The organism is Streptomyces sp. NPDC058880 (assembly GCF_042742535.1).
Lineage (GTDB): Bacteria > Actinomycetota > Actinomycetes > Streptomycetales > Streptomycetaceae > Streptomyces.
In genome coordinates this window covers 1-57,671 of the sequence record NZ_JBHYMC010000022.1, presented here as the reverse complement: position 1 = coordinate 57,671, position 57,671 = coordinate 1, and the positions used below count along the sequence as shown (strand labels likewise).

Annotated in this window: 46 protein-coding genes, 2 tRNA genes and 1 pseudogene (1 of these 49 running past the window's edge); 7 read left to right on the top strand and 42 right to left on the bottom strand. The window is 71.7% G+C overall.

Annotated features, from left to right (window positions below; translation table 11 throughout):
- On the bottom strand, nt 1-202 hold the start of the coding sequence (lepA, locus tag ACFW2G_RS15625) for a translation elongation factor 4 (protein WP_037923804.1). It extends 1,664 nt beyond the left edge of the window; the window shows 202 of its 1,866 coding nt (coding positions 1-202); it begins with the start codon at nt 200-202; its stop codon lies beyond the left edge, outside the window.
- Between the two features lie 280 nt (nt 203-482).
- Between lepA and rpsT the strand changes: the two genes are divergently transcribed.
- Nucleotides 483-743, top strand: a complete 261-nt coding sequence (rpsT, locus tag ACFW2G_RS15620) for a 30S ribosomal protein S20 (protein ID WP_030030523.1) — start codon at nt 483-485, stop codon at nt 741-743.
- A gap of 215 nt (nt 744-958) precedes the next feature.
- Here rpsT and holA read toward each other — a convergent pair whose 3' ends face one another.
- Entirely contained in the window at nt 959-1,951 is a 993-nt protein-coding gene (gene holA, locus ACFW2G_RS15615; protein ID WP_384451044.1) for a DNA polymerase III subunit delta, read from the bottom strand.
- A gap of 76 nt (nt 1,952-2,027) precedes the next feature.
- Between holA and ACFW2G_RS15610 the strand changes: the two genes are divergently transcribed.
- Nucleotides 2,028-2,270 (top strand): hypothetical protein, encoded by a 243-nt coding sequence (locus ACFW2G_RS15610; RefSeq protein WP_037924385.1) that lies wholly within the window; start codon nt 2,028-2,030, stop codon nt 2,268-2,270.
- A gap of 25 nt (nt 2,271-2,295) precedes the next feature.
- On the opposite strand, the gene ACFW2G_RS15605 is transcribed toward ACFW2G_RS15610, so the two are convergent.
- The 14 genes and pseudogenes from ACFW2G_RS15605 to ACFW2G_RS15540 all read right to left on the bottom strand — a co-directional run bounded on the left by ACFW2G_RS15605 (nt 2,296) and on the right by ACFW2G_RS15540 (nt 16,444).
- Nucleotides 2,296-3,177 (bottom strand): YceI family protein, encoded by an 882-nt coding sequence (locus ACFW2G_RS15605; RefSeq protein WP_201773412.1) that lies wholly within the window; start codon nt 3,175-3,177, stop codon nt 2,296-2,298.
- 136 nt (nt 3,178-3,313) lie between these two features.
- Nucleotides 3,314-5,683 (bottom strand): annotated as a pseudogene (locus tag ACFW2G_RS15600) (ComEC/Rec2 family competence protein); the annotation flags it as partial.
- The gene (locus tag ACFW2G_RS15595) at nt 5,680-6,687 is read right to left on the bottom strand and encodes a helix-hairpin-helix domain-containing protein (RefSeq protein WP_384584013.1); all 1,008 of its coding nucleotides are present in this window, start codon (nt 6,685-6,687) and stop codon (nt 5,680-5,682) included. The gene ACFW2G_RS15595 and the pseudogene ACFW2G_RS15600, both read right to left, overlap by 4 nt.
- Nucleotides 6,688-6,785: 98 nt before the next feature.
- Nucleotides 6,786-7,631: a DegV family protein gene (locus ACFW2G_RS15590; protein WP_384451037.1), complete on the bottom strand. Its 846-nt coding sequence runs from the start codon at nt 7,629-7,631 to the stop codon at nt 6,786-6,788.
- A gap of 326 nt (nt 7,632-7,957) precedes the next feature.
- Nucleotides 7,958-8,683: a hypothetical protein gene (locus ACFW2G_RS15585; RefSeq protein WP_037923794.1), complete on the bottom strand. Its 726-nt coding sequence runs from the start codon at nt 8,681-8,683 to the stop codon at nt 7,958-7,960.
- A gap of 121 nt (nt 8,684-8,804) precedes the next feature.
- Entirely contained in the window at nt 8,805-11,669 is a 2,865-nt protein-coding gene (leuS, locus tag ACFW2G_RS15580; protein ID WP_037923791.1) for a leucine--tRNA ligase, read from the bottom strand.
- 255 nt (nt 11,670-11,924) lie between these two features.
- A tRNA-Ala gene (locus ACFW2G_RS15575) sits at nt 11,925-11,997 on the bottom strand.
- Nucleotides 11,998-12,128: 131 nt separating this feature from the next.
- The gene (locus tag ACFW2G_RS15570) at nt 12,129-12,362 is read right to left on the bottom strand and encodes a hypothetical protein (RefSeq protein WP_008738908.1); all 234 of its coding nucleotides are present in this window, start codon (nt 12,360-12,362) and stop codon (nt 12,129-12,131) included.
- 143 nt (nt 12,363-12,505) lie between these two features.
- Nucleotides 12,506-12,578 (bottom strand) — tRNA-Ala (locus ACFW2G_RS15565).
- A 124-nt stretch (nt 12,579-12,702) separates the two neighbouring features.
- On the bottom strand, nt 12,703-13,359 hold the full coding sequence (locus ACFW2G_RS15560; RefSeq protein WP_037923789.1) for a histidine phosphatase family protein: 657 nt from the start codon (nt 13,357-13,359) through the stop codon (nt 12,703-12,705).
- Nucleotides 13,356-13,802: a ribosome silencing factor gene (gene rsfS, locus ACFW2G_RS15555; protein ID WP_037923787.1), complete on the bottom strand. Its 447-nt coding sequence runs from the start codon at nt 13,800-13,802 to the stop codon at nt 13,356-13,358. Before rsfS ends, ACFW2G_RS15560 begins: the two co-directional genes overlap by 4 nt.
- Before the next feature lie 120 nt (nt 13,803-13,922).
- On the bottom strand, nt 13,923-15,599 hold the full coding sequence (locus tag ACFW2G_RS15550; protein ID WP_384584010.1) for an LCP family protein: 1,677 nt from the start codon (nt 15,597-15,599) through the stop codon (nt 13,923-13,925).
- A 23-nt stretch (nt 15,600-15,622) separates the two neighbouring features.
- Nucleotides 15,623-16,240, bottom strand: a complete 618-nt coding sequence (nadD, locus tag ACFW2G_RS15545; protein ID WP_030760999.1) for a nicotinate-nucleotide adenylyltransferase — start codon at nt 16,238-16,240, stop codon at nt 15,623-15,625.
- A 36-nt stretch (nt 16,241-16,276) separates the two neighbouring features.
- Nucleotides 16,277-16,444 (bottom strand): hypothetical protein, encoded by a 168-nt coding sequence (locus ACFW2G_RS15540; RefSeq protein WP_037631388.1) that lies wholly within the window; start codon nt 16,442-16,444, stop codon nt 16,277-16,279.
- Between the two features lie 138 nt (nt 16,445-16,582).
- Between ACFW2G_RS15540 and ACFW2G_RS15535 the strand changes: the two genes are divergently transcribed.
- Nucleotides 16,583-17,671 (top strand): M48 family metallopeptidase, encoded by a 1,089-nt coding sequence (locus ACFW2G_RS15535; protein WP_384451027.1) that lies wholly within the window; start codon nt 16,583-16,585, stop codon nt 17,669-17,671.
- On the opposite strand, the gene ACFW2G_RS15530 is transcribed toward ACFW2G_RS15535, so the two are convergent.
- The 7 genes from ACFW2G_RS15530 to ACFW2G_RS15500 all read right to left on the bottom strand — a co-directional run bounded on the left by ACFW2G_RS15530 (nt 17,655) and on the right by ACFW2G_RS15500 (nt 24,060).
- Nucleotides 17,655-18,788, bottom strand: coding sequence for a hypothetical protein (locus ACFW2G_RS15530; RefSeq protein ID WP_384451024.1), 1,134 nt, complete (start codon nt 18,786-18,788; stop codon nt 17,655-17,657). The two genes, ACFW2G_RS15535 and ACFW2G_RS15530, sit on opposite strands and share 17 nt — an antisense overlap.
- 68 nt (nt 18,789-18,856) lie before the next feature.
- Nucleotides 18,857-19,423: a hypothetical protein gene (locus tag ACFW2G_RS15525; protein ID WP_037923777.1), complete on the bottom strand. Its 567-nt coding sequence runs from the start codon at nt 19,421-19,423 to the stop codon at nt 18,857-18,859.
- Between the two features lie 77 nt (nt 19,424-19,500).
- The gene (locus ACFW2G_RS15520) at nt 19,501-20,784 is read right to left on the bottom strand and encodes a glutamate-5-semialdehyde dehydrogenase (protein WP_384451017.1); all 1,284 of its coding nucleotides are present in this window, start codon (nt 20,782-20,784) and stop codon (nt 19,501-19,503) included.
- Between the two features lie 140 nt (nt 20,785-20,924).
- Entirely contained in the window at nt 20,925-21,320 is a 396-nt protein-coding gene (locus tag ACFW2G_RS15515; RefSeq protein ID WP_236647721.1) for a hypothetical protein, read from the bottom strand.
- 105 nt (nt 21,321-21,425) lie between these two features.
- Nucleotides 21,426-22,553 carry a glutamate 5-kinase gene (gene proB / locus ACFW2G_RS15510; RefSeq protein WP_037923773.1) on the bottom strand — a complete coding sequence of 376 codons (1,128 nt, stop codon included), beginning with the start codon at nt 22,551-22,553 and terminating at the stop codon, nt 21,426-21,428.
- Between the two features lie 77 nt (nt 22,554-22,630).
- Nucleotides 22,631-23,071, bottom strand: coding sequence for a GtrA family protein (locus tag ACFW2G_RS15505; RefSeq protein ID WP_037923771.1), 441 nt, complete (start codon nt 23,069-23,071; stop codon nt 22,631-22,633).
- A complete protein-coding gene (locus tag ACFW2G_RS15500) occupies nt 23,068-24,060 on the bottom strand; it encodes a glycosyltransferase family 2 protein (RefSeq protein ID WP_384584006.1) in 993 nt (330 codons plus the stop codon). Before ACFW2G_RS15500 ends, ACFW2G_RS15505 begins: the two co-directional genes overlap by 4 nt.
- 176 nt (nt 24,061-24,236) lie before the next feature.
- Between ACFW2G_RS15500 and ACFW2G_RS15495 the strand changes: the two genes are divergently transcribed.
- Both ACFW2G_RS15495 and ACFW2G_RS15490 read left to right on the top strand, forming a co-directional pair.
- Nucleotides 24,237-27,116 carry a CDP-glycerol glycerophosphotransferase family protein gene (locus ACFW2G_RS15495; RefSeq protein ID WP_384584003.1) on the top strand — a complete coding sequence of 960 codons (2,880 nt, stop codon included), beginning with the start codon at nt 24,237-24,239 and terminating at the stop codon, nt 27,114-27,116.
- Nucleotides 27,113-28,261 carry a glycosyltransferase gene (locus tag ACFW2G_RS15490; protein WP_037923763.1) on the top strand — a complete coding sequence of 383 codons (1,149 nt, stop codon included), beginning with the start codon at nt 27,113-27,115 and terminating at the stop codon, nt 28,259-28,261. Before ACFW2G_RS15495 ends, ACFW2G_RS15490 begins: the two co-directional genes overlap by 4 nt.
- Nucleotides 28,262-28,387: 126 nt before the next feature.
- On the opposite strand, the gene galE is transcribed toward ACFW2G_RS15490, so the two are convergent.
- The 17 genes from galE to ACFW2G_RS15405 form a co-directional block, all read right to left on the bottom strand.
- The gene (gene galE / locus ACFW2G_RS15485; RefSeq protein ID WP_037923760.1) at nt 28,388-29,401 is read right to left on the bottom strand and encodes a UDP-glucose 4-epimerase GalE; all 1,014 of its coding nucleotides are present in this window, start codon (nt 29,399-29,401) and stop codon (nt 28,388-28,390) included.
- 59 nt (nt 29,402-29,460) lie between these two features.
- Nucleotides 29,461-31,077 (bottom strand): glycosyltransferase family 2 protein, encoded by a 1,617-nt coding sequence (locus ACFW2G_RS15480; protein WP_384585091.1) that lies wholly within the window; start codon nt 31,075-31,077, stop codon nt 29,461-29,463.
- Between the two features lie 70 nt (nt 31,078-31,147).
- Nucleotides 31,148-32,593, bottom strand: coding sequence for a GTPase ObgE (gene obgE, locus ACFW2G_RS15475; protein ID WP_037923754.1), 1,446 nt, complete (start codon nt 32,591-32,593; stop codon nt 31,148-31,150).
- A 176-nt stretch (nt 32,594-32,769) separates the two neighbouring features.
- Nucleotides 32,770-33,024, bottom strand: a complete 255-nt coding sequence (gene rpmA, locus ACFW2G_RS15470) for a 50S ribosomal protein L27 (RefSeq protein WP_030027134.1) — start codon at nt 33,022-33,024, stop codon at nt 32,770-32,772.
- Between the two features lie 13 nt (nt 33,025-33,037).
- Entirely contained in the window at nt 33,038-33,358 is a 321-nt protein-coding gene (gene rplU, locus ACFW2G_RS15465; RefSeq protein WP_015033583.1) for a 50S ribosomal protein L21, read from the bottom strand.
- A 261-nt stretch (nt 33,359-33,619) separates the two neighbouring features.
- Nucleotides 33,620-37,396: a ribonuclease E/G gene (locus ACFW2G_RS15460; RefSeq protein WP_384585094.1), complete on the bottom strand. Its 3,777-nt coding sequence runs from the start codon at nt 37,394-37,396 to the stop codon at nt 33,620-33,622.
- 234 nt (nt 37,397-37,630) lie between these two features.
- Entirely contained in the window at nt 37,631-38,410 is a 780-nt protein-coding gene (locus ACFW2G_RS15455; protein WP_037924370.1) for a TIGR03936 family radical SAM-associated protein, read from the bottom strand.
- 421 nt (nt 38,411-38,831) lie between these two features.
- On the bottom strand, nt 38,832-40,757 hold the full coding sequence (locus tag ACFW2G_RS15450) for a TIGR03960 family B12-binding radical SAM protein (protein WP_172671350.1): 1,926 nt from the start codon (nt 40,755-40,757) through the stop codon (nt 38,832-38,834).
- A gap of 76 nt (nt 40,758-40,833) precedes the next feature.
- The gene (locus tag ACFW2G_RS15445) at nt 40,834-42,351 is read right to left on the bottom strand and encodes a CHAD domain-containing protein (protein WP_384585097.1); all 1,518 of its coding nucleotides are present in this window, start codon (nt 42,349-42,351) and stop codon (nt 40,834-40,836) included.
- Nucleotides 42,352-42,400: 49 nt separating this feature from the next.
- The gene (gene rodA, locus ACFW2G_RS15440) at nt 42,401-43,600 is read right to left on the bottom strand and encodes a rod shape-determining protein RodA (protein WP_037923744.1); all 1,200 of its coding nucleotides are present in this window, start codon (nt 43,598-43,600) and stop codon (nt 42,401-42,403) included.
- 15 nt (nt 43,601-43,615) lie between these two features.
- Nucleotides 43,616-45,787, bottom strand: a complete 2,172-nt coding sequence (mrdA, locus tag ACFW2G_RS15435) for a penicillin-binding protein 2 (protein WP_037923740.1) — start codon at nt 45,785-45,787, stop codon at nt 43,616-43,618.
- A gap of 13 nt (nt 45,788-45,800) precedes the next feature.
- The gene (gene mreD / locus ACFW2G_RS15430; protein WP_037923739.1) at nt 45,801-46,508 is read right to left on the bottom strand and encodes a rod shape-determining protein MreD; all 708 of its coding nucleotides are present in this window, start codon (nt 46,506-46,508) and stop codon (nt 45,801-45,803) included.
- Nucleotides 46,509-46,521: 13 nt separating this feature from the next.
- Complete coding sequence (mreC, locus tag ACFW2G_RS15425; RefSeq protein WP_037923737.1) at nt 46,522-47,469, bottom strand: rod shape-determining protein MreC; 948 nt, start codon at nt 47,467-47,469, stop codon at nt 46,522-46,524.
- 133 nt (nt 47,470-47,602) lie between these two features.
- Nucleotides 47,603-48,622, bottom strand: a complete 1,020-nt coding sequence (locus tag ACFW2G_RS15420) for a rod shape-determining protein (RefSeq protein WP_030008578.1) — start codon at nt 48,620-48,622, stop codon at nt 47,603-47,605.
- Between the two features lie 296 nt (nt 48,623-48,918).
- Complete coding sequence (gene ndk, locus ACFW2G_RS15415) at nt 48,919-49,329, bottom strand: nucleoside-diphosphate kinase (RefSeq protein ID WP_361596845.1); 411 nt, start codon at nt 49,327-49,329, stop codon at nt 48,919-48,921.
- A 90-nt stretch (nt 49,330-49,419) separates the two neighbouring features.
- Nucleotides 49,420-49,788 (bottom strand): DUF4233 domain-containing protein, encoded by a 369-nt coding sequence (locus ACFW2G_RS15410; protein WP_384455149.1) that lies wholly within the window; start codon nt 49,786-49,788, stop codon nt 49,420-49,422.
- 4 nt (nt 49,789-49,792) lie between these two features.
- Nucleotides 49,793-51,331: a folylpolyglutamate synthase/dihydrofolate synthase family protein gene (locus ACFW2G_RS15405; RefSeq protein ID WP_037923729.1), complete on the bottom strand. Its 1,539-nt coding sequence runs from the start codon at nt 51,329-51,331 to the stop codon at nt 49,793-49,795.
- A gap of 117 nt (nt 51,332-51,448) precedes the next feature.
- Here ACFW2G_RS15405 and ACFW2G_RS15400 point away from each other — a divergent pair, with 117 nt between their 5' ends.
- The gene (locus tag ACFW2G_RS15400; protein WP_384455153.1) at nt 51,449-52,492 is read left to right on the top strand and encodes a rod shape-determining protein; all 1,044 of its coding nucleotides are present in this window, start codon (nt 51,449-51,451) and stop codon (nt 52,490-52,492) included.
- 56 nt (nt 52,493-52,548) lie between these two features.
- Here the strand turns inward: ACFW2G_RS15400 and ACFW2G_RS15395 are convergent, their stop codons facing one another.
- Together ACFW2G_RS15395 and ACFW2G_RS15390 are read right to left on the bottom strand one after the other, a co-directional pair.
- On the bottom strand, nt 52,549-53,697 hold the full coding sequence (locus ACFW2G_RS15395; protein WP_037924365.1) for a sensor histidine kinase: 1,149 nt from the start codon (nt 53,695-53,697) through the stop codon (nt 52,549-52,551).
- Between the two features lie 251 nt (nt 53,698-53,948).
- Nucleotides 53,949-56,570, bottom strand: coding sequence for a valine--tRNA ligase (locus ACFW2G_RS15390; RefSeq protein ID WP_037923727.1), 2,622 nt, complete (start codon nt 56,568-56,570; stop codon nt 53,949-53,951).
- Nucleotides 56,571-56,697: 127 nt separating this feature from the next.
- Between ACFW2G_RS15390 and ACFW2G_RS15385 the strand changes: the two genes are divergently transcribed.
- The gene (locus tag ACFW2G_RS15385; RefSeq protein ID WP_384585100.1) at nt 56,698-57,627 is read left to right on the top strand and encodes a hypothetical protein; all 930 of its coding nucleotides are present in this window, start codon (nt 56,698-56,700) and stop codon (nt 57,625-57,627) included.
- The last annotated feature ends 44 nt before the right edge of the window (nt 57,628-57,671 follow it).

Below are 57,671 nucleotides of genomic sequence, written 5' to 3'. Positions count from 1 at the left end.
TGATGCCGCGCTCACGCTCGATGTCCATGCGGTCGAGGTACTGGGCGCGCATCTGCCGCTGATCGACGACACCGGTGAGCTGGAGCATCCGGTCGGCAAGGGTCGACTTGCCGTGGTCGATGTGCGCGATGATGCAGAAGTTGCGGATCAGCGCCGGGTCGGTACGGCTCGGCTCGGGCACGTGGCTGGGGATCGCGGGCACGCAGTGTCCTGATTCTCGGGTCGCAGTCGGAAGCGTCTTCGGAGCGTCGGTCGCAGCGGACGGTCCGGCTCCGGTCGCTCTCGGCGGCACGATGTCGGTCCATACGCAGGCTCCCATGGTCCCATGGACGGGGCAGTGCGCTCGGTTTGGGCCGCCGGGAGCGTGCCTGGTAGCCTGGGCAGCTGTGTCTCGCATGCCCTCTCACCAGGGGGACCCTGGACGAAGTCCGGGGGAGGGACACCATCCGAAGATCAACCCCTGAACCTGAAAAGGCTCTTTCGTGGCGAACATCAAGTCCCAGATCAAGCGGAACAAGACCAACGAGAAGGCTCGCCTTCGCAACAAGTCGGTCAAGTCCGAGCTGCGCACCTTCATCCGCAAGGCCAACGAGGCCATCCTCGCCGGCGACGCGGAGAAGGCCACCGCTGCGGCCCGCCTGGCTTCCAAGAAGCTGGACAAGGCCGTCTCGAAGGGTGTCATCCACAAGAACGCCGCCGCCAACAAGAAGTCGGCGCTGGCCTCCAAGGTTGCCGCCATCTGAGTTCCGCACTCGATGTGATCGCCGGAAGGGACCCAGCGGGCCCTCTCTCCCGCTCCTGACCGGCAACCCGCTCCGCACACGAAGCGTTCGCCACGCGGGTGCGGAGCAACCGAGCAGTGACCGAAGGCCCCGGTCGTCCCCCTTCCCCAGGGTGACGACCGGGGCCTTCGCGCAGCCCGGGCAGGAAAGCGGGACGGGCGGGGCAGGGCCGGCGGTCAGCGGCGCTGGGGGCGGGCCGCGCGGGCCACCGCGACGACCGCCTTCTCCAGGGCGTACTCGGGATCGTCGCCCCCGCCCTTGACGCCCGCGTCCGCGGCGGCCACGGCGCGCAGGGCGTCCGCGACGCCGTCCGCCGACCAGCCCCGCATCTGCTGGCGGACCCGGTCGATCTTCCACGGTGGCATGCCGAGATCACGGGCCAGGTCCCCGGGGCGGGCCCCACGCGGTGCCGCGGCGAGCTTGCCGATGGCGCGGACCGCCTGGGCCAGCGCACTGGTGATCAGGACCGGCGCCACACCGGTGGCCAGGGACCAGCGCAGGGCCTCCAGGGCCTCGGCCGCGCGCCCCTCGACCGCACGGTCGGCGACCGTGAAGCTGGATGCCTCGGCGCGCCCGGTGTAGTAGCGGCCGACGACGGCCTCGTCGATGGTTCCCTCGACGTCCGCGCACAGCTGGGCCGCGGCGCTCGCCAGCTCCCGCAGGTCGCTGCCGATCGCGTCGACCAGCGTCTGACACGCCTCCGGGGTGGCCGACCGGCCCAGCGTGCGGAACTCGCCCCGCACGAAGGCGAGCCGGTCCGCCGCCTTCGTCATCTTCGGGCAGGCGATCTCCCGGGCGCCCGCCTTGCGGGCGGCGTCCAGCAGGCCCTTGCCCTTGACTCCGCCCGCGTGGAGGAGGACCAGCGTGATCTCCTCGTAGGGCGCGGCGAGGTAGGCCTTGACCTCCTTGACCGTGTCGGCGGAGAGGTCCTGCGCGTTGCGCACGACCAGCACCTTGCGCTCGGAGAAGAGCGAGGGGCTGGCCAGCTCGGCCAGGGTGCCGGGCTGGAGCTGGTCGGAGGTGAGGTCGCGGACGTCGGTGTCGGCGTCGGCGGCCCGGGCGGCCGCCACCACCTCCCGCACGGCGCGGTCGAGCAGCAGTTCCTCCTGCCCCACCGCGAGGGTGATCGGGGCGAGGGGATCGTCGGTGGAGTTCTTCCTGGTGGCCATCGCCTCCAGCATCCCACGCCTCGCTGACAGCCCCCCGCGCCCCGGCCCCCTCCACCGGGTGTTCGACAATGGCCCGGTGAACGTGCGACATGTACTCGTCCTGCCCGACCGCGACGCCGCCGAGGAGGTGGCCCAGGAGGCCGTCGACCGCTTCGGTCTCCCGGAGGAGCCGCAGTTGGTACGCGACGCGCTGGCCGGCGAGGACGACGCCGAGGACGCCCAATGGCTGGTCGTCGTCGAGGATCCGCGGGAACGGCTCGACGCCACTGCTCTGGACGGCCTCGCCGCCGAGTACGAAGGCTGGCTGGAGGCCCCCTGAGCCCCGACCGGGCCGGGGCCGGAGGTCAGGCCTTGTGCACGATCTGGACGTCCAGCGTGATGTCCACGCTGGACCCGATCGCCGCGATCCCGTGCGCCAGCATCGACTGCCAGTTGAGGGTGAAGTCCTCGCGGTGCAGCTCGGCGGTGGCCCGGCAGGCCGCCCGCACCTCACCCTCCATGCCCGTCCCGAGGCCCAGGTACTGGGTGTCCAGGGTCACGGACCGGCTCACTCCGTGCAGGGTCAGCGCACCGGCAACGGCCCAGCGGCTGCCGCTGCGGTGCATGAAGCGTTCGCTGTAGAACTCCACCGTGGGGTGGCGGGCCGCGTCCAGGAAGTCGCCCGACCGCAGGTGGTCGTCGCGCAGCCGCACCCCGGTGTCGATGCTCGCAGCATCGATGATCACGTGCATGGAGGAGTCCTCCATGCGGTCCGCTATCCGCACCGCCCCGGCGAACGTGTTGAAGCGCCCGTTGATGCGGGCCAGGCCGATGTGGCGGGCCGTGAAACCGATGGACGAGTGCGTCGGGTCGATCTCCCAGTGACCGGGCTGCGGCAGGACCGGGGGCTCCACCGCGTCGAGGACGATCTCCGCCGTACCGGGCTGCGCGGGGTCTCCCACGAGCGTGACCCCGTGGAACGGCGTGTACCCCTCTGCGGTGACGGAGAGCCGGTACTCCCCTTCCGGAACGGTGGCGGTGAAACCGCCGAACGGGTCGGTCTCGCCGCCGACGATCCGGCGGCCGATCGGATCCGTCACCTCGAACGCGGCCTGCCGGATGGGCCGGTGGACCGTGTCGAGGACTCGGCAGCTGAGCAGACGCGCCGTCGGCGGCAGCGTCAGTGTCGCGGATGTGTGCGGGCTGGAACTTCCGGCCGACTCCATCCCCCGTCGGCGACCGAACATGACGTGTGCACCCCCGTGCTGTATGGACTGGGACCGTTCTGGCGAAGACGCATTCGATCATGCTGTCGGGTTGTGGGCAAACAGAACACTCGCGCCCGGTATGGCCGCGTCGGTCACGCCGCCTCCTGGCCGGAAACGCACGCAGCCGAACGCCGGATCCACTGACGGCGATCGAGCCGTCGGTGTCGGTGCGCAGCACCGTCGCACCCACGGCCCGCAGGCGGGTGAGCGTACCCGGCGCGGGGTGCCCGTACCGGTTTTTTGTCCCGACGGGAACAATCGCGAGCCTGGGCCGGACCCGCTCGTACAGCCCGGGATCCTGGTGCGCGGAGCCGTGGTGGGCGACCTTGAGGACATCGACCGGCCCCAGCTGCGGATGCTCCCTCAGGAGGGCCTGCTGCGCGGCCGGTTCGAGGTCTCCGAGCAGGAGCAGGGTCAGCCCCGCGGCGCGCACCAGCAGGACGACGCTCGCGTCGTTGGGCCCCGGGAAGGGCGAGCCGCCCGGCGGGGGCCACAGCACCTGCCATTCCAGCGGCCCGGCTCGGCGCCGCTCCCCCTGCACGGCGCGTACCACCGGCACCCCGGCGGCCGCGGCGGTCCGGCGGACGAACGCGGCCTGCCCCGGCGGCTCCTCCAGCACAGTGGTCTGGACCACCCCCACGGAGCGGCCCCGCAGCACGCCCCGCAACCCTCCCACATGGTCGGCGTGGAAGTGCGTCAGCAGCAGCATCGGCACCCGGCGCACCCCCAGCCCGCGCAGGCACTCGTCCACCGGCCCGGGCTCCGCGCCGGCATCCACCACCAGCGCCTCCCCCGGGCCGACGGCCAGAACGCCGGCGTCCCCCTGCCCCACGGCGCACTGGACGTAACTCCAGTCGGGCGGAGGCCAGCCGGTGAGCGTGCGGGTGAGCTGCGGCGGCCGCAGTACCGCGAGGAGCAGCAGCACCGCCAGCGCGGAGCACAGCCACCGCCGCCGCCTCCACCGGGCACCGAGAACCACGGCCGTCAGGGTGGCGGCGGTCAGCAGCAGGCCGCCGGCGAGTCCGCCCGGCCAGGAGAGCTCGGCGCCGGGAAGCCCCGCCCCGGCCCGCGCGACGGCCGCGATCCACCCCGCGGGCACCCCGGCGCACCGGGCGAGCACCTCCGCGGCGGGCATCGAGAGCGGGGCCGCGGCCAGGGTGGCGAAGCCGAGGACGGTCGCCGGACCGGCGGCCAGCTCGGCCAGCAGGTTGCACGGCACCGCCACCAGGCTGACCCGGGCCGCGAGCACGGCGACGACGGGCGCGCACACCGCCTGGGCGGCGGCGGCAGCCCCCAGCGCCTCGGCGAGCCGGGGTCCCGCCCCGCGCCGCCGCAGGGCCCCGCTCCACCGCGGAGCGAGGGTCAGCAGCGCCCCCGTGGCCAGGACCGAGAGCAGGAAGCCGGGACTGCGGGCCAGCCACGGGTCGTAAAGCACCAGCAGCAGCACGGCGGCGCCCAGCGCAGGAATCAGGGACCGGCGCCGGCCGGTGGCGATGGCCAGCAGGGTGACCGCCCCGCAGGCCGCCGCCCGCAGCACGCTCGGCTCCGGACGGCACACCACCACGAAGGCCAGCGTCAAGGCCGCCCCGCACACGGCGGTCGCCCGCAGCGAAAGCCCCAGCCGGGGCGCCAGCCCCCGCCGCTCGGCCTGCTGGGCGCGGCCCGGGGGCCCGATGAGCAGGAACAGCACCACGGTCAGGTTCGACCCGGAAACGGCCAGCAAATGGAGCAGATCGGTGGCCCGGAAGGCCTCGTGCAGGTCGGGCGGGACCCTGGACGTGTCCCCGACGACCAGTCCCGGCAGCAGGGCCCGAGCATCCGGTGCGAGCCCATCGGTAGCCCGGCGCAGCCCGGCCCGCAGCCGCCCCGCCAGCCGCTGAGCGGCATCCGGGCCACCGGTCACCCCCGGCGGCGTGTCGCCGGCCGGGCGGAGCAGCGCCACGGCCCGCTCCCCGTCCCGCGCCGGGGCCAGCCGGGCGGCCACCTCCACCCGGGTGGAGGGCAGGAGGCGGGCCCATCCCACGTGTCCGGCCAGCACCCGCACCGGCGTCGCGACCCGACTCCCCGCACCGTCGGGCCCGGTCACCCGGGTCACCACCGCGTCCAGCACCACCACCGGCGGCCCGCTCCCGCTCCGCGCGGTCCTGGGGTCGGATGCGACGGTGAGCTCCGCGAGGACCCGGGCGTGCTCCCGCGCCAGCCCGGCGACCGGCCCGGCCCGCGCCTCGGCCGACTGGAGCCCCGCGACACAGGCTCCGGCGGCCGCGGCCAGCAGGGCCGCCGCCACGGCCGGACCGACCCCCCACCGGGCCCCCTGACGCCCTCCTCGGACCAGCAGCAGCCCCGCGGCGGCCACCGCCAGCCCCGCACCGAGGGCGGTCGCCCCCACAGGTGAGTCGAGGGCGAGGGCGGCCGCCGCCCAGGCGGCCACCGCCGGCACCGCGAGCCGCAGATCCGCAGGCCCCGCCCCCTCCCCGCGGTTCACGGCCGCACCAGCGTGCGCAGGTCGGCGAAGCGCCGCTCGCCGATGCCGTTGACCTGGCGGAGCTCCTCCACGGACCGGAATCCGCCGCGGGCGGTGCGGAAGTCGACGATGTGCTGGGCCAGGACCGGCCCCACCCCGGGGAGGGCGTCCAACTGCTCGACGGTGGCGGAGCCCAGACTGAGCGGCCCGGCGGCCGGACCGCCCGCGGCCGTTCCCGGCGGCGCCGTCGCGCCCACCAGCACCTGCTCGCCGTCCACCAGCACCCGGGCCCGGTTCAGCCCGGTGGTGTCCGTACCCGGACGCACTCCCCCGGCGGCGGCCAGCGCGTCCTCGACCCGGGACCCGGCTGGCAGGCGCCGCACTCCGGGGTCCCTGACCTTCCCGCCGACATCGACGACCACGGTCCCCGCGGGCCCCGCGCCGCCCCCTCCCCCTGCCGCGGCCGGCGCCGCGGCCACGGCCGGCAGCACCGCCGGGGCGGGGGCGGTCACGTCCTGCGGCCGGGCCGACCAGTACTGCTGCGCGGCGAAGCACACGGCGGCGACCAGGACCACCCCGACCGCAGCCACCGAGCGCGGCTCCACCGCGCAACGGGCCTGCAGCCATACCGGCAGCCGCTCCCGCACCGCCAGCCTCCGCGCGGCACCGGCGGTCAGGGCGCCGGCCACCGCTCCGCCGGACGGTGCCGGCGGATCCTCCGCGGCCGACGGCGACGGGAGCAACGGCTGCAGGGGCGACGGCTGGCTGACCGCCGGCTCCGGCGGGCCGGCACCGCCGAGCAGGGCTTCGGCCCTCCGCCGCAACGCGTCCGGCCCCGGGTCGGGACCCGACCCCTCGTCCGGCCCAGGGTGCGGCCCCCGACGAGGACGTGCGGGCGCGCCGCGGAGGCCGTTGCGGCGCCTGCCGCCGCCACCGCCGCGCCGCAGGCGGCTGTCGGAGAGACGGGTACGGCCCGGGCCACTGGTGGCGCCCGACGGATACGCGATACGGGTTCGAAGAGTCATGCCACGACCGTAGAGACAGATCCCGACCACCGTCCGGATCCTTCAATTCCGGTGGATATCGGCCCTGTTGTGGAAAACCGCGCCACTCGTTCCGGTGATCAGCGGGGCGAGACGACCGCCGCCAGGAGCCCCGGTCCGGTGTGCGCGCCGATCACCGCGCCGACCTCGCTGACGTGCAGCTCGACCAGGCCGGGAATCCGCTCGCGGAGCCGCTCGGCGAGCCTCTCAGCCCGCTCCGGTGCCGCCAGGTGATGCACCGCCACGTCCACCTCCGCGGAGCCGGCGCGCTCGACGGCCAGCTCCTCCAGACGGGCGATGGCCTTGGAGGCCGTACGCACCTTCTCCAGCATCTCGATACGCCCGCCGTCCAGGGTCAGCAGCGGCTTCACCGCCAGGGCCGAGCCGAGGAGCGCCTGCGCGGCCCCGATCCGGCCGCCGCGGCGCAGATAGTCGAGGGTGTCCACGTAGAAGTACGCGGCCATGTCCGCCGCCCGCTTCTCGGCGGCCGCCACGGCCTCGTCCACGGAGCCGCCGGCCTCGGCGGCCTCGGCCGCGGCAAGCGCGCAGAACCCGAGGGCCATCGCGACCATGCCGGTGTCCACGACGCGCACCGGCACGGGTGCGGTCCTGGCCGCCAGCACGGCGGCGTCATAGGTCCCCGAGAACTCAGCGGACAGGTGCAGGCTGACCACGCCGGTCGCCCCGGCGTCCGCCGCCTCCCGGTAGGCACGTACGAACTCCTCCGGGCCGGGGCGGGAGGTGGTGACCGGGCGGCGCTTCTGCAAGGCGAGGGCCAGGCTGCGCGCCGAGATCTCGGTGCCTTCTTCGAGCGCCTCGCCGCCGAGCACCACGGTGAGCGGGACGGAGGTGATTCCGTGCCGCGCCATGGCCGGACGGGGCAGGTAGGCCGTGGAATCGGTGACGATGGCGACATGGCGGGACATGAGGCGGAGGTTACCGCCCGTGGGGGCGGTACGGCAGCCGGGGCCCCGGGCTGGGGCGGGACGGGCACCGCTCGGCTTCGGCCGCGGCGGTCAGATCCTACGGATCGGGGGCCGCGGGCCGCCCCCCGGGGTCGCTGCCGCGCCTCCCCGCCCCGGCCCTTTGCCGCACCGGAAACTCGCCCCGGGGCCCACAGCTGGGACCCACGCCCGACGCAGGCCCACGCCCCACACAGGTCCACGGCCACACAGGCCCACGCCCCAGGGACCCACGCCCCGGTCCCGACCCCGTTCCCCGGGCGGTGGTTCCGCTCAGCCGCCGGTTCCGCTCAGCCCGCGCTTTCCGGGCGGGCGGTCTTCTGCCACGGGTACTGCATCGTCGGGGTCGGCGGGTTCAGGGCCGCCTGCGGGGGTGCGGTCGCCGGCTTCGGGGCCGCCGGCCCGGGCGCGGTGGGCGTGGCCTGGGCCGCGTCCCACTCGGCGGCCGCCGTCGCCAGGCCGTCCACCGGCTCGCGCGACCAGTCGCGCAGCGCGCCCGACTCCATCTCGATCTGCTCGGACAGCAGGGACAGCTCGTCCTCCGCGAAGCGGCGGGCCCGGTCGCGGGCGGCCCACCGCAGCGAGTCCGCCGCCTCGATGATCCTGGCGGTGCGCTCGCGCAGATCCGGCAGCAGCTCCGCGGTGCGCCGCCGGTCGGGCTCCTGCTCCAGCCGCTTCAGCTCCCCGTCGAGCTCGTGCCCGTGGGCGCTGAGCCGCTCGAACAGCCCAAGGGACTCCCGCAGCGAGGCGTCCGTCCGGGCTCCCTCGGCCAGCGCCTGCTGGGTGGCGCGCATGGACGTGCGCAGGTCCAGCCGCAGCTGCGCCAGCGCGCCCGCAACGCCGACCTGGCCGAAGCTCTTGGCGCGCAGCGTGGTGTCCTCCACGCTGCGGCGCGCCTGGGCGACGGTGCGCTCCACGCCCCGCTTGGCCGCGCCCACCGCCTTGACCGTGAGGTACGCGCCGAGGCCGACCATGGCCAGCAGCATCAGCGCGAAGATGATCAACGCGGCCTCCATGACGGCCCCTTTCCCCAGGCGTCCGCTCTTCCCTCCACCGTAAACGCCACGGGCAGGTCGGGGGTTCCCTTCGAACCCCCAACCTGCCCGTACGGGATCCCCCTCATACGGGGGTGCGCCCTCAGACGACGATGTTCACCAGCTTCGGCGCACGCACGATCACCTTGCGGATCTCCGCGCCGCCCAGGGCCGCCACCACGGCGGCGTCGGTCACGGCCAGCTGCTCCAGCTCGGCGTCCGTGATCGTCGGCGGCACCTCCAGCCGCGCCTTGACCTTGCCCTTGACCTGCACCACGCACGTCACGCTCTCGTCCACGACGTACGCCGGGTCCGCTACGGGGAAGTCCTGGTGGACCACCGACTCGCTGTGGCCCAGCCGGTGCCACAGCTCCTCCGCGATGTGCGGGGCAAGCGGGGCGACCAGCAGGACCAGCCGCTCGGCGACCGAGCGCTCCAGCGGGCGGCCCGCCTTCGTCAGGGCGTTGTTCAGCTCGGTGATCTTGGCGATGGCGGTGTTGAACCGCAGCCCCGCCATGTCCGAGCCCGCCCCGTCGATGGCCTTGTGCAACGCACGCAGGGTGTCCTCGGCGGGTTCCGCGTCCACGACGGTGACCGCGCCGGTCTCCTCGTCCACGATGTTGCGCCACAGGCGCTGCAGCAGGCGGTACTGGCCGACGACCGCGCGGGTGTCCCACGGGCGGGAGACGTCCAGGGGGCCCATCGCCATCTCGTACAGGCGCAGCGTGTCGGCGCCGTACTCCGTGCAGATCTCGTCCGGCGTGACGGCGTTCTTCAGGGACTTGCCCATCTTGCCCAGCTCGCGCTTGACCTGCTCGCCCTCGAAGAAGAACGCGCCGTCGCGCTCCTCGACCTCGGTGGCCGTGACCGGGAAGCCGCGCTCGTCACGGTAGACGTAGGCCTGGATCATGCCCTGGTTGAAGAGCTTGTGGAACGGCTCGACCGACGACACGTGCCCCAGGTCGAAGAGGACCTTCGACCAGAAGCGGGCGTACAGCAGGTGCAGCACCGCGTGCTCGGCGCCGCCCACGTACAGGTCGACACCGCCGTGCGGAGCGCCCTCGCGCGGGCCCATCCAGTACTGCTCGATCTCCGGGTCGACCAGTGCGGAGGCGTTGTTCGGGTCCAGGTAGCGCAGCTCGTACCAGCAGGAACCGGCCCAGTTGGGCATGGTGTTGGTCTCGCGCCGGTAGGACTTCACGCCGTCGCCCAGGTCCAGCTCGACGTTGACCCAGTCGGCCTTGCGCGACAGCGGGGTCTCCGGCTGCGAGTCCGCGTCGTCCGGCTCGAAGGTGCGCGGCGCGTAGTCCTCGACCTCCGGCAGCTCCAGCGGCAGCATCGACTCGGGCAGGGAGTGCGCGACGCCGTCCTCGTCGTAGACGATCGGGAAGGGCTCGCCCCAGTAGCGCTGCCGGCTGAACAGCCAGTCGCGCAGACGGAAGTTGACCGTCCCCTCACCGATGCCGCGCTCGGCCAGCCATTCGGTGATCGCGGCCTTGGCCTCGACGACGCCCAGGCCGTCCAGCGAGATGCCCTCGCCCGTGGAGTTGACCAGCTTCGCGTCGTACGAGGCGAAGGCGTCGTCCCACTCGGCCGGGTCGGTTCCGCGCCCGTCCGAGGGCTGCACGACACAGCGCATCGGCAGCTCGAAGGCGCGCGCGAACTCGAAGTCACGGCTGTCGTGCGCGGGAACGGCCATGATCGCGCCGGTGCCGTAGCCCATCAGCACGTAGTCGGCGATGAAGACCGGGACCTTGTCGCCGCTGACCGGGTTGGTCGCGTACTCGCCGGTGAAGACGCCGGTCTTGTCCTTGGCCTCGGCCTGGCGCTCGACGTCCGACTTGGCGGCGGCCTGCCCGCGGTAGGCGGCGACGGCCTCGGCCGGGGTGGCGTAACCGCCCGTCCACACGTCGTGGGTGCCCTCGGGCCAGGCGGCCGGGATGAACTTCTCGACCAGCGGGTGCTCGGGCGCCAGCACCATGTAGGTGGCGCCGAACAGGGTGTCCGGGCGGGTGGTGAAGACGGTGATGGCCTCGTCGCCCAGCGCGAAGTCGACGCGGGCGCCCTCGCTGCGGCCGATCCAGTTGCGCTGCTGCAGCTTGATGGCCTCGGGCCAGTCCAGCGCGTCCAGGTCGTCGAGCAGTCGGTCGGCGTACGCGGTGATCCGCATGTTCCACTGGCTCAGCCTGGACTTGAAGACCGGGAAGTTGCCGCGCTCGGAACGGCCGTCGGCGGTGACCTCCTCGTTGGCCAGTACGGTGCCCAGCCCGGGGCACCAGTTGACGGGCGCGTCGGAGGAGTACGCCAGGCGGAAGCCGTTCAGCACGTCGGCGCGCTCGGCCGCGGTCAGGCCGGACCAGGCGCGGCCGCCCGGGACCTCACGGGAGCCGTCCTCGAAGGCGGCGACCAGCTCGGCGACGGGCCGGGCCTTCTGCGCGTCCGCGTCGTACCAGGAGTTGTAGATCTGCAGGAAGATCCACTGGGTCCACTTGTAGTACTCGGGGTCGATCGTGGCGAAGGACCGGCGCTTGTCGTGGCCCAGGCCCAGCCGGCGCAGCTGGAGCTTCATGTTCTCGATGTTCGCCTCGGTCGACACGCGCGGGTGCGTGCCGGTCTGCACGGCGTACTGCTCGGCCGGCAGGCCGAAGGCGTCGAATCCCAGGGTGTGCAGGACGTTGTGGCCGGTCATCCGCTGGTGGCGGGCGTAGACGTCGGTGGCGATGTACCCGAGCGGGTGGCCGACGTGCAGGCCCGCACCGGAGGGGTACGGGAACATGTCCATGATGAACTTCTTGGGCCGGGCGACGATCGCGGGGTCCCCGGCGAGGTCACCGGTCGGGTTCGGGGCCTCGTACGTGCCCTGCGCGTCCCATACGTCCTGCCAGCGTGCCTCGATGTCGGCGGCCATGGCAGCCGTGTAGCGGTGCGCCTCGGCCGCCTCGGGGGCCGGGGTGTTCGTCTCGCTCATGATTTCTGAAGCTCCATCGATCGTCTCTGCCGTCTCTGCCTGCCCAAACGAAAAAACCCCTCGCACAGGAGGGGGCGCCGCGCCGGGTCCGACCGTTTCGACGGTCGGCACTGATCAGCGCGGCTCGGTAAGCAGGAGGCGTACGGCACGCATGGCGTCAGGGTACCGCAGCGGCCCCCGCCGACGCTCGGCCGTTCCACCCGGTGGTACCACGAGAAGCGGGCCACCCGATCCGGGTGGCCCGCTTCTTCACTGTGGAGCTAAGGAGAATTGAACTCCTGACCTCCTGCATGCCATGCAGGCGCTCTACCAACTGAGCTATAGCCCCTTGCCTTGCTTGCCGCTTCGGTTTCCCTTGCCGGTTCCCCTTGGCGACGTCCCAAACATTACACGGTCATGGCCCTGGTCCAAAAATCGGTTTCTGCGAACCACGGGCCATGTCCGATTTACATCGATCCGTCACGCTCTCGCGAACTGGTAGAACCGCTTGAGCGTGCAGTGCTCATCGAGCAGCCGACCGTAGATCGGCTCCCCTTCCAGCTCGCGGTACGTCTCGATCGGGTCGCCCTTTATGATCAGCGCCCGCGCGCATTCCTCGCACCAGTACTGGTAGTCGGGGTTGACCGGGTCCATGTCCCGCACGATCGGCGTCCCGTTGTTGCACCAGTCGCACCGGCGCCGGTGTGCACCCATCCGTTCGCGACTCCCTCCCGCGTCGGGCCGTCGACTCCCCCTCCGGCGGTCCGATTCTGCCACGCCGGTGCGTGCAGGGTCAGCAAACGCAAAGGGTACAAAAACAGGGATCCCGCCCCCACTTGGGGACGGGATCCTGATTGTGGAGCTAAGGAGAATTGAACTCCTGACCTCCTGCATGCCATGCAGGCGCTCTACCAACTGAGCTATAGCCCCGCTCTCCGCTGCGCTTCCCCCGTCTCCGGTGTTCTTCGCTGCGAACAAGAAGAACTCTAGCCTGTGACCAGCCGGAAAGTGAAATCCGGGTCGGTGACCCGTCGGGAAGCGGCAGGGAGCCCGCTCAGTCGTCGTCGCCGAGCACCGGTTCCGGCAGCGTGCCGGCGTTGTGCTCCAGCAGGCGCCAGCCGCGCGCGCCCTCGCCGAGCACGGACCAGCAGCAGTTGGAGAGTCCGCCCAGGCTCTCCCAGGAGTGCGCCTCCAGGCCCAGCAGACGCCCGATGGTGGTGCGGATGGTGCCGCCGTGGCTGACCACGACGAGGGTGCCGTTCGCCGGCAGTCGGCCGGTGTGCTCCAGCACTACGGGCGCGGCGCGGTCGGCGACCTCGGTCTCCAGCTCACCGCCGCCCCGGCGGACCGGCTCGCCGCGCTTCCACGCCGCGTACTGCTCGCCGTACTTCTCGACGATCTCCTCGTGCGTCAGGCCCTGCCACTCGCCCGCGTACGTCTCGCGCAGCGCCTCCGCGTGCGTCACGGGCAGGCCCGTGACGGCGGACAGCTCGGCTGCGGTGGCCGCGGCCCGCTTCAGGTCGGACGCGACGATGGCGTCCGGCCGCAGCGAGGCGAGCAGTCGCGCGGACCGGCGCGCCTGTGCCAGGCCCGTCTCGGTCAGCTCGATGTCCGTCGATCCCTGGAAGCGCCGTTCCAGGTTCCACGCGGTCTGGCCGTGCCTCCAGAGAACGATCTTCCTGCCGGCCCGGCCCGAGGTGGTCGCGCTCAGAACAGATCACCGTCCAGGTCCTCGTCGCCCTGCGCCTCGCGCAGCTTGGCGTGCTCCTCGGCCTTGCCGATGGTGAGCTTGGCGTCCTCGGGGAGCTCGATCTCGGGGCAGTCCTTCCACAGGCGCTCCAGCGCGTAGAAGACCCGCTCCTCGCTGTGCTGGACGTGGACGACGATGTCGACGTAGTCGAGCAGGATCCAGCGGGCGTCGCGGTCGCCCTCACGGCGCACCGGCTTGGCGCCGAGCTCCTTCTGCAGGCGCTCCTCGATCTCGTCGACGATCGACTTGACCTGGCGGTCGTTGGGCGCCGAGGCGAGCAGGAAGGCGTCGGTGATCGACAGCACGTCGCTGACGTCGTACGCGATGATGTCGTGTGCGAGCCGGTCGGCCGCGGCCTGGGCAGCGGTGGTGATGAGCTCGATGGAGCGGTCCGTGGCGGTCACTGGCCATGCTTTCGGGTTGGCGGGCAGATCCTTACAAGGGTCTCATGTACCGCCGACAGCGCCCGCGCGGAACGTTCCGCGCGGGCGCGAACGCCCTCGCCCGGCCGGGCCGCGGCCAGGTCAGGACTGCTTGTAGTCCTTCCCGAGGATCACCACGACCTCGGCGTTCACCGCGTTCTCGGCCTTCTTCACGACCGTCTCGGGCAGGCCCAGGGTCTTGGCGACCTCGATCGCGCGGTCGCGCTGGGCGTCGTCCTGGTAGGTGATCTGCGAGGCGGCCGCGGTCTTGTCGGCCTTGCCGCCGTCCACGAAGGTGTAGCCGCCGTTCAGCAGCGCCGCCTTCGCCGCGACCTGCGCCTTCTCGTCGCCGCTGGCGTCCTTGAGTCCGACGCGCGGGACGGCGCCGGGCCGGGCCGAGTCCGCGGAGCCGCCGAGCACCTCCTTGACCACCTTCTTGTTGGCCTCGTCCGTGAGCGTCCCGTCCGCCTTCACCGCGACGACGTCGGTGCGGTACGCGCCCACCTTGGCGTGCGCGCCGAGCTTGGACAGCAGGGCCCCGAGGGTCTGGGCGTTCAGCGCGGGATCGAGGATCTGGCCGATGCTCTCGACTGTGACGGCCCCGGCCTTCGGGTCGCCCGGGAACTTGCGCAGGACGCCGTGGAGCACCTTGCCCGTGCGTTCCAGCTGCTTGGCCTCCGGCTCGCCCTGCGCCCGGTACGTGGCGTACGCGACGGCCATCGGGCCGCTCAGGCTCTGCTTCGGGCCCTGCCCTACGGCTGGGGTCTTCGCCGCGTCGTCGGCCGGGACCGCGGTGTCGGTGTCGACCTCGATGCCGCCGACCAGCTCGACCAGGTTCTCCAGGAAGGGGGTGTCCAGGCGCCAGGTGCCGCCGATCCGGGTGCCGAGCACGGAGTCGAGGGCCTCGCGGGTGCCGAGGCCGCCCTCCTCGACCGCCTTGCCCAGGGCCGTGGCGGTGCCGTCCTGGCTGGTGACGGCGAGGGCGTTCGGCAACAGGACGGTGGCGCCCTGCCCGGTGGTGACGTTGTCGACGAGCAGTGCCGAGGAGGTACCGCCCTTCTTGGTGTTGTGCAGGTGCACGACGATCATGTCGCGCTTCTGCGCCGCGGCGTCCGCGGTGGCGGCGGTCTTCTTCCCGCCGGGGCCGTCGAGGAACGGCAGCTTGCCCGCGTACCAGAGGTAGCCCAGGCCCGCGACGACGAACACGGCGAGGGCCACGATCAGCGCGACCACCCGGTTGCGCCCGCGGCGGCGTGCCTCCTCGCGGCGCTCGGTGCGGCTCTCGGTGAACTTGAGCCAGTCGATAACGTCCTCGGAGTCCTCGTCCGGCTGGTCGATGAACGCGAACATCTCGGTGCGGTAGTCCCGGCCCGCCTCGGAGCCGTCCTCGGACCGGCGCGGCTCGGGGACCTGGCCGGACGCCCGCTCCGCCGGGGCCGAGAGCTGCTCGGCCGCCGGAGGCTCGGGAGCCTGCTGCTGCGGGATCCACTGCTGGTGCTGGGCCTGCTGCGGGGGCCGGCCGCCGTGCTGCGCGTCGTAGCCGTAGGAGGGCGCCTGGGGGTACTCCTGCTGCCCGTACTCCTGGGCCGCCGGCTGCTGCTGGTAGTACTGCTGGGGCTGGTCGTAGCCCTGGTAGTCGTAGCCGTAGCCCTGCTGCTCGTACTGGTGGGCGGGCTGCGCGGGCGCCTGGCCGTACACCGGCCGCCCGTACGCGTCGTAGCCGATGAGCTGCTGCTCGTGGGCGGCGTACGGGTCGTACGGATCCTGTCGGTCGTTCACCGCGGGCCCCTCTCTCCGGAAGCTCAGGCTCCCCGGTACAGCTCACGCTTGTCGATGTAGCGCACCACACCGTCCGGCACCAGGTACCAGACGGGATCGCCCTGGGCGACGCGCGCGCGGCAGTCCGTGGACGAGATCGCCAGCGCGGGCACCTCGACCAGGGAGACGCCGCCCTCGGGGAGCCCGTCGTCGGTGAGCACGTGGCCCGGCCGGGTGACTCCGATGAAGTGGGCGAGCGAGAAGAGCTCGTCGGCATTGCGCCAGGTCAGGATCTGGGCGAGGGCATCGGCACCGGTGATGAAGAACAGGTCGGCGTCGTCGTTCAGCGCCTTCAGGTCCCGGAGGGTGTCGATCGTGTAGGTCGGCCCGCCGCGGTCGATGTCGATGCGGCTCACCGAGAACTGCGGGTTCGAGGCCGTGGCGATGACCGTCATCAGGTAGCGGTCCTCGGCGGGCGAGACGGCCCGCTGGGACTTCTGCCAGGGCTCGCCCGTCGGCACGAACACCACCTCGTCGAGGTGGAAAAGGGCGGCCACCTCGCTGGCGGCCACCAGGTGTCCGTGGTGGATCGGGTCGAATGTCCCGCCCATCACGCCGAGCCGGCGCTTGACCGGACCGGTAGGCGTCTCCTGCTCTCCCATGAGCGCAGAGCCTACTGGCCCGGCGGACCGGTCCGACTAGCGGTCGCGGTTCAGGCGCGTGGTGACCCAGAGCATCAGCATCAGGATGACGAAGGCGGCGCCGCCGGTCAGGTAGGGGTTGAGGCTGTCGTGGTTGCCGCCGTGCTGTTCGGCCCCCTCCGAGGCGAGGACGACCAGGTTGTGGGCGGTGGAGGAGAGGCTCATCAGGCAGGTACCTATCGAGTCGGGGAGCTGTCGGAGACTTCGCCCACATCGTATGCGGGCGCCCCGGGCACGCTCGCGCCGACTCAGGCGTTGGAGAGGATAGACGCAAGGTCGAGCAGTTCCACCAGGGGAGGGCGCATGACGGAGACGGGATTCGAGAAGGTGCCGGCGCGGGACCGCAGGAGGTTCCCCGGCATCTCCTCGCGTGCGTACGAGCATCCGGCGGACCGGTCGGCCCTGGTGGCGCTGCGCAGGCTGACCGGCTTCGACACGGTCTTCAAGACCCTGAGCGGGCTGCTCCCGGAGCGGAGCCTGCGGCTGCTGTTCCTGTCGGACTCCGTGCGGGTGGGCGAGACCCAGTTCCCCCACCTGTATGCGATGCTCCGCGACGCCTGCTCCATCCTGGACCTGGAGAAGGTCCCGCAGATGTACGTGCAGCAGGACCCGCGCCCCAATGCCATGTGCATCGGGCTGGACGAGCCGATCATCGTGGTGACCACGAGCCTCGTCGAGCTGCTCGACGAGGAGGAGATGCGGGCGGTGGTCGGCCACGAGGTGGGCCACGCGCTGTCGGGACACTCCGTGTACCGCACGATCCTGCTGTTCCTGACGAGCCTGGCGGTGAAGGTCGCGTGGATTCCGCTGGGCAATGTGGCGATCATGACGATCGTGACCGCGCTGCGGGAATGGTTCCGCAAGTCGGAGCTGTCAGCCGACCGGGCGGGCCTGCTGGTGGGGCAGGACGTGATGGCCTCGATGCGCGGGCTGATGAAGCTGGCGGGCGGCAACCACCTGCACGAGATGAACGTGGACGCCTTCCTGGAGCAGGCCGACGAGTACGAGAAGGGCGGCGACCTGCGGGATTCCGTGCTGAAGATCCTCAACATGCTGCCGCGCACGCACCCCTTCACCACGGTCCGGGCGGCCGAGCTGAAGAAGTGGTCGGAGAGCCGGGACTACCAGCGGATCATGGACGGGCACTACCCGCGCCGCGAGGAGGACAAGGACACCTCGGTCACCGACTCCTTCCGGGAGTCGGCCGCGCACTACGCCGACTCGGTGCGCAGCAGCAAGGACCCGCTGTTCAAGCTGGTGGGCGACATCGCGGGCGGTGCGGCCGACATGGGCGGCAGGCTGCGTGACAAGTTCACCGGCGCCGGGGGCGGTTCCGGTCCGGACACCGGCTCGGACGGCAAGGGTGGGGCAGGGGCTACGGAGCGGGGCTGACCGGGGCGCCCGGAGTCGCGGCGGGCGCCAGTACGCCGCACAACCCGGCCGAGCGCCTCGGGTGGCCGCTGGCGTACGGGTCGCTCGCGGCCGGTCCCACGGTGGTGGGACCGGCCCCGGCCAGAAGCGGGCGGAAGCCCCCGGCCGGGTCGGCGGAGCAGTCCTGCGGCCCTGCCATCACGTAGGCCGATGCCAGCTCCAGCCGCCGGGCGCCCAGGTCGTCCCGGTCGAAGCGCATCCGCAGCTCGCGCCGGACGGTGAACAGCGAAGCGCCCTCGGCCACGGCCCCGGTGGCCGGCCGCACGGCGTACACGAAGGTGTGATCGGTGGTGACCTCCAGCACGTCCTGGGCCACCTCCTCGAAGGCAAGGGTGCCGCTCACCCGGACCCGGGAGTCGGCCATGACGGCGGTGGCCGGGTCGAGGCGGACCAGCCAGCCGGTGGCGGCGTGCCGGCCGTCCCCGGCAGGGGCGGTCATGCTGCGGTCGAATTGCGCCAGCTGGTCGGGGTCGAGCAGGACCCGCACCGGCCGGGTGGCGGATCCGGCCAGCACATCGGGGTCCAGCGAGGACTGCACCAGGTAGTCCTTGGCGATCGACAGCGCGGTGAGGACCTGGGCGTCGGTGAAGTGGTGCGTGCGGCGCACCGCAGGCAGGGTGATCCCGGCCGCCCCGACCCGGTAGTCGGCGGCGGGGCTCTTCGCGAACAGCTCCGGCGGCAGCCCGCCGGACACGGCGGCGGTGGGCGCGAGCGGGACGACGGTGCTGGTGAGCGCCTGGGCGGTGCCGCCGGCCGGCGGCACGTAGGGGTTGCGCAGCCCCAGGTAGACGGCGACGGCGAAGGCCGTGGCGATGAGCAGCACGAGCAGCATGCCCTGGCGGGCGCCGCGGCCGGGAGTGCTGGTGCGGGGTGCGCCGCCGCCCGACCAGATGGACCGGCTGCGCACGGCCCGGGCGTGCTCGCCCATGCGTTCCTGGGCGGAGTACTCCTGGAGCCGGGCGGCGCGGACGAAATCCTCGTCGAACACCACCGATCGGTACTCGTCCGACCGGAACTCGTCGTCGCCCCCGCCGGTGCCGTCGGGAGTGCTGTCGGGTGGATCTCCTGGCACGGCCATCGCTTCTCCCCGCTGTCCCCGCTTCAGAGAAGCCCCCAGCTCCGGCGGTCGCGAGTGGGGTCGTACCTTCAGGGTTGGCGTACTGAAGGGTACGTAAACGCGCCGACGCCGGTGACTTCACGCCCGGGGGTGCTGGAGGGAGCCGGAGCGGGGTCCGCCTCACCCGAGGCGCTGCGGTAGACGGCGCTGAAGGCGAGCGCGACCATGCCCAGGCCCATCACGAAGGCGAGCACCCAGGCGACGGGCCGCAGCCACGGGGCGCGGCCCCGGTAGGGGCGCAGGCTGCCTCCGTAGGCCCCGTAGGGTCCGTCCGGGGAGCCGTGGCCGGGCTCGTGGTCACCGCCGCGCTCCCAGCCGTAGTCGTCGGTGCCGTACCCGTCGGGGTGGCCGTAGCCGTAGCCGTCATGGTCGTCGTCGCCCGTCCAGCCGGCGGCGACGGCCCGGGCGGCCTCCGCCTCGGCACGCGCCCGGTCGGCCGCCCGCTGGCGCTCGGCGGCGCTCGGTTCACGGATCTCGGCGTTCCGGACGAAGTCCTCGTCGAACACCACGGAGGCGAAGTACTCTTCCGCGCCTCCGCGGTCGTCGTCGGGCTCCCCGTCGTCCGGGAACGGCTTGCTCCCCACGTCGTCCGGCACGGGAACAGCCTAGACCTGGGGGGAGCCTTTGGGCAGGCTGTTCGGCGAATTCCGGCCACACGAGGTGGGCGGCCGCTCTACCGAACGTGACCGTCGCCGGTGACGATGTACTTGGTGGAGGTGAGCTCGGGAAGCCCCATCGGGCCCCGGGCGTGCAGCTTCTGCGTGGAGATGCCGATCTCTGCGCCGAAACCGAACTGACCACCGTCGGTGAACCGAGTGGATGCATTCACGGCGACGGTGGTGGAGTCGACCAGCTGGGTGAAGCGGCGCGCGGCGGCCTGTGAGGTGGTGACGATCGCCTCGGTGTGCCCGGAGGTCCAGCGGCGGATGTGGGCGACGGCGTCGTCGAGCGAGTCCACCACCGCCGCGGCGATGTCGTAGGACAGGTACTCGGCGGCCCAGTCCTCGTCCGTGGCGGGCACAGCGGTGGCCTTGGTGCCTTCGGCGGCGGCGAGGACGGCCGGGTCGCCGTGGACGGTGACGCCGGCCTCGGCGAGCGCGTCGAGGGCGCGCGGCAGGAAGGCGCCGGCGATCTCGCGGTGGACGAGGAGGGTCTCGGCGGCGTTGCAGACGGAGGGCCGCTGGGCCTTGGAGTTGACGAGGATGTCCACGGCCATGTCGAGGTCGGCCTGGGCGTCGACGTAGACGTGGCAGTTGCCGGTACCGGTCTCGATGACCGGGACGGTGGACTCCTCGACCACGGTCTTGATGAGGGAGGCGCCGCCGCGCGGGATCAGCACGTCGACGAGGCCGCGGGCGCGCATCAGCTCGCGTACGGAGTCCCGGGACTCGCCGGGGACGAGCTGGATCGCGTCGGCGGGCAGGCCGGCGCTCCGGATGGCGTCGCGGAGGATGGCGACGAGGGCGGTGTTGGAGGCGTAGGCGGAGGAGCTGCCGCGCAGGAGGACGGCGTTGCCGGACTTGAGGCAGAGGGCGGCGGCGTCGACGGTGACGTTGGGGCGGGCCTCATAGATGATGCCGACGACGCCGAGGGGAACGCGGATCTGCCGCAGGTCGATGCCGTTGGGCAGGGTGCTGCCGCGGACGACCTCCCCGACGGGGTCGGGGAGGGCGGCAACGTCGCGCACGTCGGAGGCGATGGCGGCGACCCGCTCCGGGGTCAGGGTGAGACGGTCGATGACGGTCTCGCTGGTACCGGCGGCTCGGGCCTTGTCGGTGTCCGCGGTGTTGGCCGCGATGATCTCGGCGGTACGGGCCTCCAGCGCGTCGGCGACCGCCAGCAGGGCCGCGTCCTTGGCGGACCGCGGGAGTGGTGCGATGGCCGCGGCGGCGGTCCGGGCGCGGCGCGCGGTGGCGAGGACGGGCGAGGTGGCGGTGGCGTCGTCGAGCGAGGTCATGCGGCCAGGGTAAGCCCACGCCGGAGCCCGGCCGACGGGGCTTCCACACCACGAGACGGGCTCCGGGCCCGGCTCCGCCCGCCCCGGTGCGCAGCCGCCGCCCGCGCCGCGGTCACCGGCGGGGGTTCGGGCACGTCACGTCAGTACGGGTGGACGCCCACCGGGTGGGCGGGAGGCGGTCCGTAGCCCTCCGCGACGCGCAGGTGGTAGGTGGCGCGGTCGATGACCTCCAGGCCGACGATCTCCCACGGCGGCAACTGCGCCGAGGAGCGGTGCTCACCCCACAGGCGCAGGGCGACGGCCGCCGCGTCGTGGAGGTCGCGTGCCTCTTCCCAGTAGCGGATCTCCGCGTGGTCGTCGGCGTACCGGCTGGTCAGGAGGAAGGGGTGGTCGTGGGCCAGTTGCTCCAGTCCCCGCCGGACCTCGGACAGCGGGGCCGGCTTGCCGGAGACGCTCAGGGTCACGTGCCACAGGCGCGAGGCCTCGTCCTCCTCGTACCCGCCGCCGTCACCGTCCCCGGGACCGACGCTGGTCAGCGCTCGTCTCACCAGCCGCCTCCTGTCTCCGCTACGCGTGTCCGCCTGCCCCGCCCCTCACAGTTGACCAGTCCCCGGGCGGCCGCGCTGCGGTTTTGCCGAACCTCAGCCCTGGAGCAGGACCAGATCGTCACGGTGGACGACCTCCCGCTCGTACGCGGGTCCGAGTTCCCGCGCGAGCTCGCGAGTGGAGCGGCCGAGGAGCTGCGGGAGTTCCTTGGCGTCGAAGTTGACGAGCCCCCGGGCCACGGCGCGGCCGTCGGCGGAGCGCAGCTCCACCGGGTCTCCGGCCGCGAAGTCGCCCTCGACGGCCGCGATGCCCGCGGGCAGCAGCGAGCTGCCGCGCTGGGTCACGGCCCTGACCGCCCCGTCGTCGAGGACCAGGTGGCCCTGCGGGGTCGAGGCGTGCTGGAGCCAGAGCAGCCGGTCTGCGGAGCGGCGCCCGGTGGCGTGGAAGAACGTTCCGGTCCCGCGTCCCGCCAGGGCGTCCGCGGCCTGGCTGGCGGAGGTGAGCACCACCGGGATCCCGGCGGCTGCCGCGATCCGGGCCGCCTCGACCTTGGTGACCATGCCGCCGGTGCCCACCCCCGCCTTGCCCGCGCTGCCGATGGAGACGTGCGCGATGTCCGCGGGCCCGTGGACCTCGTCGATGCGGGTGGTGCCCGGCTGGGACGGGTCGCCGTCGTAGAGGCCGTCGACGTCGGAGAGCAGGACGAGGAGGTCCGCGCGGACGAGGTGGGCGACGAGGGCGGCGAGCCGGTCGTTGTCGCCGAAGCGGATCTCGTCCGTGGCGACGGTGTCGTTCTCGTTGACGACTGGGAGGGCTCCCATGGCCAGCAGCTGGTCGAGGGTCCGGTACGCGTTGCGGTAGTGGGCGCGGCGGCTGGTGTCGTCGGTGGTGAGCAGCACCTGGCCGACGCGTAGACCGTACCGCGCGAAGGAGGCGGTGTAGCGCGCGACGAGGAGGCCCTGGCCGACGCTGGCGGCGGCCTGCTGGCGGGCCAGGTCCTTCGGCCTGCGGCGCAGGCCCAGCGGGGAGAGCCCGGCGGCGATGGCTCCGCTGGAGACCAGGACGATCTCCTTCTCACCGCCGCTGCGGGCCTTGGCCAGGACGTCGACGAGCGCGTCCACCCGGTCGGCGTCGAGTCCGCCGGCCGCCGTGGTCAGGGAGGAGGAGCCGACCTTGACCACGATCCTGCGGGCGTCCACGACACCTTGCCTAGCCGCTGACACGTTCTTCCCCTTGCCCCTTGCCGTCAATGCCTGCCACCTCAATCTACGGGGTGGCGGGCGGCAGCCGCTCCGGGGTTTCAGACCGTGGACGAGGTCCTGGCCCGCCCCTGGCCCTCTTCCTGCTCGGCGGCGGCGCGGGCCGCACCCGGGACGAGGATCTTGCGCGAGAGCAGGAAGGTGAACGGGATGGCCACGACCGCCGCGACCAGCGGGGCGATCCGGGTGTCCAACCCGGCCCAGGCCACCAGGGCGTACAGGCCGGCGGACTGGATGACGTAGTTGGTCACGTTCGTCAGCGGGAAGAGGAGGAACTTCTTCCAGGTCGGCCGGGTCCGGTAGGTGAAGTAAGTGTTCATGAAGAACGAGCCGACCATCGCCAGCACGAAGGCGAGCGAGTAGGCGGCGAAGTACGGCATCCACGGGTGCAGCAGGAGGTAGATGCCGAAGAAGGTGCCGGTGTTGACTCCGCCCACGAGGGCGAAGCGGAATACCTGGCCGAGCTGTTCTGCGCGGGTCATCGGCTGCTGCGCTCCCGGACCGCCGGCTCCGCCGCCGCGGTATCGGCGGTCCGCGGGAGGGACTCGCGGCCGTGCGACTCCTTCACCAGGAAGTGCGGCCGCCGTTTGGTCTCGTAGTAGATGCGGCCGATGTACTCGCCGACGAGGCCCAGCATGATCAGCTGCACACCGCCCAGGCCCGTGATGATGGCCACCAGGGTGACGTAGCCCGGGGAGTCCACACCGTTGGTGATCGCCATGATGGTGATCCACAGCGCGTAGAGGCCGGTCAGGGCGACCAGTGACACGCCGAACCAGATGCCGATCCGCAGCGGCCGGTTGTTGAAGGAGATCAGGCCGTCCATGCCGTAGTTCAACAGGGAGCCGAACTTCCACTTGGTCTCGCCGGCCTCGCGCTGCGCGTTGCGGTAGTCGAAGTGGACGGTGTCGAAGCCGATCCAGGAGAACAGGCCCTTGGAGAAGCGGTTGTACTCCGGCAGGGACAGCAGGGCGTCCACGGCGGGGCGCGACAGCATGCGGAAGTCGCCGACGCCGTCGGTCAGCTCGACGTCGACCCAGCGGTTGACGCCCCGGTAGTAGAGGCGGCTCAGCGCGGAGCGCACCTTCTTGTCGCCCTCGCGGGTGCGGCGGGCGATGATCTGGTCGTGGCCCTGCCGGTAGTGCTCCAGCATGGTGGCGATGAGCTCCGGCGGGTGCTGAAGGTCGGCGTCCATGATCACGACGGCGTCGCCGGTGGCCTCGCGCAGGCCCGCGAGCATGCCGGCCTCCTTGCCGAAGTTGCGGCTGAAGGAGACGTAGCGGGTCCGTTCCCCGTGTCCCGCGGCGATCTTCCGGAGCTTGTCGAGGGTCCCGTCGCGGCTTCCGTCGTCGACGTAGCAGACCTCGTACTCGACGGGGAGGGTGTCCAGCACCTTGCGGATCTCCGTGTCGAAGCTGTCGATGACGGCTTCTTCGTTGTAGCAGGGAACAACTACGGACAGCTTCGTCATGAACACTTCCTGCTGGATCCGAACGGGTGATTGTCGACGGTCGGGGCCGCCTCCCACCTTCCTTAGAAGTATGCACGGCGAGCGACTACCGAGAGTCGCCCTGCCGGAGCCGACGGCGGCACACGGTAGCTTTGACGGGATAAGCGGAATGAGCGGAACGCAACGAAGGGATCGAGGTGCACGTGCCCGACGTCTCCGTGGTCGTCATCGTCTACAACGACGCAGAGCGTCTGTCGACAGCAGTCCAGTCGGTTCTCGACCAGACACTCCAGGGTGTCGAGGTCGTGATCGTGGATGACTGCAGCCAGGACCGCTCCTTCGCGGTCGCCCAGGAACTGGAGTCCGCACATCCGGGCAGGGTGCGCGCCTTCCAGCTGCCGCAGAACAGCGGCGGCTGCGGGGCCCCGCGCAACCACGGTGTCCAGCAGGCCACCGGAACGTACGTGATGTTCCTCGACAGCGACGACGTGCTGGAGCGCAACGCCTGCCGGAACATGCTGGCCGCAGCCGAGCGGACCGGCTCCGACCTGGTCTCGGGCATGTGCGTACGGGTGCACCTCGACAACCGGTGGGGCAAGACCACCGAGTGGTACCCCTGGATCTACGCGCGCACCCGCACCCTGGAGTCGATCACCGAATTCCCGGACCTGCTGGTCTACGACACCCTCTCCACGAACAAGTGCTACCGGCGCGCGTTCCTGCTGGAGCAGGGTTTGGAGTTCCCGGTCGGCATCCACTACGAGGACCTGCTGTTCTCGGCGCAGGCGTACGTGGCGGCCCGGCGCATCACGCTGATCCCCAACCACGTCTACTTCTGGAACGTGGTCGAGAAGGCCGCGGCCAAGTCGATCAGCAACCGGCGCCACGAGATCGCGAACTTCGTCCACCGGATGGAGATCCACCGGCGTGTCGACGAGCTGCTGGCGGCCAAGGGCCACACGGACATCAAGTCCGCGAAGGACGCCAAGTTCCTCAAGCACGACCTGGTCCTGCACCTGCGTGACCTGCCGCTGCTGAGCGACGAGTACCGCCGGGAGTTCGCGGGCCTCGCCAACGGCTACCTCGCCGGCATCGATCCGGAGGCCTACGAGCACGTCACCCGCCTCCAGGCGATCTGCGCGTACCTGCTGGGCCAGGAGGACTGGGAGAACCTGCTCCCGGCCGCCGACGCCATGGTCAACAAGGGGCGGCTGACCTCCCCGCTCGCCGAGCGCGACGGCCGCGTCTACTGGTGCGCGCAGCACATCGACGGCCCCGACGCCGCCGAGGCCCGCCGGATACTGGACGTCACCGAGGAAGCTTTCCACACCACCCCGCTCTCCTCCCTCACCCTGGGCAACCGCCTCACCTCCTACGAGGACGACGGGCGCGGCACGGTGACACTGTCCGGCACGGTCGTGAACCCGCTGGGCCGCATCGCCGAGGACGCGGAGCTGAAGGCCACCCTGGAGCTCCGGGCCCGCCGGCAGATCGGCGTGCGCTCCTTCAGCTTCCCGGTGGCGTCCGTGCGCCACACCGGTGACACGATCGAGTGGCGCACCACGGCGGACATCGGCGGCACCGTGCGCCCCCTGGGCATCGTCGACGCCGTCTGGGACGTCCGCCTCAAGCTGACCGCCGGGGGTGAGCGGATCACCACCCGCGTCGCGGTCGGCGGCCTCGATCTGGACTCGGCGGCCCGGCTGCGCGTCCGGCCCCGGCTGACCCGCCTGGTCTCCGACCGCTTCGCCGCGCAGATGACCAAGAAGGGCAATCTCTCCTACGTCCTGACCGCGGAGGGCGCGGCAGCCGTCCGCACCCAGTCGCTGATCAACAACGCCATACAGGGCAGGGCGGCGGGCGTGGTCAAGCGGGGTCTGCGCAAGGCGCTGCGGGCTCGCCGGAACCTGGGCTCCGGCGAGCAGAAGGTGAAGATCTACCACGAGGTCTTCTCGAAACTGCCCGTCAAGAAGGGCACGGTCGTCTTCGAGAGCCACATGGGCAAGCAGTACAGCGACAGCCCGAAGGCGGTCTACGAGGAGATGGTCCGCCAGGGCGTGGCCTTCGAGGCGATCTGGTCCTACGCGGGTGCCAAGCCCACCGGCTTCCCGAAGGAGGCCACCCTGGTCAAGCGCTGGAGCTGGCAGTACCTGCGCGCCCTGGCCCAGGCCGAGTACTGGATCGACAACCAGGGCTTCCCGCTGGCCCTCACCAAGCGCCCGGGCACCACGTACATCCAGACCTGGCACGGCTCCGCGCTCAAGCGGATGGGCTTCCACGAGCCCCGCACCAAGGCGCAGGGCCGGGCCGGCCAGGACCGCTTCCAGGCGGCCGTGAACCGCTTCGACCACTTCCTGATCCGCTCCGAGCACGACGCCCGCACCCTCGCCAAGGGCTTCCGACTGCGCGACGAGGTGCTGCTGCGCACCGGCTACCCGCGCAACGACGCCCTCGTCGAGGCGCACCGGACCGAGGCCGACAGCGGCGAGCGGGTCCGCGGCTCCCTCGCCGCCGAACTCGGCATCGACCCGGACAAGAAGGTGCTGCTGTACGCGCCGACCTTCCGGGCGGGCGCGGACGGCACGGTGGAGGGCTTCACCTTCCCCTTCGACGTGGAGGAGTTCGCGGACCGGCTCGGCGACCGCTTCACGCTGCTGGTGCGGACCCACTACCTCAACAGCGTCTCGCTGCCGCCGTCGGTCGCCGGCCGGGTCGTCGACGTGTCGCGGCACCACGACATCACCCCGCTGCTGGCCCTCGCCGACGGACTGATCACCGACTACTCGTCCGTGATGTTCGACTACGCGGTCCTGGACCGGCCGATGGTGTTCTTCGCCTACGACTACGAGGAGTACGCCACCGACATCCGCGGCACGTACTTCGACCTGAAGGAGAAGGCCCCGGGCCCGGTGGTGGCCACCGCGGACGAACTCCTGCAGGCGCTGGCTGCCTTCGAGGAGGCGGACGCCAAGTACGCGGAGGCGCGGCAGCGTTTCCTCACCGAGTTCGGCGAGTACGACCGCGGGGACGCCGCCCGCCAGATCGTCGAGAAGTTCTTCACCGGGAGCGGCAAGTGAGCCGGGACATCTTCATCGTCTCCAACAGCGTCGACGAGATCGGCGGCGTGACCACCTGGTCGCACCAGATGGCCCGGCACTTCAGCGACCGCGGGCACTGCGTGCACATCGTCGGCATCGCGCCCGTCGCCGAGGAGATCCGGCAGAAGCTGCCGCAGGACCTGCCGTACGGCACGACCACGCTGTACGAGACCCACCCGCCGTCGGCCCGCCGCCTGCGCGGCATCAAGGGCCGGCTGAATGCGCCCGAGCGGCGCCGCCAGGCGGCCCGGCGGGCGCAGATGCAGGCCAAGGCGGACCGGCTCGGCGAACTGCTGCGCACGGCCCGTCCGGGCGGGGTCGTCATCGTCACCCAGGTCTGGGCGATGGAGTGGGTGGCGCTCGCCGACACCAAGGGGCTGTCCGTCATCGGCATGAGCCACGAGTCGTTCGAGGCCAGCCAGAAGTCCACCCGCGGCGAGCGGGTCCGCCGGTTCTACCGGGACGTGGACCGGCTGCTGGTGTTGACCCCCGAGGACGCGGACCTGTGGATCCGGGCGGGCATGGAGAACGTCGCCAGCATGCCGAACCCGATCCCCTTCATGCCCGACACCCCGGCTCCGCGCACCGGGAAGGTCGTGGCCAGCGTCGGCCGCCTCGCCTTCGAGAAGGGCGTCGACCTGCTGCTCGACGCATGGGCGGACGCGGCCCCGCAGCACCCCGACTGGGTCTTGAGGATCTATGGCGCGGGTGTGGAGGAGGCCGCGCTGCGGGCGCACTGCACCGCACTCGGGCTCGACGACTCCGTCCGGTGGATGGGCAGCACCGACGACGTGCTGGGCGCGCTGCGCGAGGCCTCGGTCTTCGCGCAGGCCTCGCGCGCCGAGGGCTTCCCGATCACGCTGCTGGAGGCGATGGCGGCGGGCGTGGCTCCGGCCGCCTTCGACTGCGCGCCGGGCGTACGGGAGATCGTCGAGCATGGTGAGGACGGGCTGCTGGCCCGGCTCGGCAACACCATGGAGCTCGCCGGGCACCTGGACGCGCTGATGTCCGACCGTGAGCTGCGCGACCGGCTCGGGGACAACGCCTTCCGTTCGGTGAAGCGCTACTCCAGCGCCGAGATCACCGACCGGTGGGAGGACCTGTTCTCCTTCCTGGAGCGCTGACCGGCGGCGCGGCCGTACACACGGCACGGCGAGGCCGCCCGCCCCGGGGAGATCCGGGGCGGGCGGCCTCGCCGTAGCGCCGGCGCCTCGCCGAACAGCCGGGCCGGGCGGGGCGGGGCGGGAGTGTCAGGCCTTGTGGACGTCGCGGTGCGCCTCGCCGCGGGCCACCTTGTTGGCCTCCCAGCCCGCCCAGGCGGAGGTGACCATCTCGCTGACGTCGTGGCGGGCCTGCCAGCCCAGCACAGTGTTGATGCGGTCGGCGGAGGCCACGACCTTCGCCGGGTCGCCGGGACGGCGCGGGCTGATCACCGGGGCGTAGTCGTGTCCGGTGCCCTTGTTCAGGAGCTCGACCATCTCGGCGACCGAGACGCCCTCGCCGCGCCCGATGTTGACGGTGAGGTCCTTGTAGTCCTCGGCCGCGGCCCACTCGGCCAGCTTGCGGGCGGCCGCCACGTGGGCTTCCGCAAGGTCCTCGACATGGATGTAGTCGCGGATGCAGGTGCCGTCCGGCGTCGGGTAGTCGTCACCGAAGATCTTGGCGCCCTGGCCGGCGTCGTACCGCTCGAAGACCATCGGCACCAGGTTGAAGACGCCGGTGTCCGCGAGCTCCGGGGTCGCCGCGCCCGCCACGTTGAAGTAGCGCAGGCAGGCGGTGGAGATGCCGTGCGCCTTGCCCGCCGCCCGCACCAGCCACTCTCCGGCCAGCTTGGTCTCGCCGTACGGGCTCAGCGGCGCGCACGGGGTCTCCTCGGTGACCAGGTCCACGTCGGGCATGCCGTACACGGATGCGGAGGAGGAGAAGAGGAAGTTACGCACCCCCGCGTCGGCCACCGCCTGGAGCAGGACCGTCAGGCCCTGGACGTTCTCGTGGTAGTAGTACAGAGGCTTCTCGACGGACTCTCCGACCTGCTTCTTGCCGGCCAGGTGCACCACGCCCGTGATCTTGTGTTCGCGGAGGGTCTTCTCCAGCACCAGCCGGTCCAGGACGGAGCCGACCACCAGCGGGACGCCCTCCGGAACGCGGTCCTCGTTGCCCGTGGACAGGTCGTCGAGGACGACGACCTTCTCCCCCGCGAGCAGCATCGCGCGGACGACGTGCGCGCCGATGTATCCGGCGCCACCGGTGATCAGAAACGTCATGTGTATCTCCTTGGTCCTGTCCGACTTCGGTGCGGAAAGCGCTGCGGGGCGTATCGGGTTCAGCCCGACCCCCGGGCTGCGCGGGCCCGGTGGAACCGGTTGCGTACGAGGTAGAGGGCTCCCCCGGGACCCGGCGCGAGGCGCAGCGCGAGGGCACCGGTCCCCGTCCGGTAGGGCTGCGCCAGCAGAACACCGTACCGGCTGCTGGGCAGCGCCCGACGGCGGAGCAGCCGGCCCCGGGGGCGCAGGGAGGTGAACACCGAGCTCCCGTCGGCACACCGCACGCCCACCCCGACGCTCCACGCCTGCATCCTGCGCAGCCCCTGGCGGCGGCCGGTGACGGCCAGTTCGGCGAGGGGGAACGGCAGCACGGCCATCCAGCCACCGCCCCGGTCGGGCAGCAGCTCGACGGGGGGTGCGAGGACGGGCTCGCCGCCGGCGCGGGGCACGAAGCTCAGGCGGGCGGTCTGCGGGCCGGCCCCGGCGAGGCGCCCGTAGAGGTCGTGCACGCGGATCCGGACGGCGCCGCGGCCGGCCGGCTCGGCGTCGACGGTGACGGGCAGCTCCTCGACCGGCAGCGTCGACAGGCCGTCCAGCTCGACCGGGAACTCGTCGCTCCACACCGGCTCGCCCGAGTCGCCGACCGCGTACGGGGGCAGCAGCAGCGGCGGTTCGGCGGCCAGCCGGGTGAGCCGCTCGACGTCGGCGGGCGGGGTCGCGGTGGCCCGCAGCACCCGGACGATCCAGCGGGCCTTCGCCGCGGCGGCCTCGACGTCGGCCGCGGCGAAGGTCTCGACGTAGTCACGGGTCAGGGTCCACCAGGCCGCCTGGTAGCCGGGGTCGCGGCCGAGCTCGCGCAGGTACATGCGCAGGTCGTATTCGAGGAACTTCACCTGGCAGGCGCTGCCCAGCACCGGGGAGGCGGCGGTGAGGATCCGGGCGGCCGTGCGGTGGGCCTCGATGCGGGAGCGCCAGTTCCCGACGTCCTTGCGGTCCAGGGAGATGGACACCTGGGCGGCGCCGCGGCGCACGTGCCAGACGTAGACGAGGTCGCCGGTGACGGCGATGCGGGGGGCCGCGGCGAGCACGCGGGAGGTGAAGACGAAGTCCTCGTAGACGAACCGGCCGTCCGGGAAGCGCAGGCCGTGCTCCTGGAGGAAGGCCCGCTCGTAGAGCTTGTTGACGCACAGGGTGTCGCGGACGAGCTCGGGCCGGTCCGCCGGGCGCTCGATGACGTCACCGGGGGTGTAGAGACCCGGCATCCACGGCACGTCGTGGTGCTGGGGCAGCTCGCGCCGCACGGCCGCGCCGACGGTGACCGGGGCGCGGTGCCGCTCGGCGGTGCCCACGAGGGCGTCCGCCGCGCCCGGCGGCAGGATGTCGTCGCTGTCGAGGAAGAGCACGTACCGGCCGGACGCGGCGGCGATCCCGTCGTTGCGCGGAGTACCGCACCCCCCGCTGTTCTCCGTCCGGTGCACGACCTTGAGGCGGGGGTGGACCGAGGCCAGCTCGTCCAGCACCCGCGCGGTGCCGTCGGAGGAGGCGTCGTTCACCGCGATGACCTCGGTGACCACCGGGCCCTGGGCGAGCGCCGAGGAGACGGCGTCGCCCACGAGCCCGGCGTCGTTGTACGCGATGACCACGACGGAGACCGTCGGGGGGTTGCTGCTGTTCACCCGCAGGATCCTAGGCGACCCGTGTAAAGACGCCCTCAAACCCTCCGGGGCACACGGCCCCGGGAGCGGATCAGAACGGCCGGAATTCGTCGTACTCCTGCTGCGCGGAGTCCCCGCGGCGGGCCTCGCGCTCCTTGCGGCGCTGGGTGGCCGGGCGGGGTGCCTCCATGCGGTGGTCCTCACCGCGGCGGCCCAGCATCTCGGCACCGGCCATCATGGTCGGCTCCCAGTCGAAGACGACGGCGTTCTCGTCGGAGCCGATGGCCACACCGTCGCCGGCACGGGCTCCCGCCTTCTTGAGCGCGTCCTCGACCCCGAGGCGGTTGAGCCGGTCGGCCAGGTAGCCGACGGCCTCGTCGTTGTTGAAGTCGGTCTGGCGGACCCAGCGCTCCGGCTTCTCGCCGCGCACCACGTACACGTCCTCGACCTCGTCGTAGGTGACGGTGAAGCCGGCATCGTCCACGGCCTTCGGGCGGATGACGATACGGGTCGCCTCCTCCTTCGGCTTGCGGGCGCGGGCCTTGGCGATGACCTCGGCAAGGAAGTAGGAGAGCTCCTTCAGACCGGTGCGGGCCACCGCGGAGACCTCGAAGACCTTGTAGCCGCGTGCCTCCAGATCGGGGCGCACCATGTCGGCCAGTTCCTGGCCGTCGGGGATGTCGACCTTGTTGAGGACCACCAGACGGGGGCGCTTCTCCAGGCCGCCGCCGTAGAGCTTGAGCTCCTCCTCGATGACGTCGAGGTCGGCGATCGGATCGCGGTCGGTCTCCAGGGTGGCGGTGTCCAGGACGTGCACGAGCACCGAGCAGCGCTCGACGTGGCGCAGGAATTCGAGGCCGAGGCCCCGGCCCTGGCTGGCGCCGGGGATGAGGCCCGGGACGTCGGCGATCGTGTAGACGGTCGAGCCGGCGGTGACGACGCCCAGGTTCGGGACGAGGGTGGTGAAGGGGTAGTCCGCGATCTTCGGCTTGGCGGAGGAGAGCACCGAGATCAGCGAGGACTTGCCGGCGCTCGGGAATCCGACCAGCGCCACGTCGGCGACGGTCTTGAGCTCCAGGACGATGTCGCCGGTGGTGCCGGGGACGCCGAGGAGCGCGAAGCCGGGGGCCTTGCGGCGGGCGGAGGCGAGCGCGGCGTTGCCGAGGCCGCCGCGGCCGCCCTCGGCGGCCACGTAGGTGGTGCCCTGGCCGACGAGGTCAGCGAGGACGTTGCCCTGCTTGTCGAGAACCACGGTGCCGTCCGGGACGGGCAGGATCAGGTCCTGGCCGTCCTTGCCGGATCGGTTGCCGCCCTCTCCGGGCTTGCCGTTGGTGGCCTTGCGGTGGGGGCTGTGGTGGTAGTCCAGCAGGGTGGTGATCGCCTGCTCCACCACCAGGATGACGTCGCCGCCACGGCCACCGTTGCCGCCGTCGGGGCCGCCGAGCGGCTTGAACTTCTCCCGGTGCACGGAGGCGCAGCCGTGGCCTCCGTTACCCGCGGCGACGTGCAACTCGACGCGGTCCACGAAGGTGGTCATGGTTGTTCCTCCAGATACAGCGGAATCGTCCGGAAAGTCCGGTGGCAGGCCTTGCTGCCCATTAAACGTGTCTATGCGACAACGCGCCGAGGGCGGACCTCTCTTCCCGGCCTGCGCCGGGAAGAGCTGAGATCCGCCCTCGGGAAGTTACGAACGCTCGATCGGCCGGAGCCGGATCAGGCGGCCGGAACGATGTTGACGACCTTGCGGCCACGGTGCGTGCCGAACTGCACGGCACCGGCCTGCAGCGCGAACAGCGTGTCGTCGCCACCACGACCGACACCCGAGCCCGGGTGGAAGTGGGTGCCGCGCTGGCGGACGAGGATCTCGCCGGCGGAGACGACCTGACCGCCGAAGCGCTTCACGCCGAGCCGCTGGGCATTGGAGTCGCGCCCGTTCCGGGTGGACGATGCGCCCTTCTTGTGTGCCATGTCTCAGTCCCTCTTACTTCGCAGCCGCGGGGATACCGGTGACCTTGATCGCCGTGTACTGCTGGCGGTGACCCTGGCGACGGCGGTAGCCGGTCTTGTTCTTGTAGCGCAGGATGTCGATCTTGGCGCCCTTGTGGTGGTCCACGACCTCGGCCGTGACCTTGATACCGGCCAGGACCCACGGGTCGCTGGTCACGGCGTCGCCGTCGACAACGAGCAGGGTCGAGAGCTCGACCGTGTCGCCAACCTTGGCAGTGGAAATCTTGTCAACCTCAACGATGTCGCCGACAGCAACCTTGTGCTGGCGACCACCGCTGCGCACGATGGCGTACACGCGGATCTCTCTCTCACTCGGGACGGATGCTCCTGAAGCCAGCCGCTCAGGCGGGCCGGGGCCCACGCTGATCCGGAATGGACGAGCGGCCTCTCCCGTACGCGCGCTTGCGCGCGGGACGCGGGAGGAAGGTGCTCAGGAGCGCGGCGCGTACAGGACACGCCGACGGTCTAGGTTACGGGGCCGGTTCCGGAGGGTCAAACCGGGCCCCGCACGGCCGTGGGCCCCGCCGTTCGGCAGGGCCCACGGCCACGTGACGGATCAGGCTTCGGCGGGAGCCGAGACGGACGGGGCAGCCTGCTGCTCCGCCGCCGCGGTCTTCTTCGTCGCCCGCTTCGTCGCGGTCTTCTTGGTCGTGGCCGTCTTCTTGGCCGCGGTCTTCTTGGCGGTCGCCGCCTTCTTGGCCGGGGCCTTCTTCGCCGCGGTCGCCTTCTTGGCCGGAGCCTTACGGGTGGCCTTCTTGGCCGGTGCGGGCTCCTCGGTGGACCCGGCTTCCCCGGCCGGCGTCGCCGGCTCGGTGACCGGGGCCTCGACGACCACCACGGCGGCCTCCGCCGCACCGGCCGGGGAACCGGCGGGCGCGGTGGCCTTGCGGGTGGCGCGACGCCGCGGACGGGCCGGTGCGGCCTCCGCCACCGGGGCCTCCTCAACCGCGGCGGCCGGCTCGGGCTCGACGACGGGCGCGGGCTCGGGCTCGGCGGCCACGACGGGCTCCGGGGCCGGCTCGGCCTCCGCCTCCGCGGCGGGCTCCGCGGCGACCGGCACGGGCGCGGTGGCCTTGCGGGTCGCCCGGCGACGGGTACGCCCCTTCGGCGCGGCCTCCTCGACCGGAGCGGCCGGGGCGGCCTCGACCGGCTCCTCGACCGCAGCGGCCTCGGCGACGACCTCGGGGGCCGGCACCAGGACCGTGTCGGCCGGTTCGGTCACCGGCTCGGTCACCGGCTCGGCGACGTCCTCGGCCACGGGGGCCTGGGCCTGCACCGCGGCGGCCTCACCTCGCGGGGCACCCGCGGGAGCGGTGGCCTTGCGGGTGGCACGGCGCCGGTTGCGGCGTCCACTCACGCCGGCCGCGGCCTCGGCCTCGGCCGGCGAGCTGTAGAGCTCCTCGCCCGCGACGAACTCCGGCTCGGGCAGCGCCTTGGGCGCGGCGGCCTCGGCAGCCACCTCGGCCTCGGACTCGGACTCGAAGGCGTCGGACCCCGCCGTCTCGACGGTCTCGACCTCGTGGTCGTGCTGGTCGAACTCGGCGCGGCCGCCACGGCGCTTCGAGCGCTTGCCGTTGCCACCGCCACCGATCGCGGCCGCCGTCTCCATGTGGACGATGACACCGCGGCCGTTGCAGTGGACACAGGTCTCGGAGAAGGACTCCAGCAGGCCCTGGCCGACCCGCTTGCGGGTCATCTGGACCAGACCCAGCGAGGTGACCTCGGCGACCTGGTGCTTGGTGCGGTCGCGGCCCAGGCACTCCAGCATGCGGCGCAGGACCAGGTCGCGGTTGGACTCCAGGACCATGTCGATGAAGTCGATCACGACGATGCCGCCGAGGTCGCGCAGCCGCAGCTGGCGCACGATCTCCTCGGCCGCCTCCAGGTTGTTCCTGGTGACGGTCTCCTCAAGGTTGCCGCCCTGACCGGTGAACTTGCCGGTGTTGACGTCGATGACGATCATCGCCTCGGTCTTGTCGATCACGAGGGAGCCGCCGGAGGGCAGCCACACCTTGCGGTCGAGCGCCTTGGCGAGCTGCTCGTCGATCCGGTACGTCGCGAAGACGTCGACCTCGGAGGTCCAGCGCTGGAGCCGGTCGGCCAGGTCCGGGGCCACGTGTGAGACGTAGCCGTGGATGGTCTCCCAGGCGCCGTCGCCGCTGACGATGACCTTCGAGAAGTCCTCGTTGAAGATGTCGCGCACCACGCGGACCGTCATGTCCGGCTCGCCGTACAGGAGGGACGGGGAAGAGGTCGTGATCTGCTTCGACTTCTTCTGGATGTCCGCCCACTGGGCCTGCAGGCGCTCGACGTCGCGGCGCAGCTCGTCCTCGCTCGCGCCCTCGGCGGCGGTGCGGACGATGACGCCCGCGTCCTCGGGGACGATCTTCTTGAGGATGGTCTTCAGACGCGCGCGCTCGGTGTCGGGCAGCTTGCGGCTGATGCCGGTCATCGAGCCCTCGGGCACGTAGACCAGGTAGCGGCCGGGCAGCGAGACCTGGCTGGTCAGACGGGCGCCCTTGTGGCCGATCGGGTCCTTGGTCACCTGCACGAGGACCGACTGGCCGGACTTGAGGGCGGACTCGATCCGGCGCGGCCCGTTGGCCATGCCGAGCGCCTCGAAGTTGACCTCGCCGGCGTACAGGACCGCGTTGCGGCCCTTGCCGATGTCGATGAAGGCGGCCTCCATCGACGGCAGCACGTTCTGGACCTTGCCCAGGTAGACGTTGCCGACGTACGAGGTGGCCTCTTCCTTGTTGACGTAGTGCTCGACGAGCACGTTGTCCTCAAGGACGCCGATCTGGGTGCGCTCGCCGCTCTGGCGGACGACCATCACGCGCTCGACGGCCTCGCGGCGGGCCAGGAACTCGGCCTCGGTGATGATCGGGACGCGGCGGCGGCCCTGTTCGCGGCCCTCGCGGCGGCGCTGCTTCTTCGCCTCCAAGCGGGTCGAGCCCTTGATGGACTGGACCTCGTCGGACGGCTCGGCCTTCTCGCGCGCCGGGCGCGGCTCGCGGACCTTGACGACGGTGCGCACACCGTCCTCGTCGCCGGCGGACTCGGCGGCGTCGGCGGGCTCACCGCTGCGGCGGCGGCGACGGCGACGGCGGCGGCTGGAGGTGGAGCCGAGGGCCTCCTCGGTGTCCTCCTCTTCCTCCTCGGCGTCCTGCTCGGCAGACTCCGCCTCGGCCTCTTCGTCGGCGGACTCGTCGAGGTCGGCTGCCTCACCGCGACGGCGACGACGGCCGCCGCGGCGACGGCGGCGCGAGGGACGCTCGCCCGACTCGTCGTCCTCGTCGAACTCCGCTGCTTCGGCGGACTCGGCCGACTCCTCTTCGAGCCCGGGGGCCTCGGCCTCCGGCTCCTCCTCCGCGAGCACCTCGGGAAGGGAGACCGGCGCGGTCTCGGCGGCGCCGCGGCCACGGCGACGGCGGCGGCCGGCCGGCTGCGCGGGCTCGGCGGGAGCGACGGGCTCGACCTCTTCCTCCTCCTCGGCCTCCTCGGCCTCGATCGCGGCCGCGGCGGCAGCGGCGGCCATCGCGGCGGTCTCGGGGGTCTGGAACATCGGCTCGGTGAAGACCGGTGCCTGGAAGACGGCCACGGCGGGACGCGCCGCACGGCGGGCACGGGCCGGAGCGGCGGGCGCCTCGGCGGCCTCGGGCTCGGCGGCGGGCTGCTGCGGGGCGGCGGCCGCGGTCGTGGTGGAGCGGGTGGCACGGCGGCGGCCGCGCTTGGGGGCGTCCACGGCGTCGGCGACGGTCACGGCGCGGGCGGCCCTGGGGGCCTCCTCGGCGGCGGGAGCGGGCTCGGCGGGGGTCTCCGCGGCCGGGGCCTCGGCGGCCGGGGCGGCGACGGCGCGGGTGGCACGGCGGCGGGCACGCGGAGCCGGAGCCTGAGCAGCCTCCTCCACCACAGCAGCAGCCTCGGCAGCAGCCGGAGCCTCCACCACGGCAACCTCCGCAGCCTCGGCGACCGGCGCGGCCGCGGCACGCGTCGCACGACGGCGGGCACGCGGAGCCGCAGCCGGAGCAGCCTCCTCCACCACAGCAGCGGACTCGGCAGCGGATTCGACGACGACGGCCTCCGCGGCCTGGGTCTTCGGAGCGGCCACCGCGCGGGTCGCACGGCGGCGGGGGCGGGCGGGGGCGGCGGCCGGAGCGGCCTCCTCGGCGGGGGCGGGCTCCGCCGCCGGCGTCACCTCGGCGGCGGGGGCGCCGCCGGGCGGACCGGCCGGCCGGGAAGCGGCGCGGCGACGCCTGCGCGGGGGCAGGTTGTCACTGGGGCTGCCGCTGTCGGCGCCGGCGGGGGTGGTGTCGTTTTCGTTACTGAGCATTGCGGGCGGTTCTCCCGTCACGCTCCCGGGCGCCGCGGCTGACTTCCGGTCCGGCGCGGCTCCGCACGATGGCGCGGAGCCGGCCTCCGGGGCGCGTTCGCCACACGGGAGCTGTAGTCCATGGCCGCCGGTTCCGTACGTGTTGTCCGTACGGCCTGGCGGAAGTCTTCAGGTCTGTACGCGGCCCGACCCAGGTGGCTCCCGAGTACCAGGGCTGCGCGACGACGACGGTCCTTACGCGGCGGGACCTTCCGGCGCCTTCGCGTCGGCGGTCACGGCGACCGTGGGTGGGGCGGCCGTGTCTGCCTCGCGGTCGGGCGCGAGCGGGTCGGTCACCGTGCCGGACTCCTCGTCGAAGAGCCCCTGCGCCAGCCTGGTCACCGCAGAGGGGACCGGCGGCGCCAGGTCGGCCACAGCTCGGAGACCGGACAGGACGTCGTCGGGTCGCACGGCAGGTGTCAGATGCCGAACAACCAGCCGCAGTATCGCACAGGCATTGTCCAGCGGCCTATCAGCCGGCGCGGGAAACGCTTCGAGGCTGACGACCGCCCCGCGGGTGTCGAAGGTGCGCACGCCGTTTTTGGTCTTGCGCTGCACCTCGACGGCCTCGGCGGCCAGGAAGGCCGTCACGGCCCGCTCGGCCTCGGCGGGCTCCACGCCGTCCAGGCGCAGCTCCCACACGGAGGCGGTCAGCCGGTCGGCCAGGCCCGAGGTGCGGGCCTCGACGGCTTCGATGATGTCGAGGCCCGCCGGCATCGACTCGTCGAGCAGCTCGCGGAGCCTCTCGGGATCGCGCGGCGCGGCGAGGCCGATCTCCAGGTACTCGGCCTCGCTGCCGGTCCCGGTCGGGGCGGCGTTCGCGTACGAGACGCGCGGGTGCGGGGTGAAACCTGCCGAGTACGCCATCGGCACCTCGGCGCGGCGCAGGGCCCGCTCGAAGGCGCGCTGGAAGTCTCGGTGGCTGGTGAACCGGAGGCGGCCGCGCTTGGTGTAGCGCAGTCGGATGCGCTGCACCACCGGTGCGGGAGGCGGGCCTTCGGGCTGTCGCTTGCCCAGGGGTTCTTCTCCTTGTGCGGGGCTCCGCGGCTCGCGCTTCGCCCTGAGGTCTGTCGACCCGCTCCGGCTCACCCCTGTCCTCGGGGCAGGGAGATCTCGTCAGCGGGTGCCGCGTCGGCGGCTGTCGTACTACCCAGAGTACGCGCCCGTGACCTCGCCGGTTCCACGGGAGGAGCACCGGGGACCGCGCGGTGCACGGTGGCCCGGGTCCGCTCCGTGCCGTACCCGACGCCGACGGGGGCCGCCCGTCCGCTTCGATGCGGAGGAGGAGACGGCGGAGGAGGAGACGGAGGAGACGCCCGGGGAAACGCCGGAGGCCCCCACCCGTTGCGGGCGGGGGCCTCTCGTGACCTGGGGTGCACGTGGCCGGCGGGGCCGGCTACTTCACGACCGACAGCGGCAGCAGCTTCTTGCCGGTGGGGCCGATCTGGATCTCGGTCTGCATCTGCGGGCAGACACCGCAGTCGAAGCACGGGGTCCAGCGGCAGTCGTCGACCTCGGTCTCGTCGAGGGCGTCCTGCCAGTCCTCCCAGAGCCAGTCCTTGTCGAGACCGGAGTCCAGGTGGTCCCAGGGCAGGACCTCCTCGTAGGTGCGCTCGCGCGTGGTGTACCAGGCCACGTCCACGCCGTAGGCGGGCAGCGTCTTGTCCGCGGCCCGCATCCAGCGGTCGTAGCTGAAGTGCTCGCGCCAGCCGTCAAAGCGGCCGCCGTCCTCGTAGACGGCGCGGATCACGTCGCCGATGCGGCGGTCGCCGCGCGAGAGCAGGCCCTCGACGATGCCCGGCTTGCCGTCGTGGTAGCGGAAGCCGATGGAGCGGCCGTACTTCTTGTCGCCCCGGATCTTGTCGCGGAGCTTGCCGAGGCGGGCGTCCGTCTCCTCCGCCGACAGCTGCGGCGCCCACTGGAACGGGGTGTGCGGCTTGGGGACGAACCCGCCGATCGACACGGTGCAGCGGATGTCGTTCTGGCCGGAGACCTCGCGGCCCTTGGCGATGACGTTGACCGCCATGTCGCCGATCTGGAGCACGTCCTCGTCGGTCTCGGTGGGCAGGCCGCACATGAAGTACAGCTTCACCTGGCGCCAGCCGTTGCCGTAGGCGGTGGCGACGGTCCGGATCAGGTCCTCCTCCGAGACCATCTTGTTGATGACCTTGCGCATGCGCTCGGAGCCGCCCTCGGGGGCGAAGGTCAGGCCGGAGCGGCGACCGTTGCGGGTCAGCTCGTTGGCCAGGTCCACGTTGAAGGCGTCCACGCGGGTGGACGGCAGGGACAGGCCCACCTTGTCGTCCGAGTACCGGTCGGCCAGTCCCTTGGCGATGTCGGCGATCTCGGTGTGGTCCGCGGAGGACAGCGAGAGCAGGCCGACCTCCTCGAAGCCGGTCGCCTTGAGACCCTTCTCGACCATCTCGCCGATGCCGGTGATGCTTCGCTCCCGCACGGGGCGCGTGATCATGCCGGCCTGGCAGAAACGGCAGCCGCGGGTGCAGCCGCGGAAGATCTCGACGGACATGCGCTCGTGGACGGTCTCCGCGAGCGGGACGAGGGGCTGCTTGGGGTACGGCCACTCGTCGAGGTCCATGACGGTGTGCTTCGACACCCGCCACGGCACGCCGGACCGGTTGGGCACGACGCGGCCGATGCGGCCGTCCGGCAGGTACTCGACGTCGTAGAAGCCGGGGACGTAGACGTTGCCGGTCTTGGCGAGGCGAAGGAGGACCTCTTCGCGGCCGCCGGGCCGGCCCTCGGCCTTCCAGGTGCGGATGATCTCGGTCATGTCGAGGACGGCCTGCTCGCCGTCGCCGATGACCGCGCAGTCGATGAACTCCGCGATCGGCTCCGGGTTGAAGGCCGCGTGGCCGCCCGCGAGGACGATCGGGTGGTCCACCGTGCGGTTCCTGGACTCGAGCGGGATGCCCGCGAGGTCCAGGGCCGTCAGCATGTTGGTGTAGCCCAGCTCGGTGGAGAAGGACAGGCCGAACACGTCGAAGGCGGAGACCGGGCGGTGGCTGTCCACGGTGAATTGCGGCACCTTGTGCTCGCGCATCAGCTCTTCGAGGTCCGGCCAGACGCTGTAGGTGCGCTCGGCGAGGACGCCCTCGCGCTCGTTGAGCACTTCGTACAGGATCATGACGCCCTGGTTGGGCAGCCCGACTTCGTATGCGTCCGGGTACATGAGGGCCCAGCGGACGTCGCAGCTCTCCCACTCCTTGACCGTGGAGTTGAGTTCACCGCCGACGTACTGGATGGGCTTCTGCACGTGCGGAAGCAGGGCCTCAAGCTGAGGGAAGACCGACTCGGTCATCACGCGACTTTCGTGAAGCGGGCAGGGGGCAGCTATCTAGCGTACCCCGACGGCCCAGCCGCCCCCACCCGCATGATCACTACAGGGCCGCCCGCAGGGCAGGGGCCGAGGCCTTCGCCCAGAGGTCCGGAAGTTCCCGTTCGCGCCGCTCGGCCAGGGCCTCCTCGCGGCCGTAGAGCACACCCCAGGTGAAGGAGTCCTCCCCCGCGTCCGCCGCCTGGGCCGCGAGGCCGCGCAGGGCGTCCCGGGCCACGACGCTGTCCTGGTGGTCGCCGAGCAGGTTCTGGACCTCCTTCATGGCCTTGGCCAGGCGTTTCGCCGGCTTGCCGAACTCGGGCACGGCGGACTCCGCCGCGTACCGGACGCGTTTGGCCGATTTGCGGGCCCCATGCAGGGCCAGGTCCCGTTCCTTGCCCGCGTCGAGCGCGAGGGCTGCGTCGATCCGGCCGGCGAGGCGGGCGTAGTCGCGGAGCACCGCCTTGCGGAGCACCTTCTCGGGGGATCCCGCGGCGGCGTCGAGCAGCGGGGGCGCGTCCAACAAGGCGTCGAGGGAGTTCAACAGGGTGACGTAGCGGTCGCTGTCAAGTGCGGCCAGGGTCCTGCGGCGCGATCGGGAGCGCCGGCCCGTGTTCCAGGTCCGGAGCCGGCTGCGGAGGGGGCCGGACAGCAGGGTGCGGGGCAGTTCGCCGAGCTGGGCCTGGAGCCGTTCCATCAGGACTTCCTGGTCGCGGTCGACGCCGAGTTCGGCGGCCAGCCAGCGCAGCTCCTCGCCGAGCGGGTCGGTGACCCCGCGGTCGAGGACCTTGCGGTAGGTCGTGAAGGCGCTGCGCAGCCGGCGGGTGGCGACCCGCATCTGGTGCACGGAGTCCGGCAGGTTCCGCCGCACGGCCGGGTCCTGGGCGACCAGGGCGTCGCGCTGCTCGGCCAGGTACGCGATGACGTACGCGCCGGCGGTGCCTCCGGGGCCGCCTCCGGCCGGCCGGGTCGGGGGTTCGGCGCCGGTCTCGGCGAGGGCCCGCGCGAGCTTCGAGGGGGCGTCGGAGACCCGGAGCCCGCCCTTGCGGAATGTCTTCGCGACGGCGTCCAGCAGTTCGGGTCCGACACCGTCGGCGAGTTCCACTTCGACCTCGGTCCAGGCGGCGGTGGCGTCGCCGCGTTCGGCCAGGACCTCGTCGGTGCTCAGTTCGGCGAGGAGTGCTCCGTCGGCATCGAGCAGGTGGCTGACACGGCGCGAGGAGACCAGTCGGACCTGCGGCCCGAGCCCGGCGTCGCGGACGCGGGAGCGGACGAGGGCGGCGAGGGCGGGCGGGACCGTGTCGCTGAGCGCGGCGCCGACCTCGTCGCGCACGCCTGGGGAGACGGGCAGTTTGAGGTGCCAGCCCTCGTCCGCGCCGCCCGTTCTGCGTCGGAGGGTGAGCCCGTCGGCGGCGAGCCGCTGGTCGGGGGTGTCGTAGTAGACGGCGTCGAGGTCGACGGTGCCCTGGTCGGTGACGGCCGCGATCGCGCCCGTCCCCGTCAGGTCCGGCACCCCGCGCCGGGCAGATGCGGCCTTGGAGAACTCGAATTTGCGCTCGATCTCGCGCTTTGTGTCCGCCATGTACCGAACTTAGTCCTGAACGGAACACGTATGCAGGATGAACGGAACATCAGGCCGACAATGGCCGTTGCACCTTGATCGACTGGAGGAGTCCGACCGCTATCCACACGGCGAACATCGACGAGCCTCCGTAGGACACGAACGGCAGCGGCAACCCGGCCACGGGCATGATGCCGAGGGTCATCCCGATGTTCTCGAAGGACTGGAAGGCGAACCAGGCGATGATGCCGGCGCACACGATGGTCCCGTACAGCTCGGTGGTCTCCCGGGCGATCACGCAGGCCCGCCAGAGGATGACGCCGAGCAGGACGAGGATCAGCCCGGCCCCGACGAAGCCGAGCTCCTCGCCCGCCACGGTGAAGACGAAGTCCGTCTGCTGCTCGGGCACGAACTGGCCGGTGGTCTGCGAGCCCTTGAAGAGCCCGGAGCCGGTCAGGCCGCCGGAGCCGATGGCGATGCGCGCCTGGTTGGTGTTGTAGCCGACACCGGCGGGGTCGAGCTCGGGGTTGGCGAAGGCCGCGAAGCGGTTGATCTGGTACTCGTCCAGGACGCCGAGCTGCCATATCAGGACGGCTCCGGCCACGCCGGAGCCGAGCAGGCCGATCACCCAGCGGTTGGAGGCTCCGGAAGCGAGCAGCACGCCGAGCACGATGACGACCATGACCATGACGGAGCCGAGGTCGGGCATCAGCATGACGATGCCCATCGGGGCCGCGGCCAGGCAGAGCGCCTTGACGACGGTGCGGTGGTCGGGATGGGCCAGGTCGCCGGCGTCCACCCGGGTGGCGAGCAGCATCGCCATGACCAGGATGATCGTGATCTTCACGAACTCGGACGGCTGGAGGGAGAATCCGCCGCCGACCACGATCCACGCGTGGGCGCCGTTGATGGTGGCGCCGAGCGGGGTCAGCACGGCCAGGATGAGCACCAGCGAGAGCCCGTAGAGGACGGGCACGGCCCCGCGCAGGGTGCGGTGGCCGAGCCAGACGGTGCCGATCATCAGTACCAGGCCGATGCCGGTGTTCAGGGCGTGCCGGGCGAGGAAGTAGTAGGGGTCGCCCTGGTTCAGGCTGGTCCTGTTGCGGGTGGCCGACCACACGAGCAGGGCGCCGAGGCAGGACAGGGCGAGCGACGAGAGCAGGATCGGCCAGTCGAGCCGGCGCAGCACGGAGTCACGGGCGGTGAGCCTGGCCATCGGGCCGCGCTCGGGCGCGTAGCGGGAGACGGAGAACTTGTTGGCGGTTGGCATGTCGGTATGGGGTCCTCAGTCGTGCCGTGTCGGGGGAGGCCCGGCGAGTGCCGGCGGTTCCGGTTCCTCCGGGGACGGCGGTACGTACGGCCGGATCTCCGGGGAATCGATGGAGCCGTCGGGGTTGATCCTGGGCAGTTTCGCCTCCGGGGCCGGCAGCAGGGCCGTCTTCAGGTCCTGCTTCCCGTCCATGGTCAGACCGTAGAGGGCGTTGTAGAGGTTGCGGACGGCGGGTCCGGAGGCTCCGGAGCCGGTGCCGCCCTGGGAGATCGTCATGACGATCGTGAAGTCCTTGGTGTAGGTCGCCAGCCACGAGGTGGTTTGCTTGCCGTAGACCTGGGCGGTACCGGTCTTCGCGTGCATCGGGATCTTGTCCTGGGGCCAGCCTCCGAAGCGCCAGGCGGCGGTGCCGCCGGGCTCGACGACCATGCGCAACCCCTTGTCGAGGTCCGCGATGGTCTGGGCGCCGATCGGCAGCCTGCCGTGGGACTGGGGCTTGATCATCTCGATGCGCTTGCCGTCCGGGCTGATCACGGCCTTGCCGACGGTGGGGTTGTAGAGGGTGCCACCGTTGCTGATGGCGGAGTAGGCGGTGGCCATCTGGATGGGGGTGACCAGGACGTCTCCCTGGCCGATGGCGAAGTTGATGCTGTCGTAGGCCTTGAGCTGGTTGCCTTCGAGGCAGCTCTCATAGGCGATCTGCTCGACGTAGGTGCCGCCCCGCTTGCCCTGCTTGCACCAGGAGTCCTTGTTGGCCGCCCAGAAGCTCTGCTTCCACTGGCGGTCGGGGATGCGGCCCTTGACCTCGTTCGGCAGGTCGACCCCGGTCTCGGAGCCGAGCCCGAACTCGCGGGCGGTCCGGTAGAACCAGTCGTGGGCGTCCTTCTTGGGGCTGAGCCCTCCGTCGCGCTGCCACTCCTTGTGCCCGAGGGCGTAGAAGACGGTGTTGCAGGAGAACTTGAGGGCCTCGCCGAGGGTGATGGGGCCGTGCCCCTTGGACTCGAAGTTCGCGAAGCTGCGGCCGCCGAGGCTGTAGGAGCTGCTGCAGTTGTACTTGTCGTTGAACTTGTAGCCGGCCCGGACGGCGGCACTCGCGGAGACCACCTTGAAGATGGAGCCGGCGGGGGCCATGCCCTGGATGGCCCGGTTGAGCAGCGGGTAGTTGGAGCTCTTGCTGGTGAGCTTGGCGTAGTCGGTGCCGGAGATGCCCCCGACCCAGGCGTTCGGGTCGTAGTCGGGCTGGGAGGCCATCGCGACGATGCGGCCCGTCTTGGCCTCCATGACGACGACGGCGCCCGAGTCGGCCTCGTACTTGCGGCCGGTGATGTTGTCGGTCTCGTTGCGGACGACCTTCATGGCCTGCTGGAGCTCGAACTCGGCGACGGCCTGGACCCGGGCGTCGATGCTGGTGACGAGGGTGGATCCGGCGATTCCGGGATCGGACCTGGTCTGTCCCATGACCCGGCCGAGGTTGTCGACCTCGTAGGAGGTGACCTGTGCCTTGCCGCGCAGCTCCCGGTCGTAGGTGCGCTCGATCCCGGAGCGGCCGACCTGGTCGGAGCGCAGGTGCGGGGAGTCGGTGTCCTTGGCCTTCTGGATCTCGTCGTCGGTGACGGGCGAGAGGTAGCCGAGCACCTGCGAGGTACGGGCGCCGCCGGGGGCGGGATAGCGGCGGACGGCGGTGGGCTCCGCGGTGATGCCGGGGAACTCCTCCGGGCGCTCGCGCAGCTGGAGCGCCTGCTGGGTGGTGGCTTCGAGGGTGACCGGGATCGGCTGGTAGGGCGAACCGTTCCAGCAGGGCTTGGGGGTCTGGGAGTCGCAGAGCCGGACCTTGTCCATGACCTCCTTGGGGGTCATGTCCAGGACGTCGGCGAGGCGGGTCATCACGCCCTTGCCCTTGTCCTTCATCTTCATCAGCGCGGTGCGGCTGGCGGAGACGACCAGGCGGGTCTCGTTGTCGGCGAGCGGGACCCCGCGGGCGTCGAGGATCGAGCCGCGCACGGCGGGCTGGACCACCCGCTGGACGTGGTTGCTCTTGGCCTCGTGGTAGTACTCCGCGCCGTTGCGGATCTGGAGGAACCAGAGCCGGCCGCCGAGGGTGACGAGCATCGAGAAGACGAGGACCTGCATGATGACGAGCCTGATCTGCACCCGGGAGGTGCGGCCGGTCTCCGGGACGTTGGTCACGTCTGCTCCTCCCTCACAGCTTCTTGGCGCTCTTCACACCCTTGGCCGGCTTGACGCCCTTTATGCGGACCGCCTTGTTGGCGCGGGACCGCGCGGTCTTCATGCGCAGGCCGCCGCGCTGGTTGCCGATGCTCAGGCCGGTACCGCCGGCCAGCCAGCCGGCGGAGACGTCTGCGGTCTTGTTGCCGGGGCCGCCACCCGCCTCGACGGCCATCGGGTCGTTCTCGGCCTTGCGGGCCAGCGCCATGATCCACGGCACGGTGAACGGCGCGAGCAGCAGGTCGTAGAGGGTGGCGGTGAACATCAGCCCGGTCAGGCCGACGTGGCGGGCGGCGGTGTCGCCGACCAGCGCACCCACGCTGGCGTAGAGCAGCGTGGAGCCGATCGCGGCGGCGACGACGGCCAGCATCGGGCCCCAGGCGGAGCGGAACCGGCCGCCGTCGGGCCGGACCAGTCCGACGACGTAGCCGATGACGCACAGGACGAGCGCGTACCGGCCGACCGCGTGGTCGGCGGGCGGTGCCAGGTCGGCGAGGAGTCCGGCACCGAAGCCGATGAGCGCGCCGCTGACGTGCCCGTACACGAGTGCGAGGGACACCACGGTGAGGAGCAGCAGGTCGGGTACGGCGCCGGGCAGTTGGAGCCGGCCCAAAACGGTGACCTGGATGACGAGGGCGACCACGACGAGCGTGGCCGAGAGCAGGATCCGGTTGAAGCGCATGCGGGGTCGGCTCCTAGTCGTCGGCCGGCTGGGCGAGCCGGCTGGCGGACCCGGACGGGGTGACCGTGACGGTGACCGTCGGGATGGGCTTGGGGGCCTCGGGCTTGGGCGGCAGGACGGCGTCGCGCGGGTCCTCGCGCGGCGGCATGACCACGACCCCGACGATGTCCAGGCGCGAGAAGCCGACGAACGGCCGGACCCAGACGGTGCGGGTCAGGTCGCCGCGCGAGGGATCGACTTTGACGACCTCGCCGATCGGGACGCCGGGCACGAAGGGCTTGTTGCCGCGCGAGCCGAAGGTGACGAGCCGGTCGCCGGGGCTGACCTTGGCCTTGCCGTTGAGCATCTGGACGGACAGGGCGCGATCGCCCTGTCCGGTGGCGAAGCCGAGTTCGCCGGTCTTCTCCAGGCGCGTGCCGACGGTGAAGTCGGGGTCGTTGGCGAGGACGACGGTGGAGGTGTCGGGTCCGACGGTGGTGACGCGGCCGACGAGCCCGTCGCCGTTGAGGACGGTCATGTCGCGTTCGATGCCGTCCTTGCTGCCGGCGTCGATGGTGACGGTCCAGGAGAAGCCCTGGGCCGCTCCTATGGCAATGACCTCGGCGCCCTTGATGCCGTACTGTCCCGCGCCGGCCCGCTTGAGCATCTCGTCGAGCTCGTGGATACGGCTGCGGGTCTGGTCCTCGCTGCCGAGCTTGGCCTTCAGGGCCGCGTTCTCGCGCTCCAGTGCGGCGATGCGGTTGTGGCGCTTCCCGGAGTCCCTGACCGCCCCTATGGCGTTGGCGACCGGATCGACCGCGGTCGCCACACCTTCCTCGACCGGCCCGAAGACCGCTGCGGCGGCCTGCCGGGCACCGTCGACCGGCGACTCCTCGCCTGCCCTGATGTCCACCGTGATCAACGCGAACGCGATGGCGATCAGAAGCACCAGGAGCAGCCGGCTTTCTCGTGTGTCCCTCACGTGCGGCGGCCGTGCCTTCCTCGTCGGAATTCTCGTTTTGCCTGTATATCAACGATCCGCCGTACGGGCCCGGTAGCACCCGTACGGCGGATCCTTGTGTTCCGCTCAGTCCCCTCCCCCGGCGGGAGGGCGGTCAGCGACGGGGCTGGGCGTCCAGGACCTGCTGGAGGGCCTCGAACTCCTCGACGCACTTGCCGGAGCCGAGCGCGACGGAGTCGAGGGGGTCCTCGGCGATGTGGATCGGCATGCCGGTCTCACGGCGCAGCCGCTCGTCGAGGCCGCGGAGCAGGGCGCCGCCGCCGGTCAGGACGATGCCGCGGTCCATGATGTCGCCCGAGAGCTCCGGCGGGCACTTGTCGAGCGTCGTCTTGACCGCGTCGACGATGGAGTTGACCGGCTCCTCGATGGCCTTGCGGACCTCGGCGGCCGAGATGACGACCGTCTTCGGCAGGCCCGAGACCAGGTCCCGGCCGCGGATCTCGGTGTGCTCGTCCTTGTCGAGGTCGTACGCCGAGCCGATGGTGATCTTGATCTGTTCGGCCGTCCGCTCACCGAGGAGGAGGGAGTACTCCTTCTTGATGTGCTGGATGATCGCGTTGTCGAGCTCGTCGCCGGCCACCCGGATGGACTGTGCCGTGACGATTCCGCCGAGGGAGATGACGGCGACCTCGGTGGTGCCGCCGCCGATGTCCACGACCATGTTGCCGGTGGCCTCGTGGACGGGCAGGCCCGAGCCGATGGCGGCGGCCATGGGCTCTTCGATGATGTGCACCTGGCGGGCGCCGGCCTGCGTGGACGCCTCGATCACCGCGCGGCGCTCGACTCCCGTGATGCCGGAGGGCACGCAGACCACGACGCGCGGACGGGCCAGGTAGCGGCGCTTGTGGATCTTGAGGATGAAGTACCGGAGCATACGCTCGGTGATCTCGAAGTCGGCGATCACGCCGTCCTTGAGGGGCCGTACGGCGACGATGTTGCCGGGCGTGCGCCCGATCATCTTCTTCGCCTCCGAGCCGACCGCCAGGATGCCGCCGGTGTTCGTGTTGATGGCGACCACGGACGGCTCGTTCAGGACGATCCCCCGGCCCCTCACGTACACCAGCGTGTTGGCGGTCCCGAGGTCGATCGCCATGTCACGGCCGATGAACGACATGTTGTTCCCCTTGTTCCCCATGAGGAGCGTCTGGCCTTCCAGTTGATAGCGGCTGCTGTCAGGTCGGCGAGGTGGGTGTGTGGGTGGAGGCCCCATCGTAGTCACGGTTGTACCGACACCGCGCGACGGGACTCCGGCAATCCCGCCGGAATGGATACCCGCCCCCTTACTGGTGACGACGTGTCCTGCCCAGGCGTTCCCGCCCGGGCCCGGAAATACCTTGGGGCGACCGAAATTACTTCGGTCGCCCCAGGTCATGAGCGCTATTCGGCTGATGTCTCGTCAGGAGGGACTGATCAGAGCGCGGGGAAGAAGAGCTTCAGCTCGCGCTCGGCGGACTCCTCGGAGTCCGAGGCGTGGATGAGGTTCTCCCGGGTGATGGTGCCGAAGTCGCCCCGGATGGAGCCGGGCGCCGCGGCGATCGGGTCGGTGGGACCGGCCAGCTGGCGGACGCCCTCGATGACCCGCTCCCCCTCGACGACCAGCGCCACGACCGGCCCGCTGGACATGAAGCCCATGAGCGGCTCGTAGAAGGGCTTGCCCTTGTGCTCGCCGTAGTGCGCCTCCAGGGTCTCCTGGTCGAGCGTACGCAGCTCCAGTGCGGGGATGGTCCAGCCGGCCTTCCGCTCGATGCGGCCGATGATCTCGCCGACCAGGCCGCGACGGACGGCGTCGGGCTTGAGCAGGACGAGGGTGCGCTGGGTCATGTTGCGGCTCCTTGCGGCATACGGGTGCGGTAGGGCGAATCTACAGGGCCGTCCGGGGCGGCCTCGCCGCCCGGGTGGTCCGGGGATCCGTCAGGCGGTGTCGGGCGCCCCGGACGCGGCGGCGGCCTCCTGCGCGGCGGCCCAGCGCTCCTTGATCGAGTCGACCTTCCGGCCGTAGTGCACGGAGCACCACCACAGTCCGGCGAACACCGCGCCGAGGAAGAACATCGTCGGGACGACGAAACCGCTCGCGATCAGACCGATCTGCAGGGCCCAGCCCAGCTGCACCGCCCCGGGGCGCGCGAGCATGCCGCACAGCAGCACCGACAGCAGCATCGAGACCCCGCACACCGTCCAGACCGCGGCCTGGGTCAGGTCCGGGTCCTTCATGGCGACCAGTCCGGCGAAGCCGATCACGAAGAACTCGCCGATCAGCGTGCTCGCACACAGCGTGCGCATCCCCTCAACCCCTCTTCAGCAGCAGGCGGGCCTCGCCCACCGTGATCACGGAACCGGTCACCAGGACCCCGGCCCCTCCGTACTCGGCCTCTTCCTCCGCCAGCGTGATCGCCGCCTCCAGGGCGTCGTCCAGCCGCGGCTCCACCTGCACCCGGTCCGAGCCGAAGACCTCCACGGCCACGGCCGCCAGCTCGTCCGCGCCCATCGACCGGTGACTGGAGTTCTGCGTGACCACGACTTCGGCGAAGATCGGCTCAAAGGCCTCCAGCACCCCGCGGACGTCCTTGTCCTCGCTCGCGGCCACCACGCCGATGAGCCGGCTGAAGCCGAACGCCTCGGTGACCGCTTCCGCGGTGACCGCCGCCCCCGCCGGGTTGTGCGCCGCGTCCAGGATCACCGTCGGGCTGCGCCGCACGACCTCCATGCGGCCGGGCGAGGTCACCGAGGCGAAGGCCTTGCGCACGGTCTCCACGTCCAGCACCCGGGCGTGCTGCCCGCCGACCCCGAAGAATGCCTCGACCGCGGCCAGCGCCACCGCCGCGTTGTGCGCCATGTGGGCGCCGTACAGCGGGAGGAAGACGTCGTCGTACTCGCCGCCCATGCCGCGCAGCGTCAGCTGCTGCCCGCCGACCGCGACCTCGCGCGAGACCACGCCGAATTCCATGCCCTCGCGGGCCACCGTCGCATCGACCTCGACGGCCCTCTTCAGCAGCACCTGGGCCGCGTCCACCGGCTGCTGCGCCAGGATCACGGTCGCGTCCTGCTTGATGATGCCGCCCTTCTCCACGGCGATCTCAGCGGGCGTGGAGCCGAGTCGGTCGGTGTGGTCCAGGCTGATCGGGGTGACCACGGCGACGGAGCCGTCGATGACGTTGGTCGCGTCCCAGCTGCCGCCCATGCCGACCTCGACCACCGCGACGTCCACCGGGGCGTCCGCGAAGGCCGCGTAGGCCATCCCGGTGAGCACCTCGAAGAACGACAGCCGGAACTCCTCGGCGGCGTCGACCATCTCCACGTACGGCTTGACGTCGTGGTAGGTCTCCACGAACCGCTCGGCCTCGATCGGCGCCCCGTCGAGGCTGATCCGCTCGGTGATCGACTGCACGTGCGGGCTCGTGTAGCGGCCGGTGCGCAGCTCGAAGGCGTTCAGCAGGGCCTCGATCATGCGGGCCGTGCTGGTCTTGCCGTTGGTCCCGGTGACGTGGATGGAGGGGTACGCGCGCTGCGGCTCGCCCAGTACGTCCATCAGCGCCGCGATCCGCGACACCGAGGGCTCCAGCTTGGTCTCCCCCCAGCGGGTGGAGAGCTCCTGCTCCACCTCCAGCAGCGCCCTCGCCACCTCCGGGTCGACGGGTCGGGCAGGCACCGGGTCCCCCTGGGGCGGCCCGGCGTGGGCGCGCAGGGTGCGGCTGCCGGCCTCGATCACCGCCAGGTCGGGGTCGCGGTCGGACTCTTCCGCGACGATCTGGTCGAACTCGTCGAAGGCGCCGGTGCGGTCTTCGTCGTCGTGGCGGTCGTGGTTCTCGGGCTGCTGGTCACTCACAGGGCCAGTCTACGGACGGCCACCGGGAGGACTTTCGGCCCGGGCGCTTCGGGACCTCCGGCGGGCGGAGCGGCCTGATCTCCGTGCAAGCCTTGCGAGCAGCAGATTGGGGAACAAATGCCGCAGGCCAGCAGCAACAAGACAGCGTCCAGCCGCGACATAGCCATCGACCTGGGAACCGCCAACACCCTGGTCTACGCGCGGGGGCAGGGAATCGTCCTCGATGAGCCGTCCGTGGTCGCCGTCAGAGCGGGCACCGCCACCGCCCTGGCCGTCGGGGCGGACGCCAAGGAGACCATCGGCCGCACCCCCGGTTCCATCACGGCGGTCCGCCCCCTCAAGGACGGCGTGATCTGCGACTACGAGGCCGCCGAGGAGATGATCCGGCACTTCGTGCGCAAGGCCGTGCCCGGGCGGCGGCCCCGCACCCGGATGGTCGTCTGCGTGCCCTCCGGCGTCACCCCGGTCGAACGGCGGGCCATCGTCAACGCCGCCACCCGGGCCGGCGCCAGGACCGTGCACCTCATCGAGGAGCCGATGGCGGCCGCGATCGGCGCCGGTCTTCCCGTGGCGGAACCGCGCGGTTCCATGGTCGTGGACATCGGCGGCGGCACCTCCGAGGTCGCCGTCATCTCCCTCGGCGGCATCGTCACCTCCCGCTCGCTGCGCGTCGGCGGCGACCGGCTCGACGCGGCGATCACGGAGCACGTGCGCAGGGAGCACGCGCTGCTCATCGGCGAGCGCACCGCCGAGCAGGCCAAGCTGGCCATCGGATCGGCCTGGCCGGTACCGGACCGGCCCGAACGGGAGACGGCGACCTTCACCGTGCGCGGCCGCCAGAAGGTCGGCGGCATGCCGAAGACGCTCGCCCTGGGCGCGGCCGACGTCCGCGCCGCCCTCGACGAGCCGGTCGGGGCGATCATCGCGGCGGTCCGCGGCACGCTGGAGGAATGCCCGCCGGAGCTGTCCGGTGACGTCATGGAGCACGGAATCGTCCTGACCGGCGGCGGCGCCCTGCTGCCCGGCCTCGACCTGCGCATGGCCTCCGCGACCGGCATCCCGGTCTTCGTGGCCGACCACCCGCTGCACTGTGTGGCGCTGGGCTCCGGCCGCTGCGTGGAGGACCTGGACAGCCTCGACGGCCTGCTGACGCCGGCCTGACCCGGCGCGGCGCCGCAGCCTGCGCCGTGCGACCGCCGGGAACCGGGGGACGGCCCTCAGCCGCGCGGCAGGGTGGCGACGACCTCGTACGCGTCGTCCGTGCGGGTCGCTGTCAAGGTGCCCCCCAGGCTGCGGACGCGCTCGGACATGCTCGCCGTGCCGGAGCCCGCCGAGACCGGGCTCCGGCCCGGGGTGCGGGCCGGCAGGGCGTTGCTGACGGCGATCCGCAGCCGCGGGCCGTCCGCCGCGATCGACACGTCGATGGTCTCCCCGTGCGCGTGCTTGGCGGCGTTGGTCAGGCACTCCTGCACCACCCGGTAGACCGCCGCCTGCCGCAGCGGCGACAGCCGGTGTACTTCCTCGTCCATGGCCAGCCGGACGGGCGAACCGGCCCGTCCGCTCTGCTCCGCCAGCTCCGGCAGCCCCTCCACACCCGGGGTCGATGCCCGTTCGCCCCGCTGCACGATGATCTCGTTGAGCACCAGGTGGGCCCGGCGCGCGGAGTCGGCCAGCTCCTCGAAGTCCTTCGCGTGCGCCGTCCCGCGCGCCCGTACCGACAGCACCTCGGAGCGCACCGTGAGCATGGTCAGCTCCCGGCCGACGAAGTCGTGCACGTCGCGGGCGACGGAGACGCGCTCCTGCTGGACGGCCCGGAACACGGCGGACTCGGCCCGCCGGGCGGTCAGCTCCCGCACCAGGTCGTGCCGGTACGCGGCGATGCCCACGGCCGAGGCGAGCGCGCCGATGGGCACGACGATGCTGAGGAAGCCGCTGAGCCGCTGCCCCTGTGGCTCGGGCCAGCCCGGCACCCAGAACATGACCAGGGCGAAGGCGACGTATGCGAGCGTCGCCAGGATCCCCGCCCGGCGCCCGCGGAAGCGGCCGACCGAGTAGAGCGCGAACTGGATCAGGGTCAGCTCGTGCAGCCACCCGATGAAGAACAGCGCGACCAGGTACGAGACCCAGGGCAGCCGGCGGCGCACCAGCAGGGTCGTGCAGCCCAGAGCGAGCACGACGGCCGCGGCGGGTCCGCTCAGCGAGTTGTCGGCGGCCGCCAGCCCCGGCAGGTCCAGGGCCATCAGCCCGAGACAGCCCAGAGCGGTGAGCACGTCGACCGCCCGCGGCGAACCGGCCCAGGTGCCGGCCGTCCGGCGGCCGGCAGCCACCCACCGGCGGAACACCGGGGCGAGGGGCTTCACGTGCATGCCCTCCATCATCCGTGGTCGGCGCGGCGGATGAGGTCCAGCCCGCAGGGAAACACCGTGATGTAGGGCACTTCGGACAGGCCGGAGGTCCGCGCGGGCCGCGGCCGCGCGGATGCCGCGGGCCCGCCGTGCACCCGCGTACGGCGAGGGCCCCCGCCACCGGAGTCCGGTGGCGGGGGCCCTGGTCGAGCTCCGGCGGCTGCCGGGACGTGTCGCGGAAGTCCCGGCTGCCGCGCAACGTCCGGCCGGCCCTATGCGGCCGGCAGGGTCTCCAGCTGGGCCTGGATCCGGGCGATGTCCGCCTCGGCCTTGGCCAGTCGGCCCTTGATCTTGTCCACGACGTTGTCGGGGGCCTTGGCGAGGAAGGCCTCGTTCCCGAGCTTCGCCTCGGCCTGCTGCTTCTCCTTCTCCGCGGCACCGAGGTCCTTGGTCAGGCGCTTGCGTTCGGCGTCCACGTCGATGGTGCCCGACAGGTCGAGCGCGACCGTGGCGCCGGCGACCGGGAGGGTCGCGGTGGCGCTGAAGGAGTCGCCCTCGGGCTGCAGGCGCAGCACCTGGCGGATGGCGGCCTCGTGGGCGGCCAGCGCGGTGCCGGTCAGGTCCAGACGGGCCGGGACCTTCTGCTTGTCGTCGAGGCCCTGCTCCTTGCGGAAGCGGCGGACCTCCTTGGTGAGCGTCTGGATGCTCCCGATCTCGGACTCGGCGGCGTCGTCACGGAAGCCGCTGTCCTTCGGCCAGTCGGCGACGACCAGCGACTCGCGGCCGGTGAGGGTGGTCCACAGGGTCTCGGTGACGAACGGGACCACCGGGTGCAGCAGGCGCAGCATGACGTCGAGGACCTCACCGAGGACCCGCGCGGAGACCTTCGCCTGTTCGCCGCCCGCGAAGAAGGTCGTCTTCGACAGCTCGACGTACCAGTCGAAGACCTCGTCCCACGCGAAGTGGTAGAGCGCCTCGCTGAGCTTCGAGAACTGGAAGTCCTCGTAGTACGCGTCGACCTGCGCGATCGTCTTGTTCAGGCGGGAGAGGATCCAGCGGTCGGTCGCCGACAGCCGCTCGGCCGGCGGCAGCTCGCCCTCGATCGTGGCGCCGTTCATCAGCGCGAAGCGCGTGGCGTTCCAGATCTTGTTGGCGAACTTGCTGGACGCCTGGACCCAGTCCTCGCCGATCGGGACGTCGGTGCCGGGGTTGGCGCCCTTGGCCAGGGTGAACCGGACGGCGTCGGAGCCGTACTTGTCCATCCAGTCCAGCGGGTCGACGACGTTGCCGAAGGACTTCGACATCTTCTTGCCGCGCTCGTCGCGGACCAGGCCGGTCAGCGCGATCGTCTTGAAGGGGACCTCGCCGTCCATGGCGTACAGGCCGAACATCATCATCCGGGCCACCCAGAAGAAGATGATGTCGTGGCCGGTGACGAGGACGTCGGTGGAGTAGAACTTCGCCAGGTCCGGGGTCTTCTCCGGCCAGCCGAGCGTGGAGAACGGCCACAGACCGGAGGAGAACCAGGTGTCGAGGACGTCGGTGTCCTGGGTCCAGCCCTCGCCGGTCGGCGCCTCGTCGTCGGGGCCGAGGCAGACGACCTCGCCGTCCGGGCCGTACCAGACCGGGATGCGGTGGCCCCACCACAGCTGGCGCGAGATGCACCAGTCGTTGAGGTTGTCGACCCAGTCGAAGTAGCGCTTCTCCATCTCGACCGGATGGATCGCGACACGGCCGTCGCGGACCGCGTCGCCGGCGGCCTTGGCGAGGGTCTCGACCTTGACCCACCACTGCAGCGAAAGACGCGGCTCGACGGTGGTGCTGCACCGCGAGCAGTGCCCGACGGAGTGCAGGTACGGGCGCTTCTCGGCGACGATGCGGCCCTGCTCGCGCAGCGCGCCGACGACCGCGGAACGGGCCTCGTAGCGGTCCAGGCCGAGGAAGGGGCCGTGGACGGTGATGACGCCGTGCTCGTCCATGATCGTCATGTTGGGCAGGCCGTGGCGCTGCCCGATGGCGAAGTCGTTCGGGTCGTGCGCCGGGGTCACCTTGACGGCACCGGTGCCGAACTCCGGGTCGACGTGCGTGTCCGCCACGACCGGGATGGTGCGGTCGGTCAGCGGCAGCTTGATCTGCTTGCCGACGAGGTGCCGGTAGCGCTCGTCGTCCGGGTGGACGGCGACGGCGGTGTCACCGAGCATCGTCTCGGCGCGGGTGGTGGCGACGACGAGGGTGTCCTCGCCCTCCCCGTACTGGATGGAGACGAGCTCGCCCGCGTCCTCCTGGTACTCCACCTCGATGTCGGAGATGGCCGTCAGACAGCGCGGGCACCAGTTGATGATGCGTTCGGCCCGGTAGATCAGGCCGTCGTCGTAGAGCTTCTTGAAGATGGTCTGGACGGCCTTGGACAGGCCCTCGTCCATGGTGAAGCGCTCACGGGACCAGTCGACGCCGTCGCCGAGGCGCCGCATCTGGCCGAGGATCTTGCCGCCGTACTCCTCCTTCCACTGCCAGACGCGCTCGACGAACGCCTCACGGCCGAGGTCGTGGCGGGACTTGCCCTCCTCGGCGAGCTGCTGCTCGACCTTGTTCTGGGTGGCGATGCCGGCGTGGTCCATGCCGGGCAGCCACAGCGCCTCGTGACCCTGCATCCGCTTGCGGCGGGTCAGGGCGTCCATGAGGGTGTGCTGGAAGGCGTGTCCCAGGTGGAGGGAGCCGGTGACGTTCGGCGGCGGGATGACGATGGTGTACGGGGGCTTCTCACTCGCGGGATCGGCCGTGAAGTACCCACGCTCTACCCAGCGCTCGTAGAGCTTGCCCTCTACATCGGCCGGCGTGTAGGCGGTCGGCAGTTCGGAGTCGGGGCTACTGGGTGTCTGCGTGTTCTCGGTCACGGGGCTCAGTTTAGGGCCGTAACAGTCCAGTCATGAAACCGGTTGTGGAGGGGCCCGGCGCCCTGACGGGCTCCGGCTTCGGTCAGGATGTGAGGAACGCATAAGCAACCTCAGAGGGGGACGCGGGATGAGCTACAACCAGCCGGGGCCTTACGGACAGCAGCCTCAGCAGCCGGGACCGTACGGGCAGCAGCCCCCGCCGCCGCCCGGCCCCTACGGCCAGCCCCCGCAGCCGGGCCCCTACGGGCAGCCCGCGCCCCCGCAGCCGGGCTACGGCTACCCCCAGCAGCCGGGCGTCCCCCCGCAGGGCTACCCCCAGCAGCCGCCGACCCAGGCCTACGGCTACCCGCAGCAGGCCCCGTACGGCACCGAGCCGCCGAAGAAGTCCAAGGCCGGCGTGATCATCGCGGCGGTCGTCGCGGTGGCGGTCATCGCGGGCGGCGGCTGGTATCTCCTGGGCGGCGGCCCGAGTGGTTCCGTCTCGGCCGACACCAAGGGCTACAAGCTGGTCGCCCCGGAGTCGGTGGACGACTTCAAGAAGGACCCGAAGTACAAGGACAAGCCCTTCACCGACAAGGACAAGGCGGAGGCCGAGGCCGCGGGCATCAAGAACCCGACCAAGGCGGCCATGAACTACCAGGCGGGCGACCCCAAGAACCCGCTCAGCGCCAAGGGCCTCAACTTCTCGGGCGTCTACGGCGAGATCGCCGACCCGGAGAAGACCGTGGACGGCTACTTCGCCATGGCCAAGCTGGAGAGCGCCAAGGACGGCAAGTCCGACGTCGAACTCGTGGGCACCCCCAAGGCGGTGACCCCGGCCGGCTTCGAGGGCGCCGTCATGAAGTGCCAGGACGTCAAGTTCACCGCGAAGGAGGCGAACACGAAGGGGCCCAAGGAGGCCACCCTCCCGATCTGCATCTGGGGCGACTACAGCACGCTGGCGATGGTCAGCGCCACGGACGTGGCGTCCATCCTCGCGGGCAAGCCGGGCTACAACCAGGAGCAGACCGCGGAACTGGCCGCCAAGCTCTACAGCACCGCCCGCGTCAAGATGTAGCGCACGGCAGTACGCGAAAGGGGCGCCCCGGCCGGGGCGCCCCT

What these genes read in the sequence shown, in the direction of transcription:
- ACFW2G_RS15535 (WP_384451027.1), top strand. Translation starts at nt 16,583, where the DNA reads ATGACGGAGACGGGATTCGAGAAGGTGCCGGCGCGGGACCGCAGGAGG.
- ACFW2G_RS15385 (WP_384585100.1), top strand. Translation starts at nt 56,698, where the DNA reads ATGAGCTACAACCAGCCGGGGCCTTACGGACAGCAGCCTCAGCAGCCG.
- ACFW2G_RS15395 (WP_037924365.1), bottom strand. Translation starts at nt 53,697, where the DNA reads ATGCACGTGAAGCCCCTCGCCCCGGTGTTCCGCCGGTGGGTGGCTGCC.
- mreD (WP_037923739.1), bottom strand. Translation starts at nt 46,508, where the DNA reads ATGCGCTTCAACCGGATCCTGCTCTCGGCCACGCTCGTCGTGGTCGCC.
- ACFW2G_RS15400 (WP_384455153.1), top strand. Translation starts at nt 51,449, where the DNA reads ATGCCGCAGGCCAGCAGCAACAAGACAGCGTCCAGCCGCGACATAGCC.
- ACFW2G_RS15570 (WP_008738908.1), bottom strand. Translation starts at nt 12,362, where the DNA reads ATGGGTGCACACCGGCGCCGGTGCGACTGGTGCAACAACGGGACGCCG.
- ACFW2G_RS15605 (WP_201773412.1), bottom strand. Translation starts at nt 3,177, where the DNA reads ATGTTCGGTCGCCGACGGGGGATGGAGTCGGCCGGAAGTTCCAGCCCG.
- ndk (WP_361596845.1), bottom strand. Translation starts at nt 49,329, where the DNA reads ATGACCCAGCGCACCCTCGTCCTGCTCAAGCCCGACGCCGTCCGTCGC.
- ACFW2G_RS15410 (WP_384455149.1), bottom strand. Translation starts at nt 49,788, where the DNA reads ATGCGCACGCTGTGTGCGAGCACGCTGATCGGCGAGTTCTTCGTGATC.
- galE (WP_037923760.1), bottom strand. Translation starts at nt 29,401, where the DNA reads ATGACGTTTCTGATCACCGGTGGCGCCGGATACATCGGCGCGCACGTC.
- leuS (WP_037923791.1), bottom strand. Translation starts at nt 11,669, where the DNA reads ATGAGCGAGACGAACACCCCGGCCCCCGAGGCGGCCGAGGCGCACCGC.
- rpmA (WP_030027134.1), bottom strand. Translation starts at nt 33,024, where the DNA reads ATGGCACACAAGAAGGGCGCATCGTCCACCCGGAACGGGCGCGACTCC.
- ACFW2G_RS15460 (WP_384585094.1), bottom strand. Translation starts at nt 37,396, where the DNA reads ATGCTCAGTAACGAAAACGACACCACCCCCGCCGGCGCCGACAGCGGC.
- nadD (WP_030760999.1), bottom strand. Translation starts at nt 16,240, where the DNA reads ATGGGAGAGCAGGAGACGCCTACCGGTCCGGTCAAGCGCCGGCTCGGC.
- ACFW2G_RS15505 (WP_037923771.1), bottom strand. Translation starts at nt 23,071, where the DNA reads ATGACCCGCGCAGAACAGCTCGGCCAGGTATTCCGCTTCGCCCTCGTG.
- ACFW2G_RS15595 (WP_384584013.1), bottom strand. Translation starts at nt 6,687, where the DNA reads ATGACTCTTCGAACCCGTATCGCGTATCCGTCGGGCGCCACCAGTGGC.
- rodA (WP_037923744.1), bottom strand. Translation starts at nt 43,600, where the DNA reads ATGCCAACCGCCAACAAGTTCTCCGTCTCCCGCTACGCGCCCGAGCGC.
- ACFW2G_RS15420 (WP_030008578.1), bottom strand. Translation starts at nt 48,622, where the DNA reads ATGTCGTTCATCGGCCGTGACATGGCGATCGACCTCGGGACCGCCAAC.
- ACFW2G_RS15445 (WP_384585097.1), bottom strand. Translation starts at nt 42,351, where the DNA reads ATGGCGGACACAAAGCGCGAGATCGAGCGCAAATTCGAGTTCTCCAAG.
- ACFW2G_RS15500 (WP_384584006.1), bottom strand. Translation starts at nt 24,060, where the DNA reads ATGACGAAGCTGTCCGTAGTTGTTCCCTGCTACAACGAAGAAGCCGTC.
- obgE (WP_037923754.1), bottom strand. Translation starts at nt 32,593, where the DNA reads ATGACCACCTTCGTGGACCGCGTCGAGTTGCACGTCGCCGCGGGTAAC.
- ACFW2G_RS15540 (WP_037631388.1), bottom strand. Translation starts at nt 16,444, where the DNA reads ATGAGCCTCTCCTCCACCGCCCACAACCTGGTCGTCCTCGCCTCGGAG.
- ACFW2G_RS15585 (WP_037923794.1), bottom strand. Translation starts at nt 8,683, where the DNA reads ATGGAGGCCGCGTTGATCATCTTCGCGCTGATGCTGCTGGCCATGGTC.
- ACFW2G_RS15520 (WP_384451017.1), bottom strand. Translation starts at nt 20,784, where the DNA reads ATGACCTCGCTCGACGACGCCACCGCCACCTCGCCCGTCCTCGCCACC.
- ACFW2G_RS15590 (WP_384451037.1), bottom strand. Translation starts at nt 7,631, where the DNA reads ATGTCCCGCCATGTCGCCATCGTCACCGATTCCACGGCCTACCTGCCC.
- ACFW2G_RS15530 (WP_384451024.1), bottom strand. Translation starts at nt 18,788, where the DNA reads ATGGCCGTGCCAGGAGATCCACCCGACAGCACTCCCGACGGCACCGGC.
- holA (WP_384451044.1), bottom strand. Translation starts at nt 1,951, where the DNA reads ATGGCCACCAGGAAGAACTCCACCGACGATCCCCTCGCCCCGATCACC.